41 protein-coding genes and 2 pseudogenes (2 of these 43 only partly in view) are annotated in these 57,671 nt (G+C 43.7%); 28 read left to right on the top strand and 15 right to left on the bottom strand.

The features are described from left to right. The 12 genes from KIT51_08365 to KIT51_08310 all read left to right on the top strand — a co-directional run. Positions 1 to 781, top strand: the 3' portion of a protein-coding gene (locus KIT51_08365) for a permease-like cell division protein FtsX (GenBank protein ID UYN88243.1). 98 nt of this gene lie to the left of the window's left edge; only the last 781 of its 879 coding nucleotides appear in the window; its start codon lies off the left edge, out of view; its stop codon occupies positions 779 to 781. 7 nt (positions 782 to 788) lie between these two features. Then, on the top strand, positions 789 to 998 hold the full coding sequence (locus KIT51_08360; protein ID UYN88242.1) for a DUF3098 domain-containing protein: 210 nt from the start codon (positions 789 to 791) through the stop codon (positions 996 to 998). Positions 999 to 1,031: 33 nt separating this feature from the next. Next, entirely contained in the window at positions 1,032 to 1,826 is a 795-nt protein-coding gene (locus KIT51_08355; protein UYN88241.1) for an undecaprenyl-diphosphate phosphatase, read from the top strand. Continuing rightward, positions 1,826 to 2,485 (top strand): tRNA pseudouridine(55) synthase TruB, encoded by a 660-nt coding sequence (truB, locus tag KIT51_08350; protein UYN88240.1) that lies wholly within the window; start codon positions 1,826 to 1,828, stop codon positions 2,483 to 2,485. Before KIT51_08355 ends, truB begins: the two co-directional genes overlap by 1 nt. After that, positions 2,482 to 3,417 carry a bifunctional riboflavin kinase/FAD synthetase gene (locus KIT51_08345; GenBank protein UYN88239.1) on the top strand — a complete coding sequence of 312 codons (936 nt, stop codon included), beginning with the start codon at positions 2,482 to 2,484 and terminating at the stop codon, positions 3,415 to 3,417. The genes truB and KIT51_08345 overlap by 4 nt, the downstream gene beginning before the upstream one ends. Before the next feature lie 46 nt (positions 3,418 to 3,463). Continuing rightward, positions 3,464 to 4,156 (top strand): CoA transferase subunit A, encoded by a 693-nt coding sequence (locus KIT51_08340; GenBank protein ID UYN88238.1) that lies wholly within the window; start codon positions 3,464 to 3,466, stop codon positions 4,154 to 4,156. Positions 4,157 to 4,193: 37 nt separating this feature from the next. Beyond that, positions 4,194 to 4,589, top strand: a complete 396-nt coding sequence (locus tag KIT51_08335) for a four helix bundle protein (protein UYN88237.1) — start codon at positions 4,194 to 4,196, stop codon at positions 4,587 to 4,589. A gap of 3 nt (positions 4,590 to 4,592) precedes the next feature. Then, positions 4,593 to 5,249 carry a CoA transferase subunit B gene (locus KIT51_08330; protein ID UYN88236.1) on the top strand — a complete coding sequence of 219 codons (657 nt, stop codon included), beginning with the start codon at positions 4,593 to 4,595 and terminating at the stop codon, positions 5,247 to 5,249. Between the two features lie 92 nt (positions 5,250 to 5,341). Further along, positions 5,342 to 5,674, top strand: coding sequence for a gliding motility protein GldC (gene gldC, locus KIT51_08325; GenBank protein ID UYN88235.1), 333 nt, complete (start codon positions 5,342 to 5,344; stop codon positions 5,672 to 5,674). A 159-nt stretch (positions 5,675 to 5,833) separates the two neighbouring features. Further along, a complete protein-coding gene (locus tag KIT51_08320) occupies positions 5,834 to 8,593 on the top strand; it encodes a TonB-dependent receptor (protein UYN88234.1) in 2,760 nt (919 codons plus the stop codon). Positions 8,594 to 8,630: 37 nt separating this feature from the next. Beyond that, positions 8,631 to 10,235 (top strand): hypothetical protein, encoded by a 1,605-nt coding sequence (locus KIT51_08315; GenBank protein ID UYN88233.1) that lies wholly within the window; start codon positions 8,631 to 8,633, stop codon positions 10,233 to 10,235. 206 nt (positions 10,236 to 10,441) lie between these two features. Then, positions 10,442 to 10,711 carry a hypothetical protein gene (locus KIT51_08310; GenBank protein ID UYN88232.1) on the top strand — a complete coding sequence of 90 codons (270 nt, stop codon included), beginning with the start codon at positions 10,442 to 10,444 and terminating at the stop codon, positions 10,709 to 10,711. Between the two features lie 53 nt (positions 10,712 to 10,764). On the opposite strand, the gene KIT51_08305 is transcribed toward KIT51_08310, so the two are convergent. The 3 genes from KIT51_08305 to KIT51_08295 all read right to left on the bottom strand — a co-directional run bounded on the left by KIT51_08305 (position 10,765) and on the right by KIT51_08295 (position 15,682). Continuing rightward, positions 10,765 to 11,394, bottom strand: a complete 630-nt coding sequence (locus KIT51_08305; GenBank protein UYN88231.1) for a YdcF family protein — start codon at positions 11,392 to 11,394, stop codon at positions 10,765 to 10,767. A gap of 235 nt (positions 11,395 to 11,629) precedes the next feature. Next, the gene (locus KIT51_08300; GenBank protein UYN88230.1) at positions 11,630 to 14,692 is read right to left on the bottom strand and encodes an ATP-binding cassette domain-containing protein; all 3,063 of its coding nucleotides are present in this window, start codon (positions 14,690 to 14,692) and stop codon (positions 11,630 to 11,632) included. Positions 14,693 to 14,794: 102 nt separating this feature from the next. Continuing rightward, a complete protein-coding gene (locus tag KIT51_08295; GenBank protein UYN88229.1) occupies positions 14,795 to 15,682 on the bottom strand; it encodes a hypothetical protein in 888 nt (295 codons plus the stop codon). Positions 15,683 to 15,826: 144 nt separating this feature from the next. Between KIT51_08295 and KIT51_08290 the strand changes: the two genes are divergently transcribed. Beyond that, on the top strand, positions 15,827 to 16,231 hold the full coding sequence (locus KIT51_08290) for a response regulator (protein ID UYN88228.1): 405 nt from the start codon (positions 15,827 to 15,829) through the stop codon (positions 16,229 to 16,231). 14 nt (positions 16,232 to 16,245) lie between these two features. Here KIT51_08290 and KIT51_08285 read toward each other — a convergent pair whose 3' ends face one another. The 6 genes from KIT51_08285 to KIT51_08260 form a co-directional block, all read right to left on the bottom strand. Continuing rightward, entirely contained in the window at positions 16,246 to 17,010 is a 765-nt protein-coding gene (locus tag KIT51_08285; GenBank protein UYN88227.1) for a response regulator transcription factor, read from the bottom strand. Beyond that, positions 17,007 to 18,089, bottom strand: a complete 1,083-nt coding sequence (locus tag KIT51_08280; protein UYN88226.1) for a histidine kinase — start codon at positions 18,087 to 18,089, stop codon at positions 17,007 to 17,009. The genes KIT51_08285 and KIT51_08280 overlap by 4 nt, the downstream gene beginning before the upstream one ends. 58 nt (positions 18,090 to 18,147) lie before the next feature. Beyond that, complete coding sequence (locus KIT51_08275; GenBank protein ID UYN88225.1) at positions 18,148 to 18,819, bottom strand: hypothetical protein; 672 nt, start codon at positions 18,817 to 18,819, stop codon at positions 18,148 to 18,150. A 129-nt stretch (positions 18,820 to 18,948) separates the two neighbouring features. Further along, positions 18,949 to 19,596, bottom strand: coding sequence for a hypothetical protein (locus KIT51_08270; protein UYN88224.1), 648 nt, complete (start codon positions 19,594 to 19,596; stop codon positions 18,949 to 18,951). Between the two features lie 18 nt (positions 19,597 to 19,614). Further along, positions 19,615 to 21,759 (bottom strand): TonB-dependent receptor, encoded by a 2,145-nt coding sequence (locus tag KIT51_08265; GenBank protein UYN88223.1) that lies wholly within the window; start codon positions 21,757 to 21,759, stop codon positions 19,615 to 19,617. Positions 21,760 to 21,912: 153 nt separating this feature from the next. Beyond that, the gene (locus KIT51_08260; protein ID UYN88222.1) at positions 21,913 to 24,363 is read right to left on the bottom strand and encodes a carboxypeptidase-like regulatory domain-containing protein; all 2,451 of its coding nucleotides are present in this window, start codon (positions 24,361 to 24,363) and stop codon (positions 21,913 to 21,915) included. Between the two features lie 119 nt (positions 24,364 to 24,482). Between KIT51_08260 and leuS the strand changes: the two genes are divergently transcribed. The 14 genes and pseudogenes from leuS to KIT51_08190 all read left to right on the top strand — a co-directional run bounded on the left by leuS (position 24,483) and on the right by KIT51_08190 (position 45,734). After that, positions 24,483 to 27,284, top strand: coding sequence for a leucine--tRNA ligase (leuS, locus tag KIT51_08255; protein UYN88221.1), 2,802 nt, complete (start codon positions 24,483 to 24,485; stop codon positions 27,282 to 27,284). A 94-nt stretch (positions 27,285 to 27,378) separates the two neighbouring features. Continuing rightward, entirely contained in the window at positions 27,379 to 28,059 is a 681-nt protein-coding gene (locus KIT51_08250; GenBank protein ID UYN88220.1) for a response regulator transcription factor, read from the top strand. Next, complete coding sequence (locus KIT51_08245; protein ID UYN88219.1) at positions 28,059 to 29,423, top strand: HAMP domain-containing histidine kinase; 1,365 nt, start codon at positions 28,059 to 28,061, stop codon at positions 29,421 to 29,423. The genes KIT51_08250 and KIT51_08245 overlap by 1 nt, the downstream gene beginning before the upstream one ends. 370 nt (positions 29,424 to 29,793) lie before the next feature. After that, a complete protein-coding gene (mgtA, locus tag KIT51_08240) occupies positions 29,794 to 32,490 on the top strand; it encodes a magnesium-translocating P-type ATPase (GenBank protein ID UYN88218.1) in 2,697 nt (898 codons plus the stop codon). 106 nt (positions 32,491 to 32,596) lie between these two features. Further along, positions 32,597 to 32,956: a hypothetical protein gene (locus tag KIT51_08235; protein UYN88217.1), complete on the top strand. Its 360-nt coding sequence runs from the start codon at positions 32,597 to 32,599 to the stop codon at positions 32,954 to 32,956. 283 nt (positions 32,957 to 33,239) lie between these two features. Further along, positions 33,240 to 35,102, top strand: coding sequence for a sulfatase-like hydrolase/transferase (locus KIT51_08230; protein ID UYN88216.1), 1,863 nt, complete (start codon positions 33,240 to 33,242; stop codon positions 35,100 to 35,102). Positions 35,103 to 35,376: 274 nt separating this feature from the next. After that, positions 35,377 to 36,098: pseudogene (locus KIT51_08225) on the top strand (MgtC/SapB family protein). 88 nt (positions 36,099 to 36,186) lie between these two features. After that, entirely contained in the window at positions 36,187 to 37,482 is a 1,296-nt protein-coding gene (mgtE, locus tag KIT51_08220) for a magnesium transporter (protein UYN88215.1), read from the top strand. A gap of 18 nt (positions 37,483 to 37,500) precedes the next feature. Beyond that, on the top strand, positions 37,501 to 38,961 hold the full coding sequence (locus KIT51_08215) for a BamA/TamA family outer membrane protein (protein UYN88214.1): 1,461 nt from the start codon (positions 37,501 to 37,503) through the stop codon (positions 38,959 to 38,961). Between the two features lie 110 nt (positions 38,962 to 39,071). Then, positions 39,072 to 39,959: an ABC transporter ATP-binding protein gene (locus KIT51_08210; GenBank protein ID UYN88213.1), complete on the top strand. Its 888-nt coding sequence runs from the start codon at positions 39,072 to 39,074 to the stop codon at positions 39,957 to 39,959. A 27-nt stretch (positions 39,960 to 39,986) separates the two neighbouring features. Further along, a pseudogene (locus KIT51_08205) lies at positions 39,987 to 43,617 on the top strand (peptidase M1). A 203-nt stretch (positions 43,618 to 43,820) separates the two neighbouring features. After that, positions 43,821 to 44,243, top strand: coding sequence for a hypothetical protein (locus KIT51_08200; protein ID UYN88212.1), 423 nt, complete (start codon positions 43,821 to 43,823; stop codon positions 44,241 to 44,243). 162 nt (positions 44,244 to 44,405) lie between these two features. Continuing rightward, positions 44,406 to 45,404: a ketoacyl-ACP synthase III gene (locus KIT51_08195; protein ID UYN88211.1), complete on the top strand. Its 999-nt coding sequence runs from the start codon at positions 44,406 to 44,408 to the stop codon at positions 45,402 to 45,404. A gap of 105 nt (positions 45,405 to 45,509) precedes the next feature. Then, a complete protein-coding gene (locus tag KIT51_08190; protein ID UYN88210.1) occupies positions 45,510 to 45,734 on the top strand; it encodes a hypothetical protein in 225 nt (74 codons plus the stop codon). A gap of 82 nt (positions 45,735 to 45,816) precedes the next feature. Here KIT51_08190 and KIT51_08185 read toward each other — a convergent pair whose 3' ends face one another. Beyond that, entirely contained in the window at positions 45,817 to 48,777 is a 2,961-nt protein-coding gene (locus KIT51_08185; protein ID UYN88209.1) for an insulinase family protein, read from the bottom strand. A 199-nt stretch (positions 48,778 to 48,976) separates the two neighbouring features. Between KIT51_08185 and KIT51_08180 the strand changes: the two genes are divergently transcribed. After that, positions 48,977 to 50,635 (top strand): S41 family peptidase, encoded by a 1,659-nt coding sequence (locus tag KIT51_08180; GenBank protein UYN88208.1) that lies wholly within the window; start codon positions 48,977 to 48,979, stop codon positions 50,633 to 50,635. Positions 50,636 to 50,761: 126 nt separating this feature from the next. Here the strand turns inward: KIT51_08180 and KIT51_08175 are convergent, their stop codons facing one another. The 5 genes from KIT51_08175 to KIT51_08155 form a co-directional block, all read right to left on the bottom strand. After that, positions 50,762 to 52,255, bottom strand: coding sequence for a M28 family peptidase (locus KIT51_08175; protein UYN88207.1), 1,494 nt, complete (start codon positions 52,253 to 52,255; stop codon positions 50,762 to 50,764). Between the two features lie 20 nt (positions 52,256 to 52,275). Then, positions 52,276 to 53,751 (bottom strand): M28 family peptidase, encoded by a 1,476-nt coding sequence (locus KIT51_08170; protein ID UYN88206.1) that lies wholly within the window; start codon positions 53,749 to 53,751, stop codon positions 52,276 to 52,278. A 111-nt stretch (positions 53,752 to 53,862) separates the two neighbouring features. Further along, entirely contained in the window at positions 53,863 to 56,025 is a 2,163-nt protein-coding gene (locus tag KIT51_08165) for a glutamine synthetase III (protein UYN88205.1), read from the bottom strand. 150 nt (positions 56,026 to 56,175) lie between these two features. Further along, on the bottom strand, positions 56,176 to 56,949 hold the full coding sequence (locus KIT51_08160) for a sterol desaturase family protein (GenBank protein UYN88204.1): 774 nt from the start codon (positions 56,947 to 56,949) through the stop codon (positions 56,176 to 56,178). Between the two features lie 45 nt (positions 56,950 to 56,994). Then, positions 56,995 to 57,671 carry the 3' portion of a DUF2807 domain-containing protein gene (locus KIT51_08155; protein UYN88203.1) on the bottom strand. It continues 7 nt past the right edge of the window, so only the last 677 of its 684 coding nucleotides appear in the window; its start codon lies off the right edge, out of view — the gene reads right to left on this strand; its stop codon occupies positions 56,995 to 56,997.

Below are 57,671 nucleotides of genomic sequence, written 5' to 3'. Positions count from 1 at the left end.
TATGCTTATCATTTATTCGCAAGAGTTGGAACGTTTGGTGCGCGAAAGCATACGGGTTCAGGTGTACCTCAAAAACGGGCTTACTGAACCACAACGGCTACAGGTGGAAAAGAATATTGAAGCCTTGCCGTTCGTCAGTAAAAATGAATCCATTACGTTTGTTTCCAAGGCTGATGCAGCCACAAAATTTATAGCTGAAACCGGTGAAGACTTTACCAAGTTATTGGGTGAAAACCCGCTGCACGATGCCCTGCTGGTAACCATTGACCCAGCCTATCATGAAGCCGAAAAAATGAAAACCATACAAGCTGAGTTGGAAAAAATGAGTGGCGTGTTCCAGGTTTTTTATGTTGAAAGCCTCATTGAATCAATCAACCGCAACGTTACGAAACTTGGTTTACTGCTTGTAGGTATAGTAGTGTTGTTACTCATTGCCGTTGTGTTGCTGATTAACAACACCATCAGGCTCGCGCTTTTCTCACAACGGTTTCTCATCCGCAGCATGCAACTGGTTGGGGCAAAACGGTGGTTTATTCAACGTCCATTTCTTTTGCGCGCCCTTATGTACGGTTTAGTGGCTGGTTTATTGGCCTCTGCCGGACTATGGGCATTAATTAATTATGCCAACCGGCAAATTGAAGATTTGGCAGTACTGTTGAACACCGAACGATTATTTTTTTTGGTTGGTTTACTGCTATTGACTGGTATGTTTGTAGCGGCCAGCAGCACATACTTCTCCATACGCAAGTATTTAAAAATGTCACTTGATGAACTCTACTAACAATTACATGGAAAGCAAACTACCCTTTACTAAAAAGAATTACCAACTTATGGTTATTGGCCTTTTAACCCTGGTTATTGGCTTTACCATTATGTCGATAGACAAGGCCGATTATGGTTTTGGCTTTTTCGGCTTGACCTTAGGGCCGCTTATTGTGTTAGCTGGTTTTGCCATCGAGATTTTTGCCATCATGCATCGCGCTGAAGAAAAGAAATAAGCAGCCCCCGAACAGTCAGCTGTATCGCACAACATGTCAATACTTGAATCTGTCTTCCTTGCCATTATTGAAGGCTTAACCGAATTTTTACCCGTATCTTCTACGGGGCATATTATCATTGGCTCTTCTTTAATGGGCATTTCTTCGCATCCCTTTACCAAGGTATTTACAGTTGCCATACAGTTTGGCGCAATCTTGTCCGTAGTGGTGCTGTATTGGAAAAAATTCCTGCAGTCGCTCGACTTTTATTACAAGCTTGCATTTGCCTTTGTGCCGGCCGCTATTATCGGCTTTTTATTAGATGATTATATTGATGCCCTGCTTGAACGGGTTGAAGTTGTTGGGTTTATGCTTATCATTGGCGGTGTTATTTTTCTTTTTGTTGATAAGGTTTTCGAAGTCAATGAAAAAAACATCGATCAGCAAATAACCTACCCGGTGGCGCTCAAGATAGGTTTCTTTCAATGCCTTGCCATGGTACCCGGTGTATCACGATCCGCAGCCACCATTATTGGCGGATTAACGCAAAAGTTAAATAAAAAAACAGCTGCAGAATTCTCATTCTTTTTGGCCGTACCAACCATGTTTGCTGCAACGGCATACAAAATGTACTCCTTTTACAAAACCGGCCAGGCTTTTACAACGCACGAAGTTAACCTGTTGATTGTTGGTAATGTTGTGGCGTTTATCGTTGCCCTTATCGCTATAAAATCATTCATCGCGTTACTTACCAGGCATGGATTTAAGGTATTTGGTTACTACAGGATTATTGTAGGATTAGTCATCCTGATACTCTACTACATGGGCATTGATCTGGCGATTGTATAATGGAAACCCCCCCTGACACGCACGATCGTATCCTTCTGATCAATAAGCCCCTCCGCTGGACCTCTTTTGACGTGGTCAATAAGTTGCGCTACATTTTAAAAATGAAAAAGATAGGGCATGCCGGAACCCTCGATCCACTGGCCACAGGCCTGCTTATTATCTGCACGGGTAAAATGACCAAGCGCATTGAGGAGTTTATGGGATTGGAGAAAGAATATACGGGCACGCTTGTGCTGGGGCAAACAACACCCTCGCACGACCTGGAAACACCAGTATCGGAAGCCAAGGAAATCGGCCATATTACCTTGGCAGATGTTCAGCAACACGCAAAAAAATTTACCGGTAAACTTACACAAATACCCCCTGCCCATTCGGCCATAAAAATTGGTGGCAAAAGAGCGTACGCCCTTGCGCGAAAAGGAAAAGAACCTGAGCTGAAACCACGGGAGGTCGAGGTTGCTGAGTTTGAAATAATAGCCTACCAACAACCAGCCGTCACCTTCCGGATTGTTTGTTCCAAAGGTACCTACATACGTAGCCTTGTACGCGACCTGGGTAATTCGCTTGGTGTTGGCGCTTATCTTTCACAACTTTGCCGCACCCGTATCGGTCCTTATAAACTAAGTGACAGTGTTGGGGTTGAAGAGGTTAATCCATGAAAATTTATCATACCCTTGAAGATTTTACCCGGCTGCACAACGCAGTTGTTACCAGTGGAACCTTTGATGGTGTACACGTAGGCCATCAAAAAATACTGTCGCGTGTTAAAGAAGTGGCCGAAAAAATACAAGGCGAAACTGTGGTATTAACCTTTTGGCCACACCCACGATTGGTGCTGTATCCGGAGGACACCAGTTTGAAGTTACTCAATACATTTGAAGAGAAAGCCGAACTGTTACGTGAAGAAGGGATTCAGCACCTTATCCGGATCCCGTTTACAAAAGAATTTTCCGAACTCTCGTCAGAAGATTTTATTACCCGTATTTTGGTAAACACTATCGGAACAAAAAAATTAGTAATCGGATACGATCACCGGTTTGGGCACAACCGCGAAGGCAGCTTTGAAGAACTGAAAAAAAACGGGCCCCGCTATGGCTTTGATGTGGAAGAAATACCCCAGCAGGATGTTGACCACGTTGCCGTAAGTTCTACCAAAATCAGAAAAGCCCTTGAGAGTGGCGACCTTGAAACCGCAACACATTTTCTGGGCAGGCCTTATAGCTTATCGGGAAGGGTAATTAAAGGCGACCGCCTAGGCAGGTTGATGGGTTTTCCCACAGCGAATATTGATATTGATACGCACTACAAACTCGTTCCGGCAGAAGGAATATATGCGGTACAGGTAACTTATGGCCACGAAATTTTTGGGGGCATGTTGTACATTGGGCACCGCCCCACCGTTGGCGGCTCACACAAATCCATTGAAGTAAATATTTTTGATTTTGATAAAGACATCTATGGCGAATCACTCACTATTCGCTTTTTAAACCTAATCCGGCACGATGCCAAATTCAACGATTTGGACGATTTGAAACAGCAACTTCATCGCGACAAAGAAGACGCGTTAAAACTGCTCAAAAAGTATTTGTGAAATCATGGTCGAATCGGGAGATTTGGCCTAAACATTTTCCCAGTTTATGATCCATAAAGTTGTAGCCAATGCCGATGAGGCCATACATGACATACCCGACAATGCAGTTTTGATGCTGGGCGGGTTCGGTCTTTCGGGTATCCCTGAAAATTCCATTTCCGCTTTGCTGCGCAAAGGCGTGAAAGGACTAACCTGTATTTCGAACAATGCCGGGGTTGACGATTTCGGGATTGGGCAGCTACTGAAAACCCGGCAAGTAAAAAAAATGATTTCCTCCTACGTTGGCGAGAATGCCGAATTCGAAAGACAATTGTTATCGGGTGAATTAGAAGTTGACTTAATTCCGCAGGGCACCCTGGCCGAACGCATACGCGCTGGCGGTGCCGGTATACCCGCCTTTTATACACCAGCCGGTGTAGGGACCGAAGTAGCCGAAGGAAAAGAAGTGCGGGAATTTTATGGCAAAATGTACCTGATGGAACATTGGCTGCGTGCTGATTTTGCTTTAATTAAAGCCTGGAAAGGCGATACGACCGGCAACCTGGTTTACCGCGGAACGTCAAGAAACTTTAACCCCATGATGGCCGCGGCTGGCAAAATTACCATAGCCGAAGTGGAGGAACTGGTGCCGGTTGGCGAACTGGATCCAAACCAAATACACACACCCGGCATTTATGTGCAGCGGATTTTTCAGGGAAAGAATTATGAGAAGCGGATTGAACAGAGAACGATTCGGTAATTTGTTGATGAGTTAATTCCGTAATGTCAATGAAACTATGGATGTTAGCAAAAAGAAATATAATCCTGAATTAAAAGAAAATCTGATTGTCACGCTAACGTTTCAATTCGCACTTAACATCGTAAGATTTACAGAGAAACTTGAGGCTGACCGGAAATTTATTGTTGCTAAACAATTAATCCGTTGCGGCACATCAATTGGTGCAAATGTGCGTGAAGCACAGGATGCCGAGTCAAAGGCGGATTTTATTCACAAAGTAAAAATCGCTGCAAAAGAAGCAGACGAAACTGAGTATTGGCTGGAAATCTGTCATCAATCTGAAAATTACCCTGACTGTGAGGAACTGTTAGCTCAAATTCTTAGCATTAAAAAGGTGCTATCAAAAATTATTGCAACATCAAAGAATAACCGAATTAACTCATCAACGAATTAGTCTATGTTAGATAAAAACGGTATAGCAAAACGCATCGCGCAGGAAGTCAAAGATGGCATGTACATCAACTTAGGCATTGGCATTCCCACATTGGTAGCCAATTACATTCCCAATAACCTGAACGTTGTGCTGCAATCCGAAAACGGATTATTAGGCATAGGTCCCTTTCCCACCGAAGATAAAGTAGATGCAGACCTGATTAATGCCGGCAAACAAACCATTACCATGATGCCCGGCTCATCGCTATTCAGTTCAGCCGAAAGCTTTGCTATGATACGGGGCGGCCACATTCATCTTACCATACTCGGGGCCATGGAAGTATCTGAAAATGGCGACATAGCTAACTGGAAAGTTCCGGGCAAAATGGTAAAGGGCATGGGGGGTGCTATGGACCTTGTTGCTTCGGCCAGCAACATTATCGTAGCCATGCAACATTGCAGCAAAGAAGGTGCATCAAAACTGTTGAAGAAATGCACATTGCCCATAACGGGATTAAAGTGTGTTAAGAAAATAGTTACCGACTTAGCCGTTCTGGATGTGCTGCCGCAGGGAGGCTTCAAACTTCTTGAACGGGCACCCGGAGTTACCGTTGAACAGATAAAAAATGCTACGGAAGGAAAACTCATTGTAGATGGTGATATTCCTGAAATACTGATTTGAAAAATGGGCTAATTTGAAAATTTGAAAATGTATCTTGCACCCTGTGTGAGCATTTTCAAATTAACCAATCAACGAATCTTCAAATTAGAGCTATGCGCAAAACCAATATAAACTTCACGGTAGAACTTGACAGCAACAACGTGCCAGATATCATCCGCTGGGACGCCTCCGACAAACCCGATGCGGCCCCTACAGAAACAAAAGCCATCAGCATTTCACTTTGGGATGAAAAACAAAAAAACACCCTTCGTATTGACCTCTGGACGAAGGATATGCCCGTTGATGAAATGAAGCGGTTCTATATCGATTGCCTGGGCGGACTTGCACAAAGCATTTTAACAGCCACAGGCGATGACTATATAGCCAACGAGACCCACGCCCTGTGCGACAGGCTGGTGGCCCACCTTAAACAAAACAGTAAGTAAGCAGGTAATACTTCAAGAGTTACTTCAACGATTTCGCAATCGTTTTCTTTGTTTTTTAAGAATATTTTGTACTTTTCAGGGAAGTACGAATGTTCGTATTGTCATTAATAGAGAACACAAACAATTATTCCAAAAACCAACCATTTTAAACAAAACTGTATGGAGAAGTTTTACAAACGTTCGATGGGGCTGGCACTAACCCTGCTGTTGGCCACCACGATTGCTTACGCACAAACCACCATATCCGGAACCGTAAAGGATGCTGTTTCAGGTGATGCCCTGGCGGGGGTTAACATCGTGGTGAAAGGCCGGGTACAAGGTACCATTACCAACACCCGGGGTGAGTTTAATCTTTCGGTGAGCCAGGCACCCCCGTTAACTTTAGTTTTTTCATTTATCGGTTACACCTCGCAAGAAATTGAAATCACCGATGCTAACACCTCAGGTTTAAGCATTTCAATGCAGGAGAGCTTTCTCTTAGGACAGGAAGTGGTTATCTCCGCTTCGCGCGTAGAAGAGAGCATTATTAAATCTCCGGTAACCATTGAAAAAGTGGATCTCTTAGCCATCCAGCAAACTTCTGCACCCGATTTCTTTGATGCGCTTCAAAATGTTAAAGGTGTTCAGGTCGCTTCCGGTAGTCTAAATTTCACGCAGGTCAATACGCGTGGATTTGCCTCCATTGCCAACGTACGTTTTGTGCAATTGGTGGATGGGATGGACACTTCTGCACCACTATTAAACTTCCCGACAGGAAACATTGTAGCCATGAGTGAACTGGATGCCGAAAGTATGGAGTTGGTGCCCGGTGCAGCCTCTGCTCTTTATGGCCCAAACGCTTTCAATGGTATTTTAATGATGAAAAGCAAAAGCCCGTTTGAATACCAGGGCCTTAGCGCCATGTTTAAAGGAGGCATGACAAATTCAGATGCAGGCGGCAGCAACCCGATGTATAACTTTGGGTTCCGCTATGCAAAAGCATTCAATAACAAATTTGCTTTCAAAGTTAATTTCTCCCTGCTGCAAGCTACCGACTGGACGGGCAACGACTACCAAACCGATCGCTTGCGGCCTAATTCAACCATTAACTTAAGCGGGACACCAAACTTTGATGGATTGAATCTCTACGGGGATGAAACACCTATACCGGTGCCCGTACCAGCTAACTTTGGTGGCCCCTTGGATTTGCGCAGGACTGGTTTCCGTGAGCAAGACATTTTGGATAATAACGATGCGCGTAGCATGAAATACGATGCTGCCTTACACTACCGCATTAACGATAACCTTGAACTTCTTTACAACTATCGTTTTGGTGGCGGTAGCTCCATTTACCAGGGAACAGAAAAATATGCCTTACGTGACTTTACCCAAAACTTCCACAAACTGGAATTAAAAGGCGATAACTTTTTCGTTCGTGGGTACAGGACCGAAACACGTGATGGCGACTCCTGGAACATGAGTGCGCAAGGTGGCTTTATGAATGAATACTATAGCCCTACCGCCACGAAATGGGCGCCTGAATATGCACAAACCTATGTATTGGCTATGCAGGGATACTGGCCTGGGGTACAGGCAGGTAATATGGAAGCTGCACATGCAGCAGCCCGAGCTTATGCTGACCGTGATCGCCCTGCCGTTGGCACCCAGGCCTTTAACGATTTAGTTAACCAAGTGCGCACTAATTTATTTCAACGAACACCTCCCGGTTCTTCTTTTGTAGATAATTCACGCCTGTACCATGGCGAATTCAATTACCAATTCAAACAAATAGAAGTGGTAGATTTTATGGTTGGTGGAAACGTTCGCCAGTACGACTTATTCAGTGACGGAACGGTATTTAACGAAGACCCTGAAGGTGATGGCAAAAATGAGCGGGTTAAAATTTTTGAATACGGTGTGTACGGCCAATTGGCTAAAACCCTTGGCGAGTCACTACGCTTAACCGGTTCATTGCGGTATGATAAAAATGAAAACTTCGATGGCCGTATTACCCCTCGCGTATCTGCCGTTTATACCTTCAATGAAACCCACAACATCAGGGCATCATACCAAACCGGTTTCCGTAACCCTGATACACAAGCACAGTTTATATATTTCCCGGCAACCGGTGGTACATTACTTGGAAGTACTGAAGCCAATGCCGGACGCTATGGGGTTCATAACGGAGGGGCATGGACACAATCTTCTTATAACGCATTTAGACAATCGGGAGGTGTTTTGAATCCTGATGGTTCAACATCAGGAGGTAATTCTAACTTATTGGTTACAGCCAACATCCCTTATGTTCAACCCGAGCGGTTAACATCGTTCGAAATTGGCTACAAAGGACTTTACTCTAACACCTTCTTAGTGGATTTAAATGCGTACTACACAAAGTATACAGACTTTATTGGTGATGAAATTGTTGCTGCCAAATTTCAAACAACCCATCAAAATGTTACTTCTAATCCGGGCAAGCTTTTCTCATTGTACTCTAACAACCCTGAAACGGTCGATTCCTATGGTGTTGGTTTAGGGGTTACATACAACTTGCCCAAAGGTTACAGCGTAAACGGATCGTACAATTACGCCACTTTCAAAGCCCCCGGTGATTCCGAAGATTTCCGTTCGGGATTCAACACGCCAGAAAACAAAGTAAACGTTGGTTTTGGTAACCGTAAGCTCACCAAAAACCTTGGCTTCAACGTTAATTACCGTTGGCAACAGGGTTTCCGTTGGGAGTCTTCCTTTGGTGATTGGGATGTGCCTGAATTTGGTGTATTGGATGCGCAGGTTAGCTACAGAATACCTTCCATTAAAACCATTGCTAAACTTGGGGGTACCAACCTGTTGGGTGGTGACTACCGCACAAACTTTGGTGCCCCTTTCGTAGGGCAGCAAATTTATTTGTCATTAACGTTTGATGAGTTCTTCAGATAGAATAAAGAATCCAGGCCATTTAAAAATTAAGAACATTATGAAAAAGATAAATAGTTTAACCCTTACCCTCCTCTTGTCCCTGATGTTTTTGGGGGCGTGTGAGCAAGCAGTAATTGAGCTTACCGATCCGGAGCCAGATTTAACGAACATATCTCCCGATCCGTGCAACGGTGCAGCCGGTAGCGCAAACTTTACCAAGTTTGTGGCCATAGGTAACTCATTTGTTGCCGGTATGCAAGGTGGCGCGCTGTTTACTGATGGACAGAATAATTCCCTGGCGGCAATAATAAACACGCAATTGGCTTGCGCGGGAGGAACAGCAACCTTTAATCAGCCCAATATAAACGCTACACTAGGTTGGAATTTGTTTGTTACCCAACCTTTTCTTTCTAACCCCACCAACCCGGTTTTGGGTAGAATGCGCTTACAAGGAAACCCACCAAGGCCAACGCCACAAGCTTATGTTACAGGAAATCTTGAAGCTGTTCCTAATCCTGCCCCAGGTGTTAACCCCGGATTTATGTTTGGTGGTAATAAAGCAGCCTTGAATAATTTTAGCGTGCCTGCAGTTACCGTTGGACAAGCATTGATTCCTGAAACCGGAAATTGGGCTTTAGCGGGGATCGATCCAAGATTCAGTCCTTTTTATGCACGCTTCGCTGCTATTCCAGGCACGACAACTATGGTTTCTGATGCCAGAACAGCTAAAGGATCATTTGTTTTGGTATGGCTTGGATTGGATGATTTTTTCCTTAATGCTGCATTCGGTGGTGACGATGCCTTGGCTCCATTAACAAGTGCTGCTGACTTTGGCACCCGAATAGGAGCTGTATTCGGACATCCTGCAATCGGTTTATTTACAGACGCAACCAATACGGGCATCAAAGGCGTGATTGGAAATTTCCCGGATATCTTCAAAATGCCTCACTTTACATCAGTTGCTTATAATCCGATAACATTATCGGCTGCCCAGGTTACAGACTTAAATGTGTTGGCGACCAATTACAATGGCTTTTTGGATGCCATGGTGGCCAGCACAATTATCACAGCCGATGAAGCAAATAAACGTAGATTAACTTTCACCGCTGGAGCAGGCAACAAAATTTTATTGAATGACGAAACATTAACTGACCTCTCACCTTACATGGTCGGTCCGGCTGCGGGTTTAATTCCTTACGCGAGAGCGCGACATTCATCAAATACCGATATTATTCCATTGTCAACCGGGTCGATTCTTGGCACTGCAGGAACTTTTGGAGTGTTAGGTGTTTCTGAACCCGTTGGTGATCGTTATGTATTGATTCCATCTGAAATTACCGCCATAAATAATGCAAGAACTGCATATAATACTGCTATTCAGGGGGTAGTTACTACATTCTCTGATAAACTTGCTTTGGCCAACGTAGATGCCGCACTCAATACACTCATTACAACCCAACTGGCAATTTATAATGGTGTAACCATTACGCCAAACATCAATCCGCCAACCGGTATTTACTCTGAAGATGGGGCACACATGAACACCCGTGGCTACGCTTTCTTATCACGCGTTTTCATTCAGGCCATTAACGATAAATTTGGTTCAACCATACCGCTTACCAATATAAGCCGGTACCCGGCAACTGGTTTACCGTTACCTTAACCTTAACCTTAACCTCAAACTAAAATTGAAAACAATAAAAGAAGGCTGCCTAGTGCAGCCTTCTTTCGTTGTATACCTAACCAAAACTGTACAATATGTTCCCAATTCAAGACCAGGTTTAACTGTAGTTAGGCAAATCAGGCTGGTTTAGCTGTTTATTTAGTGGCCTCGGCTTTGTTGTTGTATTGCCATTTTAGCCATCCACCATGTTCACTAAATTCTTTTTTAAACGTTTTTCATCCAGGCAGCAACTTGCTTACCTGCGTAAAAAAGGTACCCTTATAGGTAACCAGGCACGTAACTCCTGTTACTACTCTCTTTACCTTGTGAAAGGTTTTTTTGTTGAGGTAATGTTCAGTTCAACCGAACCGGATGAACTTCCTGCCAAGGTACTCATTTTCCCTAACCTGGAAAGCCTGAACGAATACCTTAACCAAGAGGCGCTTTCGGGTTGGAAACAACCCATAGGCAAATAATTAAATCCTGTTTCCCTCACCCTAGCTGCTATACGTTAAATAACAACCGTGCATTACATATAGCCTGCCCATTTATAGGCCACGATACCAATCCATTCCCTGATCATCCGTTGCCAGGCAAGCAGTGCATCTACCTTCGGAACGAAGAGCACATCGGGTGTAAACGTACGGGGGTGCGTATAAAAATCTGTCGAAAAAACATCAACCGAAAGCCCGGCCTTTTCAAAACAACCTCTCGACCTGCGCATATGGTAGGCCGATGTGATCAAAAGAAGGTTTTCATATTCCGGGCCAAGCATCTTTTTTACATTCACTGCCGACTCATACGTATTGCGCGATTCATTTTCGATGAGCAGGGCCGTTGAATCAACGCCCATGAGCAAAAGCGCTTTATAAATATCATCGGCCTCCTTCCTGCCCTCGGTAACCAACCTTCCACTACCCCCGGCAATTATCACATGGCTGATAACCCCGCGTTTAAACAACTCAACCGTGTGAACTACCCGGTCGGCCCCACGATGAAAGTAAACCCGGTCATCGGGTTGTGTATCGGTGCTGGTTACGCCCGTGAGTAAAATTCCATATGAATAGTTCTTAGTGATTTTATGAAACGGTGTGGCAGGCACTTCCCAGGCCATCATCACTTCATTGGCTATAAAGTCGTTGGAAAAGAACAGGAGCATGATTAAGGCTATCCGGAATAACCATTTTTTGCATTGGTTTTTCCGGATTAAAACGGCTATCAGAAAAAGTATACATACCCAAACCAAGGGTGATGTCAAGTAACCCAGTATTTTGGAAAGGGTGAAAAACATGCTTAAAATATCCTGATCAGGATAAGCAGCAGCAAAATAAGCAGAAGGACAATCATGGGCTTAAACTTAGGCCAAAGTTATTGAATTTGATCAATAAAAAAACCTACATTCTCCGGTTAAGGGGGTTAGATAAGTTGCCTATTCCGTCAATTACCCGCCTGAGCAGGTCAAAATACAGGGCAATCATAAGCACAACGGACATCGACCAGATAACCCCGGTATTGAAAAACAATGTATCGATGTTTCGGTTTAAGAAATGTTTTTTGGGCATATAAAACTGGGCATCAAAATCGATGAAGTGATCCGGGTCCGGGTCTTTATAGATGGGATAAATTTTCTGGATCAGTTTTCCATCCTTTTCGATTATACGGTGTGTTTCGGTAAGGTTTTTCACAAAATCGGCTATGGCTTCATTCCGGTAATTGTCGCGGAGCCTGGTATACTCCCTTTCTTTTTCAGGGGTATCCGTCATGGACATAATTTTCTTCTCCTTCTCCCCATCGGCTTTGTTGTACCGGTTTATATAAAGCCGCCTCAGGTTACCCAAAAAGCCAATGGCTTCGCTATAAGTAGCCGAATCAAAACGGTTTACGGCAATATCGTCTATCCATTCGTAATGGTCGCGCCCCACCAATTCAGCCTCCCGCCTTATTTCGTTTCGCAATAAAGTAAGGTCATTATCTAACTTGCGCTTAAGTTCATCTTCGCGGCTATTTAAGTTATTTAAGCAGAATTGCAGCCGTGTTTCCAGTTCGGGTATGTAATAAATTTTTTTGTAATCCGCATCGGCCATTACTTTATCGAGGTAATAAAATTCCTGTTCGTAACGGTTATCCTTAAATTGGGTTACCATGCCTGCTTCAAAAGCCCAACGCGAAGCCATGATATCGCCCACAAAAGGAACGGTGGCCGTGTTGCCGATAACAGGGTTCAGTTTGTCGAACTTCACTACAACCCCACTCAGTATTAGTTGGGGTATGATTAGCAAGGGTATTAATATGTAAATGGTAACAGCAGAATTAAAGGCTGAAGAAATATTAAGCCCAAGCACATTGGCAAAACAAGAAACCGTAAACAGGATGAGCCAATGTTCCAGCAGCATACCGCGTATTTCCAAAATAGAATTACCGACAACCACAAACGTGAATGTTTGTATAGCCGAGAGCAGAAACAAAATCCCAATCTTCGACAACAGGTAACTGCTGCGGCTCAGATGGAGAAATGCCTCGCGTTTAAGTATTTTCCTATCGCGGATAATTTCTTCTGCACTTACTGTTAAGCCCATAAACAGGGCCACAATCACGCTCATAAAAAGATAAGCCGGCATGTTCAGGTTTTTGGCGAATGCATACCCAGAAAGGAGTTTGTCGTCAATGTTGTAAAACCTGACAATAAAAGCCAGGATAAATGCCAGCACAGGCGCCTCCAACAAGTTAATTATCATGTATTGCTTGTTGTGTATTTTGGCCTGCAGGTCGCGCAAGGAAAATAATTTGGCTTGCTTTAACCGGCCAGGTATCCGCAAGGTTGACTTTACGGGAGTCTTTACTGTTTCAATAGCCTGATTGCCAATTTTCTGGTAAAGCTTGTATAATTTAAACCACTGCTCCGGACCAATTTTTCTTTCGTTGGTAAATTGCCCGTATTCGTTAATGACTTTGGTTTCGATAATGTTAAAAATCTGTTCGGGGTTTACATTACCGCACTCATGACATTCACCCATTTCGCTGTTGATCATATCAATAGCGCGCTTAAAATAAACTATGGCATCTACCGGATTACCGTAATAAATCTGGTAGCCTCCGGTATCAAGTATCAGCAGGCGATCAAACTTTTTGAAAATATCGGATGAAGGTTGGTGAATAACGGCAAATACAAGTTTTCCTTTTAAAGAAAGTTCCTTTAACAGGTCAATGATGTTTTCGGAATCGCGCGAAGACAAACCACTGGTGGGTTCGTCACAAAACAAAATGGCCGGTTCACGCAATAACTCCAACCCGATGTTGAGGCGTTTTCGCTGGCCACCGCTAATGGTCTTTTGAAGGGGTGAGCCTACCTTTAAATCTTTTCGCTCAGCGAGGCCCAGGTCTTCCAGCGTCTTCATAACCAGGTTATCGATTGCCGTTTCGTCCAGGTCGCTGAAGCAAAGCTTGGCGGCAAAATACAGGTTCTGGTAAACCGTTAAATCTTCAATCAGTAGGTCGTCTTGCGGAACAAAACCAATTACCCCCTCAATTTTTTCCGGCTCCTTATGAATATCGATTCCATTAATGAGCACCTTACCCTTTGTAGGTTTTTCTGATCCGTTAAGCACGTGAAGCAACGTTGACTTGCCCGAACCGCTGGCACCCATCAAGGCAACCAGGTTACCTGATTGCTCAGCCAGGTTAATTTCCTGAAGGCCAATGCCTCCATTTTTAAACCTGAAATGGAGATCAGTCCCTTCAAAAGAAATGCGTTCACTTACGTTCAACCGCTTAAAACGGCCCAGTATATCGCCATAATAAATGGGTTCGTCTTTATCCCAACGCAGGGTACTGCCAACACCAAAAACCTGAATAGCGGCCGACCGGAACGGTACACCATTAAAATAAACATCGGTTTGTCCGATGTATTTTACCAGGTAAAGTTCGGCCTGCCGCAAGTACAAAAACTCAATAAAGCCCTTCAGGTTTTTTCGTTTAATGTGCAAGGCTTGCTTAAAGGCTGTATCATCATTCGCATCAACAATCAGTAATGCCGGATGATCCAGGTGTTTGCTTTCTTTGCCAGCCAAAAAAGTTTTGATTGAACTTAGGTTTTCAACAGTAACATTAAAGGCCTCACAAATCACTTTCAATAATTCATCTTCGCGCGGGGTTATGGTGTCATCGGCCAACACTAACCGAACCAGTTCAAGTACCACTATGTATTTCTGCTTTTGCGCTAACCCCTGGTTAATTTCAGCACATATACGTTTAATGTTATAGGCCTCATCAGTTCCTTCAATGTTGCCGACTGTTTTTACGTACTCATCGAACAGGCTGAGGTAAAAATCTATTTTCGATTCATTCAGATGCTCCAGCAGAAACTGCCGCACTTGTTCGCGTTCCTGTCGGGTTACTTCATCCTGACGGGCAACAACGGCAAAAAGGCGTAACAGCGATTTCAGAATTACTTCACTCATGAGTGGCTAACATTAGGTTATTTAAAGATAGGTAAAGAACCTGTAGCAAATACAAAAAAAAAGGACTGGTCATGCCCAGTCCTTTTTTATCTGTTAATTCTTTTACTCAACTATCGACTTCCTCATTTTGGCCACAACAGCCGATATCGTTTCAAGGTTCTTATCACTCAGGACCATGTCTGCACGGTTGTTCCTTATTTTTTCTTCGATATCCAAAGAGTTGTAGGCATCTTCAAGTTCTTTCAGGTCACGTACCATACCGCTAACGGGGTCAGTTTGTTCAATGGCCGAAAGCATTTTAAGCAATTCAGACACAGATTTCTTTTGGTTAAGGATAACCTGGATTACCGGGGTAAGGATAACGTTGCGGGTATCGGTTGGCAATAAATCCTTTGGATAGGTATTTACCAGGCCGGTTGAAATATGGAGGCCTTCTACAAAACTGCCGGCCACCACCAATGCGGCCTGCTTGTTGCGCGTATCATCACGCAGGAATTTTTCTGTTTCTTTAATGGATTCATCCAACAGTTTCGCCAGGGAATCCTTATTGGAAATGTTGGCCTCGAACCGTTTCAGAATTTCAATATCAAACGTACCGATAACCCCCAGGTAATCCGCCAGGGTTTTACAGGCATTCAGGTATTCAATCGCTTCTTGTGTTTTGTCATACGAAGTGAGGTAGCCTATATCAGCTGTGTAGACACCCAGGTTGAGGGATGCTTTATCCGAACGGTTAGTATACTGATCCACTTTGCTGCGCGCGTTTAACAAACCTTGGTTAAACTCAGCGCCTGTTTGCTGGATCAGGTAAGGGATTTCGGTAGGTGACGGAATATTATAGACAACATCTTCGATGGAAGACCGCAAGCCTTCTTCGGCTTCCTTAAATTCATCGGAATTATTCTTTTTGTCCCCTGAAGAACCGCAAGCACTAAGCCCGAGTATGAGGGCAAAACAGAAAAAGAGATACAGGGAGTTTTTGTAATTCATAGTTTCGGTTGAGTTTAGAAGGTCAATTTTAACACATTTTTCGGTGCCATAAAAACCTAAAAAAGAACAATTTTAAGGGCATTTCTTCGGCATTATCCCGGTTTTGTATTAAGTTTATATGAACGGCTTTAATCCGTACAAATCGTGAGCGGCATAGTAGATACAACCGTATTGATTGACGACAGCGAGATCGATCTTTTTATCCAGAGGCGTTTCCTGGAGGTATTTGGCTTTACGAATAACCTAATTGCCTATAAATCAGCACAAGAGGCCATCGACTCCCTTTCAAGTGAGGCGAGTGGGGCTCCACCCGATGTCATCTTCCTCGACCTGAACATGCCCAACATTGATGGCTTCGGCTTTTTGGAAAGTTTTGAAAAAATGGATGACCGCATCCGGGAAAAATCAAGGATTGTGGTGTTGACCAGTTCCAATAACAAGCACGATAAAGACCAAGCATTTAAATACAAAAATGTGATCCAGTATATCACCAAGCCTATTAAACAAAGTGATATCGACAACCTGAAGAAGATTTTAAGCAAACAATAATCCTACCCTAGCCTTTAGCGGTCGAGCCATTGCCTGAATTCCTGTACCCGCTCCCTTGCCACGATGCAGTCTTCAGCTTTTGCCCCGGGAAGAACCAATTTTAGCCGGCTGTTGCTATAGTTTACGATATCCCTGATCGCACCTGCACCCACTAAATATTTGCGGTTAATACGAAAGAACCTGGTGGGGTCAACCATCCCTTCGAGCTGATCAAGGGTGAAATCGATAATGTGGTTCCTGCCGTCCTGCGTATGGCAAAAGGTTGCCTTATCGGCACTAAAAAAGTAATCAACATCTTTTACTTCGATGGTGCGTAAGTGCTCCCCAACCTTAACCACAAACCGCTCTTTATATTTCCGCGAAAGCAGTTCCACTACCTTACCAATACTCTCCGTAATCTTTTGCGGTGTGCCAGGCTGCTTATGTGTGAGCCTGTCAAACTTCGTTAAAGCGGCCTTAAGCCCGGTTTTGTCAACTGGTTTGAGGATATAATCAATACTATTCACCTTAAAAGCTTTAAGTGCGTACTCATCGTAAGCGGTGGTAAAAATCACAGGCGATTGGATGTCAATCATTTCAAAGATTTCAAAACTCAATCCATCGCCCAGTTGAATATCCATAAAGATCAGGTCCGGGGCAGGATGGTTGTTCAACCATTTTACGGAGCGCTTAACCGAATCGGCAGTACCTGAAACGACAACATCCGGAACAACCTCGCGGATAAGGCTTTCCAATCGCCTGGCGGCATGCATTTCATCTTCAATAATCAATACATTCATGTGGCTGCCCGCTCAATCATTGGAATTCTGACTACAAATTTTTCGGTTGATTCCTCCACCTCAACTTTTTGATTGGTCAGGAACTCATACCGCAACTGTATATTGCTAAGGCCAACACCTGCCGATTCTTCGGCCAGCACTTTCTTTTTTTGCAGGGTATTTTCTACAACTATAAAGTTGTTTAACGAGAATATACGCACTGTCAATGGCTGATCGGTGGAGATAACATTATGTTTGATGGCGTTCTCAATAAGCATTTGTAATACGAGGGGCGGAAAATCGGTTTTCACGTGATCAAGTTCAATGGAAATGCGGAGGTTATCACCAAACCTGATCTTTTGAAGAAAAAGATACGAGTCGAGAAACTTTAACTCATCTTCTTTGGATACCAATTCCCGATCGCGTGTGTCCAGCACATAGCGATAAACTTCCGATAGTTGTTTTACAAATTTGGCAGCGAGGTCTTTATCTTCGTAAATCAGGTTTGTAAGCGCGTTAAAGCTGTTAAACAAAAAGTGTGGGTTAACCTGGCTTTTCAGGCTTTCATAACGGGCTGTCATGCTTTCATATTTTAGCTTCTCAGCCGCCAAAGCAGTTTCCTTCCAATTAATCAAAAAGGCCCTGCCATGCATAAACATGGAAATAAGAAATGTAATAACAAGGCTGGAATAAATCATTTCGGAAACATCGCGTATGTGGTAATCAAGGGCCAGGCGATAAAATTGAACAATAATATAAACCGCCACTACAGTAAAAAGTATGGTAGCTGCCAAGCCCACCAATAAACGCCTTACCGGGTAGACTGTCCACGAAATTTTTTCATTTAAAAAATCGGCCGTTAGGGCATTCCCTACCCATAGGGCAATCCACAAGATTGAGAAAAATGAAGCCAGTTTTATGAACTTATCAAACGCATGCGCGCATGAACGGCACGCAAAAACCGACATTACGCAACCCACTATAATTAATACTATAGTGGTTGATAGGTATTCCCTCAACTTTTCTGATTTTAACCTTCGGATGAGGAACAGTACAATCACCGAAATAATGCTGATTAGTAAAATAAATCCGTAAACCATACCTAATGGTTAATTTATAGAAGTAAAGAAAAGCATTATTCGTGAAAAGGTCTTTCTCTTACGATAACGCTTCGTGGAATGACATGCCGGTGGCTAGTTTCTTCCGGTATGTCCGCACCCAATAAATAATTAATGGAACCCCTACCAGGCTGGGCCATAGCCACTGTATTACACCTGGCATAAAATGCATGACTTGTGCTGAAAAAGCTGTAACCGAGGCAATAAACCCACCCAGCATGCTTCCAATATGCCGATAAAACCAACTGAACTTGTCGTCCGGAGGTTTTATATAGCTTTTCGCTTCATTGTACACCATAATCAAACCGCCCGATCCAAAACCAGCAGATAACAATCCGAAGGCTGCTTGGCCTGTAACTACATGATGCATACCCCAAACAAAAAATGATAGATTAAACAATCCAGCCAGTGATCCTGCCATCCAATCAAACCATGTAACACCTTTGCCCTGATGAATTTGCTTACGATACAATGCGCGATAACCAACATAGACCGAGTAGTAACTAAATACTGCTATCAGCAACAAGAAGGGGATCCACTTTACGGTAGAAAGAATAATCGCTGAGAAGCAAATCCAGGTCATGCACCAAAAGAAAATCTTCCCCCAAAGCCGGTGTGCCTTACTACCTTTTCGAACAAGCATGGCAAGGGGCGCAACAATAAGCGAAATTATTCCGGCAAGTATGTGGGTGTACGTTAGGAGTTTAATCATGGTTGTTTGGGTAGTTAGGAAAAAGTATATTATCTGAAGCTATGAGTTTCGAGCTTTTAGCTGCAAGCCTCAAGCTTGTGTCTTGTAGCTAGAAGCTTTCAGCTCGAAACTAATAGCTTATATTTTGGTCTATTCACACTGCGCTTTCATTCCTTCAGCTATTTGCTTACCCCAAACTGGCGCAAGCGGATTGGCCGACTTGTATGTTTCAAATTTCTCTAATGCTCTGTTCAAGGTCCCACAAGCTTCGGCCGTTGACGCACCAAAAAACTGAGCCGTGCCGTATTGCATTTGTGCCATCAGGCTAAGCGCCCTCGGGTTCTCGGGGTTCAAGGCAATGGCCTTGCCGAAATTTTGCATGGCCAAGCCTGAGTATTGCTGGCCGCGCGAAGCAGGATCAACCGTAACGCGGATCATATGAACAAAACCTTCTAAGGCAACAATTTCCGATTCGGTACTGGTTATGGTCTTAGCTTTATCAATGGCTTTTAGTGCCAGGTCAAGGTAGGGATCCTTTTTCTGTACTTCCTTTTCGCGGCTGGCCATCATTACATAGCCAAAGCCTGCATAATAAAAGGGTTCCCACTTGGTTTTCTCCGCATCTGCGATGCGCTCAAAGGCATTAACAGCTGCTTGAAGTTCATCGATGGTGTTAGCAGTATAAACCACCTGTATATTTTTTTTCATGGATTCGGTGTAGCGGTCGTTGGCAGCAGAATTAAATGCCAATAAGGCCAATGCTAACAATGCGAGTGGAATAATGTTGATCGTTTTCATACGTGTAATGGGTTAGTGTTAAAGACTTGGTAGTTGGTTAATGGTTTTGTTTTTTGAAAGGGTAATAAATACGCCCAGGAATACGAAGCGAGGCGCGGCTTGCCGTATGGGGCGGTTGTTAAAAATACCCTCACTATTGGGTGTATGGCTATACTCGTAACCGAAAATATTATCGCGGCCCAACAGGTTGGTGCAAGAGAAATAAACAATCAGGTTAGGTTTGGGCAGGTAACTGATGTTGCCGCTTAAATCCTGATAGCTTTTGGTTTTACTTCCGTTGAAATCATCTTCGTTCGGGTTGTTGTATGGCCTGCCGCTGGTGAAGGAATACGTAAATCCGATTTGCGATTTGATTTTTGAAATAAAATGCTTGTACACCAAGGAGAAGTTATGTGCCGAGGCAAATGAAGGGGTAACTGCGTAGGGTGTATTCAGGTAGTTACGCTCAGTATCCAAAAAAGAATAGGAAACCCAGTAGTCGATGTTGCGAAAGGTTTGGTTATCGCGCCAGAAAAATTCAACACCGCGGGCAAAACCACTGCCATCGTTGGTAAGCTCGGTCGGGTTGCCATTATTAAACTTTACCAAATCGCGGTAGGTTTTGTAATACGTTTCTACCCGAAATGTTCTTCGGTTGTCAATGACCTGGTAATTGAGAATGTAGTGATCGGCTTTTTCGGCTTCGAGGCCAGTGTTCCACCGCAACCATTCATTTTTAGGCGATTGCCGGAATTGACCATAGGCCAATGAAACCTGTCCTTTTTTTCCGGTTTTGTATGCGAGCGAAATCCGAGGGTCAACCGATGCCCGGTTGAGTAAACTATTGTGCTCAAACCTTCCGCCTACTCGGGTAACAAATTTGTTGCTCGTGTACACATCGGCTTCAGTAAAGGCTGCTGTAATAATTTCATTAAATCCAAGCACCACTAATGAAGTATCCACACCGGCCTGGTAACTGCGTTTGATCATTTCGGCACCGGTGCGCAGTTCAACCTTGTCGGACAATGAGCCGTCAAAAGCCACCTTGGCGTGTATGCCTTCATCAAAATCATTCAATCCAAGGTCACCGCGTTTCATATCATTGGCTGTTAGTGTATAGGAAACGCCACTGCGCACCATCCACTTTTTGTTCAGTGCTGTTTTGTACGACCCGTTGAGGTAGCGAAACTTGTTGGTCAGGTCGAGGAGTGTTTTTACTGAAGGGTCATCAATATCATGCTGGTAGAGTGAAAAGTTTGAATGGTTAAAATTTCCGTAAACTTTAAACATACCGGCCGGCCCCACACGTTGCCGGTAAGCTGAACTGGCTCCCCATGAAACGGGTGCTTTATCCCAATCAACCTCCTGGTTGATCAACCCGAAATACGGCCTGATATTAGTGTAGCTAACTTTGCCCGCCCACGATGCCCTTTCCCAGGCTTGTGTATGGGCTACATCGGCACCTACCGAAAGTATTCCTATATCGGTGCGCGAAAGTTGCTCCTCATCTTTTGAGTCGAGCACCAAAGCTGAAGAAAGCGCCTGGCCATACTCTGCCGAATAGCCCCCGGTGCTGAAGCTTGTTCCTTTAAACATGAAGGGAAGAAAACGCTGACGTGTGGGCGTGTTTGGTGCAGCGGGACCATAGGCATCCAGCACCAGTATACCATCAATAAAGGTGCGGGCTTCGTTGCCATCGCCACCGCGCACAAAAAGCCTTCCTTCTTCGCCCACTTTTTGCGTGCCCGGCAAGGTATTCAGTGCCCCTGCAATGTCGGCTGTGGCGCCTGCCGTGGTCGCAATATCCAATGCTTTAAAAATCGTCCTGCGCGACTCGTCACTGGCAGCAAAGGCACCTGCGGTAATGGTTACTGCCTCCAGTTGGTTAACTTCCTCCTTAAGGGTTACCGATAAATTGTTTTGCGGTTTACTTAAATCAATCTGTAAACGAAATTCTTTGTAACCAATAAATTTCACCGCCAGGGTTTGCAGGCCTAGCTCGGCAGTGGTAAACAAAAACTTGCCGTCAGTGCCCGATGTTGCGCCATCGTAGGTATCCAATAACAATACGTTTGCTCCGGGCACCGGTTCGCCCTTCGCATCAACTACGGTTCCGGAAATTTTTGTTTGCGCTGCTAAGGTTCCGGTAACCAGAACAAAAACGAGGATAAGTATTCTTTTCACGGGCTGGTCCATTTTTTTGCTTTGTGGAGTAAAAATGGTTGGCCTTATAAAGCATTTCGAAAAAGAGTTACCCGATTGTTGTGTTTACCGGATGAATTGTAGGAACCTTATACTGAACTGTTTTTGGCTTACCGTGAAAACTTGCCAGAATGGTTAAAAAACAATATTGAAAGTAAGCCGGAACACGAAATTTTTAGATGGCTGGTCCAATTGATAGGGTCCATAACGATAAAACACACTTCCTCCTAACCCATAATAAGCTACGTTGGCATACTTCCAACGAATAAGGTTGTTCAAACCAACACCAGATTCATAGAAACCTTTACGAAAATCAGTTAAAGCAAAGTCAGGTAAGTTGTGGGATTGCCTGTACTTTAAGAGGCCAATGCCCGCATGCTGATACAACACAAGTTCGGGCTTGCTATACTGGGTATCAAACAAGAAGCTACCAAAATTATGATGAAAGAATACAGAAGCATATTGTGATGCGGTGAATTCATACAGGTCCATGGTTTGAAAGAACCCATCAACATAGGCTCCGGTAACTTCACGTGCACCACGGCCGGTATAGAGTTGTCCGTAGGGTGCTATACCATCTATCATACCCGCGTATACCGCCAACCGTGTTATGCCCTTTGGGCGGTGCTTTAGCTGAAACCGTGAAACCCATTCGTAACGATTGTAGGCAAAATCCTGCGCGCCAAATAAAGAATTTGTGCGGGCATAGGTTACCGAAATAAATGGCCACTCCCTTCCTAGAAAAATTTTCTTACCGGCCAGCCGGGTAAAGTTTTCACGGCCTGCATACCGTAAGGTTACCCCTGCTTCGGAGAGATTAAAAACTGCCAGGTTTTCTCCTTTAAAAGTAAGCTCGTAGTTATAGGTTGGATTAATTTCAACACGGCTTGAGTAGATCAACGCGTTGAGCCTGGGCAACAATTTTGCACCAGCTTCCAACCGAAAGGCCTCTGTTTGATCATAGCGCGAACTTAAGAGCTTGCGAAAACGATCGGCCGGCACAAGCAAATTCTGGTTTTCGGTTTCGTGCGAATAACCGGTTTCGTAAATATCATTTCTGTAAGCCGCCTGCAGATAAACATCTTTGTTGGCATTCAGCGTAAAGCGCACATCAGCACCATACTTAACTTCCCTATCTTTAAATCCGTAGGCTACATACCCACCCAGTCTCAACCATGTTGAAAACATGGGTGAGGTATATAAACCGGTACCCAAACGCAATCCTTCATGAACATTTACGCGCATAAGTTTTGTCAGATCCGCTTCGAAGTAACCTAATGGCCAGGCCTGTGTGGCCGCAGCATTTAAAAATTTATCTATCCACTTTATACGTGCCATGGCCGAATCAAGCGTGGTGTAAGTCCTGGCTTCCTTCATGTCGATAGGTGCGTTCCTATACCGGTTGAGCAACTCATCATTAAGCTGGGGTTGCGGAATGGTTAAATCCACTTTTATATCGCCAAATGAAGAGCGTTTTAACTCAGGATTGATTTTAACATCGCGAATAAAACTGCGGTGTTGCGCCATCATATACCGGTCGGCTATTTTCAGATCATTAAAATAAATGTCGGTGTTGAGTTGATCAGGAAACCATTTACCATCCACCTTATTGTAATGCTGTTGTATCAATATTCCGGTTAAGGCTAGCGTATCGGCCGAAGCGGCAATTACATTTTTTATTGCATAGCCATCGGTGCTGATTGAAACCATGCCTTTCAAACCGTTGATCAATTTTCCTTTTTTAGGTTCGTATTGAATGATGTAAACGGTATCGGCTTCAAAAAATGTGGTGTCGGTTAAGTAAAAATTATAGCGGGTTTCAGAGTTTTTACTGATCGGGTTTAAAAAATCTTTTCCCAGCAAAGAGATGATGTCCTTATAAAAAGAAAATGGCTGATAGTCGGTGGCCACATTGGCAAACAGCGGGCTTTTAAAACCCGAAGCACGAAAAGCGAGCAGTGTTTCTTTATCGCGATTTGGGTTGATAACCTTTTTCTCGGTTACTGATTCGGTCATGAAAAGGTGCATTTTTTCAGCAAGGCTCTCAAACTGAAGAAACTCCTTTTCGGATTTGGTTAACGTTGTGGTATCCGCCTTAGCGCGAAACCCATTTAATTTTATAAGGTAAGCTGAATCAACTTCGCTGGGCTTGATCACAAATTTGTTATAGGAATGATACGCGTACGATTCAAGGTTATCCGGATCGTGTAATTTCCTGTTTTTAACCGCTTCGCGAACAATGCGCAAGGCCGGGTTTTCACCGGCAACAAAAACAAGTTCCTGCAGTACCGTTAAGCCGGGCACCAACCTTACAACTGCATTTTGCTGCAGAAATTCAATAGTAACTTGCCTGCGTTTATAGCTTACATGCGAAAGCAGGATATTACCGGAGTAACCCGCGGGTAACCGCAGTTCATAGTGCCCATCAATGCTTGTGGTGGTCCCACTTACGCCATCATCCAGGATGAGGTTGGCAAAAGCCACAGGCTCAAGCCGGAGGCTATCAACTACTTTACCCCGTAATACCTGCTGTGCCCATGAACCCAGGCTTGCAGCCCCGAAAAGAATGATCCATAAACATCGCATAAGCCTTTAGTATATCAGTCAGCCCATAAATTACACCTCCTGTATTTTTAAGATGCTAAATGGTGCTATTTAATGGATTGGCTTATTTTTGCGGGTTCTAACAAAAGTAAAGCATTGTAATGGCCGAATACAGCAAAGAAGAGATCAGACGCATTGAGCAAAAATGGCAGGATAAATGGGAAAAGGGCGGAATCTATACAGTAGAAACTGACCCCTCAAAGCCAAAGTACTATGTGCTGGATATGTTCCCCTACCCCTCAGGGGCCGGACTTCATGTGGGGCACCCCCTCGGCTATATTGCCACTGATATTGTATCGCGGTACAAGCGCTTAAAAGGTTTCAATGTGCTGCACCCCATGGGCTTTGATGCCTTTGGCCTTCCGGCAGAACAATACGCCATCCAAACTGGTCAGCATCCCGCCATTACCACCGCCAGGAATATCGAAACCTATAAGCGTCAACTCAGGCAAATCGGTTTCTCTTACGACTGGAGCCGTGAAGTACAAACCTGCGACCCTAAGTACTACAAATGGACACAATGGATCTTCATGCAGTTGTTTAATGCGTGGTACAACAAAAAGCCGATAGCCAATGGCCAATTGTCAATAGAAGGAAAGACAGAACACATCAATACATTGGTTGCTGAATTAGAGAATAACGGTAATCAGCGTATTCAAGCAGCGTGCGATGACGATACACCTATTATTACGGCCGATGAATGGAATAGCTTTAATGAAAAAGAAAAGGAGAGCTTTCTGCAACATTACCGAATAGCTTACCAAAGCGAAACCATGGTAAACTGGTGTGCCGCGTTAGGCACCGTACTTTCAAACGATGAAGTGAAAGATGGTGTGAGCGAGCGTGGCGGCTACCCGGTTGAACGTATAAAAATGCTGCAATGGAGTATGCGTATTTCGGCCTATGCCGAACGGTTGCTTGCCGGATTGGATGCGATCGACTGGCCGGAGCCTTTGAAAGAAATGCAACGCAACTGGATTGGAAAGAGCAAAGGCGCACAGTTGGAATTCAATATTCAACATTCAACCTTCAGGATTGAAGTATTCACAACGCGCATCGATACTATTTTTGGCGCTACATTTTTAGTGCTGGCGCCCGAACATGAACTCGTGGATAAAATCACTACCGAGGCGCAACGCAACGAAGTAAACGCCTATGTTGAAGTAGCAAAAAACCGCAGCGAACGCGAGCGCATGAGCGAAGTGAAACGCGTAAGCGGTGCCTTTACGGGCGCATACGCCATCAATCCGTTTAACAACGAGCGCATTCCTGTCTGGATTTCGGATTATGTTTTGGCCGGTTACGGTACAGGTGCTGTTATGGCGGTTCCCGGTCATGATGAACGCGACCATCGGTTTGCGAAACACTTTGGTTTACCCATTGTGCAGGTGGTTGAAGGCCCCAGCGTTGAAAAAGAAGCCTTTGTTAGCTGGGATGCACAAATCATCAACTCCGGTTTCATGAACGGGCTTACCGTTAATGAAGCCATTGAAGCCGGGATTAAGTTTGTGGAAGAAAAAGGAATTGGTAAGGGCAAAGTGAACTACCGCATGCGCGATGCCATTTTCGGCAGGCAGCGCTATTGGGGCGAGCCCTTTCCTGTTTACTTTAAAGATGGCATTCCAAAACTGGTAGCGGAAAAAGATTTGCCCGTTACCCTGCCTGAAATTGACGAATATAAACCAACCGAAACCGGTGAGCCACCGTTGGCCAGGGCAAAGAACTGGAACTACAACGGCCATGCGTATGAACTTACCACCATGCCCGGCTGGGCAGGTTCAAGCTGGTATTGGTTCCGGTATATGGATCCGCAGAATGATGATGCCTTCTGCTCTCGGGAAGCTGAGCAATACTGGCAGGATGTTGACCTGTACATGGGCGGCAGTGAACACGCCACCGGGCATTTGCTGTACTCGCGCTTCTGGTGCAAGGCCTTAAAAGATTTAGGCTATGTTAGTAAAGAGGAGCCTTTTAAAAAGTTGATTAATCAGGGGCATATACAAGGCATGTCAAAGTTTGTTTACAGAATAAATGGCACAAATAAGTTCGTTTCAAAGAACCTGAAAAACGGGTACGAAACAACCGCTTTACATGCAGATGTAACCCTTGTGGATAACGATGTGCTCGACATTGAAGGCTTTAAAAATTGGCGAACCGATTTTGCAAATGCGGAGTTCATCCTGGAAAACGGAAAATACATCTGTGGTTCAGAAGTAGAGAAAATGTCAAAGTCGAAGCACAACGTTGTTAACCCTGACGACATTATTTCCAACTATGGTGCCGATACTTTGCGTTTATACGAAATGTTCCTGGGGCCCTTGGAGTTAAGTAAACCCTGGAACACCAACGGCATTGATGGTGTCTTTAAATTTTTGCGTAAGTTCTGGAACCTGTTCCATGATGCACAAGGTAACTGGAATGTGAGCGATGCAACCCCTGCACGCGATGAATTAAAAGTACTTCATAAAACGTTAAAGAAAGTTGAACAGGACATCAACAACTTTTCGTTTAACACCACCGTGAGTGAGTTCATGATTTGTGTAAATGAGTTGGGCTCGTTGAAGTGCAATAAGAAAGAAATCCTGCAACCCCTGGTCATTGCCCTCGCCCCTTACGCCCCGCACATTACCGAAGAGCTGTGGGAAAAACTGGGCCATACGAATTCCATTTTGAAAGCGAAGTTCCCTGCCGTTAATGATGAGTACCTGAAAGAAAGTTCGTTCGAGTATCCCATTTCCATCAACGGCAAGGTGCGCACCAAAATGGAATTCGCCCTTGACATGCCGAAGGAAGACATTGAAAAACTGGTACTGGCATCGGAGGCCGTAACCAAATGGACCGAAGGCAAGCCACCCAAAAAAGTTATTGTGGTGCCCGGCAAGATTGTGAATGTGGTAGTTTAACGGGTAAAAACCAGGTTCAGAGATTCTGCTGCAGCTTCAGGTATATCCCTGACCTGCATTTTCTGTGATGGTTGCATTGAATACCTTTGCACCCATGAAAATTCTGGTCATAGAGGATGATGCGCGGGTTTCAGAACTTATAAAAAGAGGGCTGGACGAACAGGGCTTTGAAACCACTGTGGCTTACGATGGCCTTGCGGGAAAAAAACTCGTGTCACAACACGATTATGACCTGGTGATAACAGACATTATCCTTCCAAAATTAAGCGGGCTCGAAGTGTGCAAAGAAATAAACCGGCTTAAGCCACACGTGCCGATTATCATGCTAACAGCCTTAGGAACTACCGATGACAAAGTGGAGGGTTTCGATGCCGGGGCGGATGATTACCTGGTAAAACCTTTTGAAATGCGTGAATTATTAGTGCGTATTCGTGCGTTGCTAAAGCGAAACAGCAAAACAACCGGTAATGCGACCCACGTTTTAACCTATGCCGATCTTGAAATGAACCTCCACACCAAAATCGTAAAGCGGGACCAAACAGAAATCAGCCTTACCCCCAAGGAATTCAACCTGCTGCATTTCATGCTTTCAAACCCTGAGCGGGTTTTGTCGCGAACAGAAATTGCCGAGAAGGTATGGAATACACATTTTGATACAGGTACAAATTTTATTGATGTGTACATTAATTATCTGCGAAAAAAGATTGATAAGGAATTCGATAAAAAACTTATTCATACCAAGTCGGGCATGGGCTTTATACTGAAGGCTGAATAATGCAGATCAGAACACGACTCACGTTATTGTTTACCGCCATTACGGCCGGCATCCTGTTGGCCTATGCTTCCGTTATTTACTATTCGGCTAAGGAAACCCGTGAACAGGAATTTTATGTCGTATTGAAACGGGAAGCAATAACCAAAGCCAACCTGTTTTTGAGCGCCAAGACAGATGCTACAACCTTACAAAATATTTACCGCAGCAACCGCCAGATACTCAATGAAGTTGAAGTAGCTATTTATGATAAAGACTTTAATCTACTTTATCATGATGCGGTAGACATCGACTTTGTTAAAGAAACACCCGACATGATTAACGAAATTTTCAACAAGGGCGAAATACAATTTTATCAGCAAAACTGGCAGGTTATCGGCTTGCGCTTTGAATATGAAGAAAAAATCTACATCATCACCGCTGCTGCGTACGACCAATATGGGTACAGCAAACTTACTGGCTTGCTGCGTGACAGTATTGTTGTTTTCATCATCGCCATATTATTCATCTATATAGCAGGCCGCTTCTTTTCCAAAAAAGCCTTTGAACCCGTTAAGGAAATGACCGAAAAGGCGCGCAAAATCTCCGCGACAAACCTGGACTTACGGTTGAGCAGCAACGGAAACACAGACGAGCTGGCTCAATTGGCAAATACGTTCAACGAAATGCTGAGCCGCCTGGAAAATTCATTTGATGCCCAAAAACATTTCGTTTCCAATATTTCGCATGAACTGCGAACGCCCCTGGCCGCTATTATTGCCGAGTTGGAGTTGGCAACTACCGGTGAGCGTACTGCACATGAGTATAAATCGGCCTTTCAAAATGCGTTAGGCGATGCCAAAAAATTAGCGCGTTTATCAAACAGTTTGCTTGACCTGGCCAAAGCCAGTTACGACCCTTCTGAAATTTCCTTTAAACAAATTCGCATTGATGAAATCCTGTTGGATGCCCGGCAACAAGTTCAACTGGCTAATCCGCATTATAAAATTGATATTCATTTTTCGGAAAGCGGCAACGAGGATGAAATCACATTGCCCGGAAACGAGTACCTTTTAAAAACTGCCTTTGCCAACCTCTTTGAAAACGGCTGTAAATTTTCAACTGATAAACAAAGCAATGTTTCCGTTTACTTCAAAAATAATTCGATCGTATTAAAATTTTCGGATAAAGGTGTTGGAATTTCTTCACACGACTTAGAAAAAATCTTTACCCCGTTTTACCGTGGAGAAAATAAAACGGTAGCGGAAGGTAACGGCATCGGACTTTACCTGACCCAAAAAATTATACAGCTTCACAAAGGTAAAATAGTGGTGGAATCTGAACGTGGTTCGGGAACCATATTTGCAGTTGAGATGCATCATAATTAAATCTGCACTGATCTCCTACTTATTCTGCTCTTCCAAAACAATTGCCTTGCGAAAAATCAGTTCGCTAACCATCTTGGATAAACCATCGGGTTCAGAAACCTATATTTATTATCTTCAAATTCAAAAGAAAGTTATAATGAGTAAATACGATGCACCGCGTAAATATACTAAGAAAAGTGGCTGTCAATCCATTAAACTGCCTTTTTGATGATGTTAAGTAGATTGCCGGTTTCAATAGATCACTCTTTTTTGAATCACAAAAGGAAATACTTCAATATGGATTTAAGGTCGAGCAAATTTCCCCAAAAGGAAGACAGTTTTATTTCAAAAATTGATTGACACTAGAAAAGCACCAATTAAGGGGTAACACTTGGAACATAGCGTCAGAGACAGCATCCTCAAAACAACCACACAGTCCTCCTCGGATGACAAGAAATTCATCCCGCTAAAAAGTATTGCCCATATCGAAAACCATCTGTTGTTCAGTTTTCTTCAAAGCGATGTGGATGGGCTTACCAGGGAACTGGCAGAAGAAAAACTAAAAGTCATTGGTCACAATACAATCATCCACGAAAAAGCTCCTTCATGGCTGGTGCAATTGCTGCACGCTTTTATAAGCCCGTTCAATGCTATATTATTTACCATCGCTACCGTAACTTTTTTTATGGATGTGGTTTTGGTTCCCGAAGAACAACAGGATTACAAAACCATAATCGTGGTGTTGATCATGATCCTGCTCAGTTCCCTCACCAGGTTCTTCCAGGAATTCAGGAGCAACCGTGCAGCCGAAAAGTTGAAACGCATGGTCAAAACCACCGCCACGGTTATCCGCAAAAATACCGGTAAAACAGAAATAGATATCCGTGAGCTTGTACCCGGAGATATTGTTGCCCTTTCGGCAGGGGATATGGTACCAGCCGATTGCCGCATCATCCACTCCAAAGACCTGTTTATCAGCGAATCGGTACTAACAGGTGAATCGCTGCCCGTTGAAAAAAACGATCGGCCCGTTAACGGTGCAGAAAAGAAATCCATTCTTGAATTAAGTAACCTTTGCTTTATGGGCACTAACGTGGTGAGCGGATCGGCCACGGCTATCGTAGTGACTACCGGCAATCAAACGTACTTTGGTTCTATCAGCAAAGCCATTACCGGTAGAGCTGTCGAAACCAGTTTTGAAAAAGGAGTAGTCAACGTAAGCATGCTGCTCGTGCGGTTTATGCTGGTAATGGTTCCCATCGTTTTCCTTGTCAATGGGCTTTCCAAAGGAAACTGGGTGGAAGCGCTGTTGTTTGCCATCGCAGTGGCGGTTGGGTTAACACCCGAAATGCTGCCCATGATCGTAACCACCAACCTGGCAAAGGGAGCTATAAACATGAGCCGGGAAAAGGTAATCGTGAAGCGGCTCAATGCCATCCAGAACATCGGGGCGATGAATGTGTTGTGTACCGACAAAACGGGAACGCTTACACTGGATAAGATTGTACTGACCAAACACCTGAACGTTTTTGGCGAAGACGATGATGAAGTGTTGAAGTGGGCCTATCTCAACAGCTTCCACCAAACCAGTTTAAAAAACCTGATGGATATTGCCATACTTGACAAGCGTGAAGAACTCCATGAAATCTTCAACCCACAGGAAGATTATAAAAAAATCGATGAAATCCCTTTTGACTTTTCGCGCAGGAGGATGTCGGTCATCCTTGAGAAAAAAGACCGGAAGCACCTGTTGATCTGCAAAGGTGCTGTAGAAGAAATGTTGGCGGTTTGTACCCATGCATTTGACCCGGGCGAAGACCGGCAACTTCATATTGAACGGGATGAAATTTTGCCGATGGATGAACAGATGCGTCAAACGGTATTGGCTACTTCACAAAAATTGAATGAAGAAGGGCTGCGCGTATTGCTGGTGGCCATCCGTGAGTTTAATGCCGGACCACCTACCTACTCGGTAGCGGACGAAAGTAACATGACATTTGCCGGCTTTATCGGATTTCTCGACCCGGCCAAACCATCAGCCGGGCCTTCTATTGCTGCACTTCAGGAATTGGGCGTAACCATTAAAGTACTAACCGGTGATAACGCCACGATTTCCAAAAAAATCTGCCGGGATGTGGGCATCCCTGTAACCAATATGTTGCTGGGCAGCGACCTTGAAGAGATGACGGAAGAGGAACTGAAATCGAAAATTGAGGATGTAACTATTTTTGCCAAACTCACGCCCATGCAAAAGTCGAGAATTGTAAAGGCGCTGCAGGCAAAAGGTCATACAGTTGGCTTCATGGGCGATGGCATTAATGACGCACCCAGCCTGCGCGATGCCGATGTGGGTATTAGCATCGACACCGCGGTTGACATAGCGAAAGAAAGTGCCGACATCATTTTGCTGGAGAAAGACCTGATGGTTCTTCGCAAAGGTGTGATCTACGGAAGAAGGACATTCGGTAATATTATCAAATACATTAAGATGGCCGCCAGCAGCAACTTTGGCAACATGTTCAGTGTGTTGGGGGCCAGTGCTTTGCTGCCCTTCTTGCCCATGCTTCCTGTACAGATTCTTGTGCAGAATTTACTTTACGATTTCTCGCAGGCGTCTATCCCGTGGGATACGATGGATGAGGAGTTCATTAAAAAGCCCAGGAAGTGGGATTCTTCCGGTATTGCACGCTTCATGGTTTTTATCGGGCCGGTGAGCTCGGTTTTCGATTATGCCGCTTTTGCAGTTTTGTTTTTTGTTTTTCACGCCAGCACGCCCGAACACCAGAGCTTATTTCAATCGGGTTGGTTCGTGGAAGGATTACTATCACAAACCCTGATTGTTCACATGATCCGCACTGAAAAGATCCCCTTCATTCAAAGCCGGGCAGCAACGCCCGTGCTGTGGGCTACCCTTTTCATAATGGCCGTTGGAATTTTTCTTCCGTTTTCCCCGCTTGCCGGTGCGCTCAAAATGCAACCGTTGCCATTAAGCTATTTCACCTGGCTAATTGCGATACTTTTATCATATTGTGTGCTTACACAAGGCGTAAAAGCATGGTTCATCCGTAGGTTTCATCAATGGCTGTAGTGCAAAGGTTTCTATTTACCCTGGAAAGAACTTCTGTTAAACATTCCTTGTTTTGCTATTCAGCATTTTCTCACTTACTTCGAATTAAAGTAGTGCAACTCATTATATGCATACCCTGAAAGGCTTTGTTTTCATGGCCATAATAATGACCTGTGCCGGTCTTACCTGCGCATCAAATTCAAACACCCTTCTTGATGGCACCCTTTTGCATTCCAGCATTGAGTCAAAAAATAACCCGTTGCACTCAGATCATATCCTGGCTTTTGCCGAAAAAACTGAAGAAGACTCCAATAAAAGTGATAAACAGTATAAGAAATCCTTCCGTTTTAAAATTGCTGACCTCAATCTGACACCTGTTGTCTTGTCAAGTTTACATTCCCATTCACTCATTAATCCATTTCACTGGGAATTTCTGATCCACTACCACCACCGTATTTTCCAGCGCTATGAAGTTTTTCGCATTTGATTCAATCCTGACCTTTCGGTTAGGGTTCAATTATCTGAAGCAACCTAGAAATTATTTTATTTCGTAAGCTCTACGACAAAATTTAGGACAGCTTTACAACGTAAATTTTCTCTTCAACTGAAAGGTGCGCCAAAGGCAATCTCCGGGTTTTTCTTTCCGGGAAATAAGTAAAAAATAGCTACCGGCTATTAAAGTTTATAAATCATAGCACATTTCTTCTATAAAATTTATGTACACCAACTCTATAAAAGCAGTAAAAAAACAACGAACAGGATTAATTCTTATGGTAGCATTACTGCTGATCTTCATTTCTACCGTTACCCGGATACTCTTACTCGGCAAGTCTGCAACAGATTTTGACTTTACAATCAGTAACCTGCTGGGGGTATTTACAATTGGTTTATTCTACGATGTTGTTAATGCTGCTTACTTCTGCATTCCTCTTGCCCTTTACTTTTGGTTTGTACCGCGTACTATCTTTAATAAACCATGGCATCGCTATTTGATTTACATTCTCTTCTTCATTTTTACAACAATATTACTCTTTAACGCTGCTGCCGAATGGCTCTTTTGGGACGAATTCAATACCCGTTTCAACTTTATTGCGGTAGACTACCTGGTTTATACAACAGAAGTAATCGGCAACATTGAGCAATCTTACCCAGTATATTGGATACTTTCGGCCGTTATCGGGGCAGCACTCGTTATTATCATCGCCCTAAAGCCTAAAATAAATTCCTACCAGAACGATAACCTCTCCTTTTTAAAGAGGACAAAATTAATGGCGCTCTATATCACTATCCTTACTGTAATTTTTATTTCCGTTTCCAGCACACAGCATCACTTCAGTACAAATGCCTATGCCAATGAGTTGGCAGGTAACGGAATGTACGAACTGTTTGCGGCTTATCGCAACAATGAATTGGATTACGAAAGGTTTTACAAGCACATTAACAAGGAGAAGGATTTTAAATTGTTTCACGAACTTATCAAAACTCCGGAAGCTGAATTTTCACCGGCCGATAGTTTGGGATTAATACGCACCATTATCAGTCCATTGCCAGAAAAGCGGATGAATGTTGTACTTATTAGTGTGGAAAGCCTGAGTGCTGATTTCATGAAACTTTTCGGGAACAATGAAAACATGACACCCTTTCTGGACTCGCTCGCACAGCATAGCCTGGTTTTTACTAACCTATATGCAACAGGAACACGCACGGTAAGAGGCCTTGAGGCATTATCCCTTGCTGTACCCCCGGTACCGGGGCAGTCTATTGTACGTAGGCCCAATAATGAAAACTTATTCTCGTTGGGCAGGGTGTTCAATGAAAAGGGCTATAAAAGTAAATTCATTTACGGTGGTTACGGCTATTTTGATAACATGAATTATTTCTTTCAGCATAACGGTTATCAGGCCATTGACCGGTCATCGTTGCGCAGTGAAGAAATCGATTATGAAAATATCTGGGGCGTGGCCGATGAGAATCTTTTTACACTTGCCCTCAGGGAAATTGATGAAACTACGGATGAGCACCCGGTTTTTGCCCATATCATGACAACCTCTAACCACAGGCCTTTTACATATCCGGAGGGACGGATTGACATACCATCCCACACCAACCGGAAAGGGGCGGTAAAGTACACCGACTATGCCATTGGAAAATTTATCAAAGAGGCCTCTGCCAAGAAATGGTTTAACAACACATTGTTTGTCATCGTTGCAGACCATTGTGCCTCCAGTGCCGGAAAAACCGAATTACCGGTAAACAAATATCACATACCCATGCTGGTATACTCACCCGGCTACATCGAGCCTGCGGTAATGAACCGGCTTATGAGCCAGATTGATGTTTGTCCAACCCTTCTGGGACTCTTGAATTTTTCGTACACTACAAAATTTTTAGGGTACGACATCTTTAAACTTGAGCCTGGTCGCGAACGTGCATTCATCAGCACGTACCAGAACCTCGGCTTTATAAAAGGCAATAACCTCGTTATACTTTCACCCCAACAAAAAGTTGAAACGTTTGTACTGGATGAAAATCTTAATCCTCGTCCGCAAGCACTTGATGAAAGCGTGGTTACTGAAGCCATCACCTGGTACCAAACAGCCAGCTATACATTTAAGAACAATTTAATGCGTTGAAATTTTTCCTTAACCGCACCTGGCATTACACCCATTGTTTATGGGCAGCTTTTTGATTTAACAGGGCAGTAAACTGCCTCTAATAAATTTCTAATCTTTTTCTAAAAGGTCTCTAACAGCCTCTTGCGTGAGGCTGTTTTAGTTTTGTTCCGATAAAAGTTCAATAAAAAATGGATTCAGGTCCCCGAAGTAACAGCCGCAAACACTTTTCTTAACCTGCCGGACCCTTTCAGGGTGTGCAGGAAAGAAATGATTTGCACAAACTGAAAGTAACATGACCTTACTTGATTTCATCTTACGCCTTACACTTGCCATCGTATTGGGTGCTGCCATTGGTTTTGAGCGCCAGTGGCGCCAGAAAAGTGCAGGGCTGCGAACCAATACGCTGGTATCGCTGGGGTCAGCAGCTTTTACACTCATCAGCTTCTCAATCACTTCGTTTGATGATGGCGTGTACAAAGGCGATGCTACGCGCATCATCGGCCAGATTGTAACCGGCATAGGCTTTCTGGGTGCCGGTGTAATTATGAAAGACGGCATGAGCATCCAGGGGCTGAATACCGCAGCCACCATCTGGTGCTCGGCTGCTGTTGGTGCACTGGCCGGGGTTGGGCTCTTTGCCGAGTCGGCCATCGTTGCGGGGGCAGTCATGCTCACACACCTTGCCTTGCGCCCATTGGGACTGAAACTGAGCAGGCTCCCCTTCGAAAAAGAGTACAAGGTGTGTTCTACTACTCCTTTAAAATACGCTGCAAAGAACAGGTTGAAAACCATTTGCGTGTGCTGATTCTCAATATACTTAAAAAAGATGAACACCTGCAATTGCGTTCGCTTAAAAGCAGCGATAACGGCAATCCGGCCTACACTTATGTAGAAGCGGAAATATTTGCCACCAGCAAGCACGATGCAGAGATGGAGAAACTGGCCGGTGTGCTCACCTTAGAATACGGTGTTACGGAAGTAAGCTGGGAAATAAATGGACGGCAAAACGATTAACCGATGAATATTCAGGAATTAAACAAACTGGCAACGGAGTTCGAACACATCGATCAAATTATTGAGATGGTTCCGGTAATGAAAAAAAATGCCGGTGGTAGAAGTGGGCGAAATACTGCAAGCCATTGATAAAACTTTTGTGTTCACCGTATTGGATCGGTTTTCACTTGATCAGCAAGGCAGGATATTTTCAGAATTTCCGATGGTTAAACAACTTGACCTGTTTAAGACGGTATCGCATAAAAGGTTTGCACAGGTAGTAGAGTTTATGCCCTCGGATAACCGGGCGGACTTCTTCCAGCACCTTGCACAAAAAGAACAGTCGGCTTTGCTCCCCTACTTACCGAAATCCGTACGCGAAGATGTTATTAAACTCAGCGCTTATCCGCCAGAAACGGCCGGTGGAATTATGAGTACGGATTTCGCAACCGTGCAAAGTGAGATGACGGTTGCCGAAGCGATCGAAAAAGTACGCAGCAATGCGCCTTCCAAAAAAACCATCTACTATATATATGTAGTGGATGACGACCAGCAGCTACTGGGTTTTATTACCCTTAAAGACCTGATTATGCTGGAGCCGTATATAAAAGTTGAAAATGCCTTGCATAAAGAATTTGCCTGCGCATATGTAGATGATGATCGGGAAAATGTGGCCCGGCAAATCGAGAAATACAACCTGGTGGCAATCCCTATCCTAAACCGGCAAAACCAACTGGTGGGGATTGTTACACACGATGAAGCCATTGATATAATCCGTGCCGAGCATTCGGAAGACATGCAAAAATTTATGGGCATTGTGCAAGCCAACGAAGAATTTGATTACATCGGCACAAGCACCTTCAGGCATTTTAAAAAACGTGTGGTGTGGATTGTTTCACTGGCAGCGGTAGGCATACTATCAGGCATAATCATTCACAGCTACGAAAACGCTTTGGAGAAATTACTCATACTGGCATTGTACATGCCAATGGTTGCCGACACAGGCGGCAACGCAGGAAGTCAGGCGGCCACGGTAGTGGTACGCGCGTTGGCACTCGGGCAAATCACCATTCGTAATTGGTTTAAGATACTTTGGAAGGAAACCAAAATTTCGCTTTTGCTTGCCGGCTGTTTAGGAATTATCGCGTTTGCCAAAGTATTATTTCTAAGCTGGGAAACGGAGATACCGGCTGCGTACTCGCTGATGAACATTGCCTTTATGATTTCGATAGCCCTGGCCCTGCAGGTAGTTACGGCAACGGTAATTGGTGCCGGCTTACCGCTCCTGGTTAAACGCTTCGGTGGCGATCCGGCCGTAGCCGCCAGTCCGGCCATTACCACGGTGGTTGATATTACAGGCTTGCTTATCTATTTCGGAATAGCCACACTATTCTTCGCCTTATAAACCCTAAAACCCATAGCCATGAAAAAAATTATACTTCTATTGAGTATTATTCTATGCAGCGCAATCACAGAAGCTCAACATAACGACACATCAGGAGTAAAAAATGAGCTGCCATTTGTTATTCATGACTCTAAAAAAATCCCGGCCTTTGAGTTAGAAGATAAAAAAGAAGGAACCTTTGTGACGGGATTACCACGGTTTGAGTTTGATCCGATTCGTGGTTTCGGTGTAGGTGGTAATGCTTTCATTTTTTGGAATAAAACTAAAGACGATCCGTTTTTTGATTATACACCGTATCGCCATCGCTTAAATGCTGAATTGTTTGTGTTTCAAAACGGAAGGATAAGATACGCGCTCAACTATGATGCACCGTATATTTTTAATTCAAAATGGAGAGTTCGTGCCGATGCCGTGCTATGGGAAGACCCCAATGCCCAGTACTGGGGCATAGGCCGCTCGTCATTAAATGCTTTGCAATTCAAAGACAAGCGAACCGGTGAAAGCCGGGGTTTTGAAAAGGTGAAAGATTACGAAGAGAACCTCGCGTTGGCCGAATTAGGGACCGATGGCAATTACTACACAGACTTTCACTATAACCATATGCAACAAAGAGAGCAACTCTATAATATTTTGGGGGAGCGTGTTATGCTGGAGGGTAAATTAAGATTGATGTTTGGGTATGAAGCATTATTTACCTCGTTTTCTTCATACAATGGTCTTAAAGCAGAGGAAGCCTATACATTGGAGGGTGGAAAAATTGATGCCATAAATAATCCAACACTGGTAGACAAACAAAAAGCTGACGGTACATGGGACAAATTCAACCTTTCAGGATTTACCAACAGCACGAACTATAAGTTTACGAGCATGCTTGCCGGGGCATTAATTTACGATACCCGCGATTTTGAGCCCGATCCATCCAACGGAGTTTTTCTGCAGTACTCGCACGAGTATTCTGCACCGTGGATGGGCTCTCAATTCAATTTCAACAAAATGATGATCCAGGGTCAATACATCCAAACTTTAAAACGGTGGAGAAACAATAAAAGCCGTCTTACTTTCGCTGGCCTGGCCGCTGTTGGTTACATTTTTGGTCCCAATGTCAATTTCATCGAGATGTGGGACTTGTCAAGCCAGGCAGAAGCTGGTGGAATTTTAGTACTTGGCGGTTCACGTTCCATTCGCGGCTATCGTGAAGCCCGCTTTTTAGCGCCAACAGTAGCCTTGATAAACCTTGAGTTGCGATCTCGATTTTATGATTTCAGGTTTTTAAATCAACACTTTGCCATTGGCGTTACACCATTTTTCGATTTCGGTAGTGTTTGGGATAAACCTTCGGATATGAATTTTAAAAAGTGGGTAGGCGCACCCGGGATGGGCGGAAGAATCAACTGGAATCAATCAACAGTTATTCGTCTTGACTATGCCCAAAGCCGTGAAGGCGGACAGTTCTTCTTTGGATTCGGACACATTTTTTGATGTGCCGCTAACCTTATACTGTAGGCAATAAGGGTCTTCGGTTTTCTTTGGCGCAACGCAACATTTGGCCTATCTTCAACGTCTCATACTCTATAATTAACCAACCCCACATGCAGCTTGTCATCCAAAACCTCAGTAAAACGTACTCCAATGGAGTGCAGGCACTCAAAAATGTTTCGCTCACCATCAATCAGGGTATGTATGGTTTACTAGGCCCCAATGGTGCCGGCAAATCATCACTAATGCGCACCATCGCCACGCTGCAGGATGCCGACTCAGGCTCCATAACCTTGGGCAACCTGGATGTTTTAAGAGACAAACATGAAGTAAGAAAAATACTGGGCTACCTGCCACAAGAGTTTGGGGTATATCCAAAAGTTACAGCTGAAACAATGCTCGATCACATAGCTGATCTTAAAGGTATAGTGGATAAAAAACAGCGGAGAGAAATTGTATCCACGTTACTGGATCGGGTTAACCTGGCGCATGTTAAAAGTAAAAATCTGGGTACCTTTTCAGGAGGGATGAAACAGCGCTTTGGTGTTGCCCAGGCACTCATCGGCAATCCCAAACTTATTATTGTTGATGAGCCAACTGCAGGGCTTGATCCTGCTGAACGCAACCGGTTTTATAATTTATTAAGTGAGATTGGTGAGAATACTATCGTTATTCTTTCAACACACATCGTAGAAGATGTTACCAACCTCTGTAACGATATGGCCATTATTTGCCTGGGTGAAGTGATTGCACAAGGAAACCCCAACACCTTAGTGGACTCCATGCAAGGAAAAATCTGGTCAAAGTCGATTGAAAAGAGTGAAATAAATGTGTACCGCAATTCATTCCAGGTAATTTCCACGCAATTAAAAGCAGGCAAAACCCAGATACATGTTGTGAGTGATGTACAACCCGATGAAAGTTTCAAACCCGTTGAAGCCGGGCTTGAGGATGTTTACTTCTCCAAAATTTCGGAGCGGGTGGATGTCGTTACCATTTAATCATCCCTTCACTAAAACAATTCAAACATGTTTCTTTCAATATTTTTGTTCGAACTAAAATACCGTTTAAAGCGCCCCGCTACATGGGCTTACTTTGGTATACTGTTTTTGTTTGCGTTTACAGTAGGTATTTACGGAAGCGGGCCAGCCTCGGAAAAAACGTTTGTCAATTCACCACACGCCATTGCTACTATGCTCGCACTTATGAGCATTTTTCAAATTCTCATGGCATCGGCCATAATGGGCGTACCCATCTATCGCGATTTGGAATATCAGACAAAGGATTACTTTTTCACCTACCCCATTAGTGAAAAAGCTTATTTCATGGGGCGCTACCTGGGATCGTTCCTGATCTTATTCATGGTGTGTACCGGATTTATTTTTGGATGGTGGGTTGGTGAACCACTTGGGCTGTTAAGCGGTGAAATTGAACCCGAACGTTCAGGGCCTTTCGTTTTGTCACATTACCTGTATCCACTTCTGGTTATTACACTACCAAATATTTTCTTTTCCGGAACCATATTTTTTGCCTTGGTGGCGCTTACACGAAAAATTTTATCAACCTACGTGGCCAGCGTTTTACTCTTCATTGGCTACCTGCTCGCAGTAACGTTAGCACAAGACCTGGACAATAAAAACCTGGTAGACATACTTGATCCATTTGCCTTTACAACGTACCAGAACGCCACGAAATACTGGACACCGTATGAACAGAATACCTTGTTAATACCCTTGCAAGGAAACTTCCTGATCAATCGTATGGTCTGGATTGGTTTTAGTTTAGCATTGTTTGCCTTTACATATTTCCGGTTTTCCTTCAAAGGCTTATTGGAAGTTTCATCAGGTAGCCCTAAGAAAACAGAGGTGCCCGATGAAAAAAAAAATGCGCTCCCTGGCCGATTTGCCGATGGTTCAAAAATCATACTCACAATCCATATTCATCAAAAAACTCTTCCGGCTTGCCTTCCTCGAATTCAGGAATATCACCAAAGACTTTTATTTCATTGCCATACTGCTGGCCGGTGTGTTGTTTCTATTTTTAGACGGATGGTTTGGCGATATAACGTTTGGCACCCCTTCCCTGCCTCTTACCTATTATATGCTGGAGGTCAAAGATTTCAATTATATCGTTTTCGTTTTTATTATCATCATCTTTTATACAGGGGAAGTTGTTCACCGCGATAAAGCGGTACACTATTCAAATATTTCGGATGCGTTGCCCATTCCCAACTGGGTTGTATATGGATCAAAGTTTCTTTCACTGGCTTTGGTAAGTTTTGTGCTGGTTAACCTGGTGTTGATTTGTGGCGTACTCAATCAAGTAATTAAAGGCTACTTCAATTTTCAGTTCAGTATGTATTTTACTGATTTGTACCTGATTGAACTACCCGAATACCTGCAGCTGGTAATGCTTGCTTTTATCGTGCACATTTTAGTCAACAATAAATTCATGGGGCATGTGGTGTCAATTGGTATTTGGGTGGCCATGTTTGGGTTGAGAAATTTTGCAGAGTTGGATTACAATCTTTTCTTTTACAGCTACACGCCAGGCTATCGTGTATCCGACATGAATGGCTTCGGTCATTTTCTTGAACCGGTAACATGGTTTAACGTGTATTGGCTAAGCCTGGGCATCATTTTCCTCATCATTGGAAATTTGTTTTGGAACCGCGGATCAGAAACTGGTTCTAAAGCGCGGATTAAACTGATGAAACAGCAGTTTTCAAAGACATCGGCTGTTTCGCTTACATTTTTTACCCTACTATGGTTGGGATCGGGCACATTTATTTATTACAACGTAAGTGTACTCAACACTTATCGTACAAACAAAGAACGGATCAAGATCGGGGTTGAGTTCGAAAAGAAATACAAAAAATATGAATTTGTTGCGCAACCCAAAATTACAGATGTAAAAGTAAACATTGAGGTATTCCCGGATGATCGTTACGCCAAAGCTTCGGGAAGATTTATAATCGTTAACAAAACAACACAACCCATCGACTCGCTTGTTCTCAATATCGGTAGCCCGATCAATCATACCACTATTCAAAAATTGCAAATTGATAACCAGGACTTAACCCTTGCGTTGGAAGATAAGATCCACCGGTTTTATATGTACCTGCTGCCAAAAACCATGCAACCCGGTGACACCGCTATCATGGATATATCCATGGATGCCCGTTATAAAGGATTTACCAACAATGGGCTTAGCCGGGAAATTGTTCACAATGGTACGTTCTTTGACCTTGGCATTTTCCCTTCCTTTGGCTATCCGGGCGATCCGATTAACAGTGACAAAGAGCGCAAAAAACATGGGCTGCCTAAGAAAGATTACGCTGCCCCGCCACAGAACGATCCATACGGTTTAAGTACACTGCTATTTAACAACGATGCCGATTACGTAACCTTTGAGGCTACGGTAAGCACTTCTGCTAATCAACTGGCAGTTGCCCCGGGTTACCTGGAAAAAGAATGGGAAGAAAACGGCAGGAAATACTATCACTATAAAATGGATTCAGAAATGGATCTGTTCTTCAACATTTCTTCGGCACGTTATGTTGTGTTGCGCGATCAGTGGAAAGGTGCTGATGATGAAGAAGTGAACATTGAAATATTCCACCATCCAACCCACACCTATAACCTCGACCGGTTTGTTAAATCAGTAAAAGCATCACTGGATTATTTCTCCAAAAATTTTAGTCCGTATCAATACACGCAAATGCGTATACTTGAATTCCCGCGGTATGCAGGCTTTGCACAGTCTTTTCCCAACACTGTTCCCTACTCCGAAAGTTTCGGCTGGGCTGCCGATTTCAGCGACCCCAATAAAACTGATTACGTCTTTTATGTAACGGCTCATGAAGTGGCCCACCAGTGGTGGGGTCATCAGGTTACACCCAGCTTTACACGAGGTGCCAATCAAATTTCTGAATCTATGGCCGAATACGCTGCCTTGATGGTACTGGATCATGAATATGGAAAAGATGTGATGCAAAACCGGTTAAAGTATTCGCTTGACCGTTATCTGCGCGGACGTAGTAGTGAGAGCAAGTTTGAAGAAACCTTATTAAACAATGATTCGCGTGCATACGTGTGGTACGACAAAGGATCATTGGTTTTGTATGCCCTTCAGGATTACATTGGTGAAGAACAACTAAACCGGGGTTTCAAAAAGTTTATTGACGCTGCTGCCTTCCGGCAGAAACCTCCCTTCGCAACATCCAACGAATGGTATAGCTATATTAAAGAAGTAACACCCGATTCTTTGCAGTACTACCTGGTGGATTCATTCGAAAAAATTACACTGTACGAGAACAGGGTAACCAAGGCGCAGTATGAAGAGCTTGCTGAAAATAAATTCAAGGTTAATCTTACCGTGCAAACAAAGAAGATTTACTACGACAGTGCAGGGCGTGATGTAGGCGAAGGCCAGGGAAAAGACCTGGTTGAGGTCGGTATTTTTGCTGAGGACGGTAAGAATGATAAAGGTATGACACAGAAAACACCGCTGTACTTAAAGAAACATTGGCTGGCACCGGGGGAACACACATTGGAATTTATAGTAGATAAGAGACCGGTAAAGGCCGGCATCGATCCATACAATAAGTTAATCGATCGCATACCGGAGGATAATGTGAAAGCGGTAGAAAAAAAGTAGAAATTCTATGTCAGGTAGAGCTTGCCGAAACCTGAAGGGTTCATAAATTCGATAGTCTCAACTTAACTTGACAGTGATTTGTTCCATTAGGATACTACTTCACCTTTAATGATTTATATCAGGTTATTAAACTGACTGTCATCATACCGATAGTGCTGGAATGAATACACTTTTAGTTAATCGATAACTAAAATTATACAGCCATGATTTCAGTAACAGGAGCAACCGGAAAGTACATATTACAACCCAGTTTAATTGCCATGCACCGCGAAAGTGTTGAGTGGATTTCAGCCACTGAACTTTGGAAACGGGAATTAGAATTTTTCCAAAACCTGCTCGATCAACACGCCCCAAAAATGGACCATGTTGAGTTCAAGAAACAAGTTGATCATTACCAGCATCTGATTACCTACTACAATGGCGAATTGGTTGATCTTTTACGCAAAAAACTGAAAGACCACGAAAAACAACTGGCCATAATGCTGCAGGAGCTAAACGAATCCGATACAGAATACTTTAAGGATCATGCCGGTATCATTGAAGAAGTGTCAGCTTTTGCCAAAGTATTTGCTGAATTTAAACATGGATTCTTTGCCTTTATTGAAAAGGGGTTTAGTGCGTATTAGAGTTGAAGTTTGGTTCGGGTCGTAATAGCTTCAAGCCACAAGGTTTTGAGCTTTGTGCTTTCAAGCCGAAACATGCAGCACGCACCCCGTAACTTTCCCCCCTAACGCCTATTAGGTTTACATAACATTTCCTTAACTTCGGCCGCGTTTAACCGGCTATTTATGCAGCATTCTAAAATTGTTGGCTTAGGCCATCATGTTCCTGAAACGATAATTACCAATGAATTCCTGTCTACACAAATGGACACCAATAACGAGTGGATCATTGAACGGACCGGTATTAATGAAAGAAGATGGATCAACCCGGCTATCGATACTGTAGCCAACATGGCCGCCAAGGCCACCCGCATGGCCCTTGAACGCGCAAAGCTTACCGAAAAGGATATAGACTTTATCGTATTCGCCACCATAACCCCCGATTATTTCTTTCCAGGCTCAGGTGTTCTTTTACAACGTGAACTTGGGCTGGAAAGCATAGGTGCATTGGATATCCGCAACGCTTGTTCGGGGTTCATTTACGCACTTTCCGTGGCCGATCAATTTATAAAAACCGGCATGTACAAAACCATATTGGTGGTTGGTGCAGAAATACAATCTACCGCCCTGGATGTAACCACACGCGGCAGGAATACCGCGGTAATTTTTGGCGATGGTGCCGGGGCAGCGATTCTCCAACCTTCTGAAAAACCCGGAATACTTTCAACCCACCTGCATTCCGATGGGCGCTTTGCCGAAGAACTCTACGTGCGCGATCCGGGCAGCAGCAGGCCACGGGAGGAACGCCAGCCTGAACAGATTTTAGACACAGCACATTACAAGGTTGTGATGAACGGGAACCAGGTTTTCAAGCATGCCGTAGTGCGTTTTATGGAGGTTATTAAAGAAGCATTGGCTACCAACAACATGACTAAAGAAGACATTGCCTTGTTGGTGCCACACCAGGCCAACCTGCGGATAAGCCAATATATCCAGGAGAAGATGCAGCTCTCCGATAGCCAGGTTTACAATAACATTATGCGCTATGGAAATACAACTGCAGCATCCATACCCATTGCCATGAGTGAGGCTTGGGCAGAAGGTAAAATCAAAGAAAATGACGTAATTTGTTTAGCCGCATTCGGCAGTGGCTTTACGTGGGCCTCTGCCCTGATCCGGTGGTAAACAATTCGGGATTCAAAATTAACAACCTTAGATTATGGCAAGCACGTTGTCATAGCCATAAAAAACGATTTGAATTTTGAACCTTGAATTTTGAATCAAAACCCCATGAAAACATCAACCTACAACCCCAGTCCCCTTGAGGTAGATTTTGCAAATGCATTGTTCATCCTTCAAAAAGAATTGGAAAAGCATTTACAGGATAACCAGATTGTAAATGTGGAAACCCAACTTAACCGCGATAACCCTTCTGTAAAATTCAGCTTACTGGATAAAGACGGTGACCCTCACGAAGTGGTGCTGCGCGTAATCCAAATACCAGATAAATTTTAGGAGAAAATCAACCATATACCTCCAAGGTCTTTAAGACCTTGGAGGTATTAAAAATGGAAGGTATAGGACAGCTATTTAATTCCTATTGATTTGGAGCTTCCAGGTTTATCTTATGCTCCTTTTCATACCCAAAAATCTCATCCAGCGAAAGCTCCTTCACTTTGCCATACTTCGCCAAATCTTTCAGGTTAACTTTGTCCCGGCTTGTGATCAACACCAGGTTGTACTTTTTGTTTTTAATGTTTTCTTCCTGGAATTTTTTAATATCCGCTAAGGTCATAGTTTTCACCTGCTCATAAATATCCCTGCGGATATCATAATTTAACCCACGTTTTTCAGCAGTGAGGTAGTTAAACAAAACGCTTTGCTTAATAATGCGTTCACTTTCAATCACACTTAATACGGCTTCTTTCGTTTCCTTAAAACCATCTTCGGTTTCAGGCATGGTATAAATAATAGAACGCAAAGCATTTAATGACTCCGCCTGTTTGTCGGCCTGCGTGCCGATATAGCCAAAGAATGAATCTGTATCAGAGGCCTTTGATGCCGTTTGGTAAGAAGTAAATGTTCCATAGGCCAAACCCTGTGCTTCGCGCAACTCACGAAATACCTGCGAGCCCATGTACTCATTATACAAGCGGCTATAGGGCATCTTAGCCTTATCGAACTTATCGCCTTTGATCATGAATACCGCTTCGGTTTGCACCATATCGTAATGTGTCCAGTAAACCGAGGGATCGGTTACATCCACCATAACAAAATCACGCGCAGGCGGAACGTTATTTAAGGTTTCAGGCAACACGTGCAACTTTTCAAGTGAAGCCAGCAATGTTTGCTCATCCAGTGGACCATAGTACAACACTTTGTGCTTCATTTTTGTAAAACCCTTGATGATGTTAACCAATTCATCGGGCTGAAGTTTACGCAGGTCGCTGTTGCTTAGCACATTGGTAAAAGGAGAATTTGCCCCATATAGACCGTAGTTCATAAGGCCATCAAACATGATGGCATATTTATCCTTCTTGGTGTCATCGCGCTTCTTGAAAATATCATCAATCATATTTTTAAGGGCTTGCTCATCGGCCTTCGCGTTGGTTAGCAAATCTTCCATAATCGCAATGGCCTTATCCATGTTCTCTGAAAGACCTTCCAGGGTGATATAGGTCTGATCTTCCGCAGCAAAAACACTAAACCCACATCCAATTTTATACAACTCCTTTTTAACATCTTCTGCTGATAATTTATCGGTACCTAAAAACTCAAGGTATTCAACCGCCACCCGAAACTTCGGATCATTATTCGTACCGGCATCCAATAGATAATACAACCTGAACAAGTCATTTTCTTTATTCTGATTGTATAACACCGGAACATCCTGTCGTAAAGAAAGTTTTCGTACATCTTTTTCATAATCAAGGAAGACAGGCTGTAATTTCTCCACAGGCTTTTTCGTAATGGCTTCGTGAAATGGTGACCGGTCTTCCTTATTCAGCGTTACTTTGGTAATGGCAGGTTTCACCACCTTTTTTTCATTCGGATCTTTTCCGGTTATCTTCTTTATCAATATATAGTTGTTGCCATAGTGTTGGTTGGCAAACTTTATCACGTCCTCCTTTGAGAACTTACGGAGCGCTTCAATCTCTCCAACATAAGTTGCCCAATCAATTCCATTGGTAAAAGCTGTTACCATTTCATCTGAACGTACATAGTTGTTTTCGTACCCACGGATCTTATTCTTTTTTAAATCGTTCACCACCGCATCGAGCAGCCAATCTTCAAAATCGCCTTTCTTCACCAATTCAATCTGCTCAAGAAAAAGATCACGGACCTGATCAAGTGTTTGGCCTTCCTTTGGTTTACCATTAAAAACATGCAGGTTGTAGTCATTGATGTCGTACAAAAATGAACCTGGCTCAATTACCCGTTGTTTTTGTTTCAGGTTAATATCGATCAAACCTGCTTTTGAGTTTGCCAGGATCATATCGGTTAAACGGAGCAATTGATACTCTTTGGATTTACGGTCAGGGAAGCGGTACGCCAGATAAATCCACTCAGCATCAGGGCCTGTAATTTCGACTTCAGTAGGTGATGTTATCGGATCTTCCTCTATAACATTCCACGGCTCAAGCGATTCATTAGCTTCCCAGTCTGAAAAATACTTATCAATCAGCGCAATGGTTTTGTCATAGTCCAGGTCACCGCTTAAACAAATGGCCACATTGTTTGGCCGGTAATATTTTGTAAAATAATTTTTGATTTCTGTAATAGAGGGATTCTTCAGGTGGTCAATGGTGCCAATAACCGTTTGTGTACCGTAGGGATGCTTCTTAAAAGCCGCCCCAAACATGGCTTCAAAACTTTTCCAATAATCGTCATCCAGACCTCCGTTCTTTTCTTCATACACGGCTTCCAGCTCGGTATGGAAGAGCCGGGGCACTATGGTACGGAAGCGACTGGCTTCTATCTGCAACCAATTGTCCAACTGGTTAGCGGGTATATCATTGATATAAACAGTGCGGTCTTCCGTGGTATAGGCATTCAAACCTCGTCCACCTAACTCTGTAATCATTTTATCATATTCATTGGCAATGGCCAGTTTTGCGGCATCATTGGAGTATTGATCAATCTTCTTATAATAATTTACCCGCTCCATCGAATCAGTAAGCGTGCGGTAGTGCTCGAACATACGCTCAATGCTATCCAGCATAACCTTCTCTTTCGCCCAATCCAATGTCCCGAACTCATCGCTTCCTTTAAACATAATATGCTCCAGATAATGAGCTAACCCCGTTGCATCGGGCGGATCATTCTTTCCACCTGCTTTCACCGCTATTTGGGTGTAAATTCTCGGGGCTGCATTATACTGGCTCAGGTAAACCTTTAAGCCATTCTTTAGGGTGTAAATGCGGGCTTGAAGCGGGTCATTAGTGACGTACTCGTACGTATAGCCACCGCTTTCACCCTTTTTTGTTTCGAACTTTGCTTTTTCTGTACAGGAAATGACTGCCCAAATAAGGACACCTGAAAGGAGGATTCTATTCATACATGTGGGGTTAGGGTAAAACTAAAGTAATGAAAACATTTAACGGTAAAAATGGGGATTTATGCTACCGCCTGGGGCTTTTAAACTAAATCAATAAATATTACATTACATCCACCGTTACCTGACCTTTCAAATCCGTAATTTTCCGATCACTAAAATGAGTGTATCTAACCAATCACTCATTGCGTTAACTTGATTTATGCAACACGTGAAAAAGAAATTTAAATTTTTACTGGCCATTACTGTTGTAGGCGCAGTGGCTTTAGCCTTTACACCTCCAGCTGACCGCTATTTCGAAATTGCCAAGAACCTGGACATTTTTGCCACTTTGTTTAAAGAGGTAAATGCCTTGTATGTTGACGATGTAAACCCCAACCATTTGGTAAAAACCGGGATTGATGCCATGCTGGAATCGCTCGACCCGTACACCAACTACATTCCTGAAGATCAGGTAGAAGATTTTCGCACCATGAATACCGGACAATATGGAGGAATTGGTGCTATTACCCGCGACTTTAACGACCGAACCGTGGTAACCATGATTATGGAAGGCTTTGCGGCACAAAAAGGCGGATTAAAAATCGGTGACGAAGTACTTAAAATCAATCAGGTCGAACTCAGTAAAATATCCAGGCGCGAAGCTGGTAACCTGATGCGCGGCCAGGTTGGTGAGCCGGTAACCCTTACTGTAAAACGGATGGGCCATGCCGATCCGATTAAACTTGAATTTAAACGGGAAAAAATAAAAATGAACAACGTACCCTATTCGGGTATGCTGGATAACAATATTGCCTACATCAAACTTACCGAATTCACACCCGATGCCGGTAAAAATGTGCGCGCTGCTTTTATGAAGCTTAAAGAAAAAAATCCAAAAGGTGTTGTTTTGGATTTACGCGATAACCCTGGAGGCTTGCTTATGGAGGCTGTAAATGTTTGTAATGTATTTTTACCCAAAGGAAAAAAGGTAGTCAGTACAAAGGGTAAGATTGCCGACCAAAATGCTACGTACAGTACACTGGATAACCCGGCTGACCTGGAAATACCGGTTGTTGTGTTGATTAACCGCGGAAGCGCATCCGCCTCAGAAATTGTTGCCGGAACTTTACAGGATTATGACCGGGGCATCGTTATTGGTGAACGATCGTTCGGAAAAGGTTTGGTGCAGGTGCCACGGCCACTTTCGTATAACGCACAGGTAAAAATTACTACCGCAAAGTATTATACCCCCACTGGCCGTTGCATACAGGTACTGGACTATACCCATAGGCGTGAAGATGGAAGCGTAGCCTCCATTCCCGATTCGTTGAAAAACGCTTTCAAGACCACCAACGGCAGAACCGTTTATGATGGTGGGGGCATTGAGCCTGACATTCAGGTGGCACAAGAAGAAGTACATGCCGTGGCCCAAACATTATTTCAGCAAGGGTATATTTTTGATTTTGCAACCCAATATGCCTTCAACCGAACAAACCAACCGGATGCCCGTAACTTTTCATTAACGGCAGAAGAATACCAGCAATTTGTAGGTTGGATGAAAGGCAAAAAATACACTTACGAATCGGTAATCGATAAGCAGCTTAACAAACTTGGTGAAGAAGCCAAACGCGAACGCTATTATCCTGAATTGAAAGGCCAGCTTGACCAGATAAAGGCGAGGATTGAAGAAAATAAAAAGAACGAACTTATGCTTTACAAGGATCAGGTGAAAGCATTATTGGAAGAAGATATTATCTCCCGCTATTTTTATGAGCGGGGAATAATAGAGGTGAGTTTTAAACACGATCAGGATATTAAAAAAGCCACTGAGATCTTAACCAATACAACTCAGTACAAGAAAATGCTGAATATTCATTAATACCTCCCTCCCTCTGTCAGGTTGAGCTTGCCGAAACCGGGTTCAGTGAAGAATCCTTCGACAAGCTCAGGTTGACAGATAAAAGAAATCAGGTTAACAGATAAAAGAAAATTGAGTTGTATTAAATTACTTTCCGTAAAGCTTTTTTGACTCCGCTTCAAATTTATCACCGGGTTTCCACGTAGGGGCAGCAGGGTTATTTGCCAACAACACATTTGCATATACATACGCCCTGAAATACTTAATCAGGTAAGTAAAATCAAGTGACGATACTTCATCTGCCGGTTGATGGTAGTACTTTAACAACTCGGCATCAAAAGCTTTTGTGCCCGGGGCAAAGGTAATGGCCGGAACACCCTTCACCGCAAAGTTGTAGTTATCCGATCGTTCAAAAAGATTTTGTTCCGGCACAGGATCAATGGTAGCCTTTATACCAAAAGCTGAACACGCTTTCGCCAGGTCAGCCTCTGCTGTGGTGCGCTCCATTCCAATAATAGTGGCAATGGTAACATCATTATACCCGGCCCCATCGCAATTGAAATTGAAAACGGTTTTATTCAATGGCACAACAGGATTCTCTGCGTAATACTTGCTGCCCAGCAACCCCTTCTCCTCCCCCGTTAGTGCTATAAACAATACAGAGCGCTTGGGCTGATACTGGGCCAGATACTTCGCAGTAGCCAGCAAACCTACCACACCAATAGCATTATCGCGGGCACCGTTAAAAATTGAATCCTTTCCGGGCTGTGCATTTTTCTGCACACCAACATGATCATAATGAGCTGACACCACCAAAAATTCATTCTTCAGTTTAGGATCAGTTCCTTCAATCATACCGATAACATTTTTAGTAGGAACCGGCTCAACTTTAACACCCTCAATCTTTAGCGATCCGGACAATGAACCATTTTTAATTTTTTTCAAGGCATCGGCATCACTGTCCTTCAGCCATATATGCGTAGCATTACCGTTACCCGATGATTTTACGCGTGTAGAAACATTGTTGGCAAAATAGTTTACCAAGGCAGGCCATGGCACTTGCGGAGAAGCAAAAATTTCGATAAGCCCTGAGGCACCTTCATTTTTCGCATCCTGAAACTTTCCTCCAGCCGCACTGAAAATGGCCATGGGGTTACCTCCGGAATCTTTCGTACCGGCCAGCGCAATTACCATTTTGTCTTTAACATTTGCTTGCTTCAGTTCATCTGCCGAACCATAGCCTGCATAAACAAACTCCCCGTTCCACGCCTGATTGCCACCTTCAAAAAGGATAAAATCATCTTTAAACTTAAAGGTACTCCCGCCAAACAACAACTCACCTGTTTTGGCCGGGTGGGCATTTTCAAGCCCAACAGGTTGAAAGTAACCGGGCAGGCCCGGTGCTGTTTTTAATCCGAAAATTTTGAACTGTGAGGCTATATAATTGGCAGCAATTTCCAACTCAGGCGACCCGGTATCGCGGCCACGCATTTCATCGGAAGCAAGAAATGTTAAATGTGCCTCTACTTCGGGCGTAGTGATAAGCCTGGTAACTTCGGCCACCGGATTTTTCTGTGCCCATGCTCCTACGGAAATAAAAAGCAGGGTATACAGTAAAGTGTGTTTTTTAAAATTCATCATAACGTAAGGGATTGGTTTAATTAATTGCGATTATAAAGTTTTTTACCGGCTTCCTCGTATTTATCGCCCGTGTTCCAGAATGGAGGTGTTTGCTCATTGCCTAACAATGATACGGCATATACGAAGGTTTTGTAGAATTTGGTAAGGTAATCAAAGTCAAGTGTGCTTACTTCATCGGCCTGGCGGTGGTAATATTTTCGTATTTCATCATCCATTTTTGCCAGGCCGGGCTGAAGCTTAATGGCCGGAATTCCCTTGGTAGCAAAGGAAACCTGGTCGGAGCGTTCATAAAAACCTTCTTTAGGATCAGGATCACCACCAACACCAAGCCCAAATGCTTTTGCGGCTGTAAGTATTTTCGCATCAGCTGAAGTCCTGCCTAAACTTATACTGGTAATAATGGACTTGTCATTATAGCCCACGCCATCGCAGTTAATATTCAATACATGTTTCTCCAGGGGCACCAACGGATGATCAACATACCAACGGCTACCCAATAAACCCTTTTCCTCTGAAGTCACAGCCACCAACAGTATCGAACGTTTGGGTGGATGTTGGCCCAGGTATTTGGCAACCTGTAAAAGTGCTACGGTGCCAATCGCATTATCGCGGGCACCATTAAAAATTGAATCTTGATTACCGGTCGGCTTTCCAACACCAATGTGATCATAGTGGGCAGTTACGATTATATACTCATCTTTAAGTTTGGGATCAGTGCCTGAAATTAACCCGGCCACATTCCTTCCTGGAATTACCTCTCGCTTTTGGCCTGCAATAGACAGATTGCCCACGATACGTTCACTATCCTTATAAGCGATATTCTTTACGTCAGCAGGTTTTAACCAAACGTGGGGTTGTGTTGAACCTTTAACCTGTAACCCCCAGCGTGGCCCTCCGGTAAAAAAATTTACCAGGGTTGGGAATGGGATTTGTGAAAATGTTAAAAGTTCCACCAGTCCTTCACCTCCACGTTCAATTACCGAAGCATACTTGGCACTGCTTACAGAAAATACTTTATTGATGTTATCAGCCTCTTTCGATCCAGCCAATGCCAGCACCATTTTACCTTTTATATCAACTTTTTCAAGGTCTTCGGGCGCACCATACCCCACATAAACAAACTCACCGTTCCAGGTTGTGTTTGCCCCACTCAAAATGATCATGCTTTCTTTAAAGAGGAATGAATCACTACCAAGGGTAACTGAACCCGCATTGGCCGGTGTTGATCGCTCCAGGTTTACCGGTTGAAAAAATGCTGGTGCATCGGGCAGTGTTTTAAGGCCATGCTGATGAAACCATGTGGCTATGTAGTTCCCGGCAATTTTTAGTTCGGGCGAGCCTGTATCCCGGCCGCGCATTTCATCGGCAGCCAAAAAACCAAGGTGCGCCTCCAACTCAGTAGGCTTAATAAGCTTGTTAACTTCAGATACCACTTTTTTTTGGGCAAGCGCTGTTAACGTAACAAACAGGCTCAAACCAACAAATATTTTATTCATAGGGATTAAAACTAAGATTTTGAACAATTACTTCTGAGCAACGAACATAAAAAAAGCGGAAAACCTAATAAATTAGGAATTCCGCTTTTTCGTTTAGGTTTAGGTTAATACTTAGCGAAGGAACAAAAGTTCCCTGTATTTTACAAGTGGCCAGTCTTCATCATCAATTAATAATTCAAGATCATCCACCGCTTCTCGGATTTTATCAAAATATTTTTCCTTGATGTGGTCACAATAACCTATTGCCCGTTTGTGTGTATCGGTAATTTTATTGAGCCTTTTTCGCTCTTCAATCATTTGCCGAACACTACTCTTAATGATGCTGATGAGTTCGGTTATTTCTTTAATGGTTTGAATAACCGCTTTGTTATCAATACCAAGACCTTTTAAGCCATTGGCATTCGCAATTAACTTATTCTGGTAGGCAATTGCGGTAGGGACAATGTGGTTCATGGCCAAATCACCCATTACCCGGGCCTCTATTTGAATACGCTTCATATAGGCCTCTAACCTGATTTCATTGCGTGCTTCCAATTCAGCCTTTGTCAAAACCCCGTGGCGTTGGTACATATCCACAGTTTTTTCTGTAAGGTACGCATCCAATGCACGTGGGGTATTCTTGATGTTGCTAAGCTTTCGTTTAGCCGCCTCTTTTACCCAAGCCTCAGAATAACCATCGCCTTCAAAACGTATATCCCTCGACTCCTTAATGTATTTACGCAATACATTAACAATAGCCAGGCGCTTCTCTGTACCCTTTTCAATCTCTTTGGTTACTGCCTCGTGAAATTTTGTAAGCTGGTCTGCTACGATCAAATTTAGGGCTGTCATCGGTACAGCACAGTTATCACTGCCACCTACTGCACGGAACTCAAATTTATTACCGGTAAAGGCGAAAGGAGAAGTGCGGTTTCGGTCGGTGGCATCCAAAATGATTTCCGGAATTTGATCGATACCAAGCTTCATGTACATGTTATCGCCTTTCTCAATTTTTACATTGCCCTTCTTCTCCAGTTCATCTAACACAGCCGACATTTGCGAACCAATGAATACAGACATGATAGCCGGAGGGGCCTCATTGGCTCCAAGGCGGTGATCGTTACCTGCCGTTGCGATGCTCGCCCTTAAAAGGTCGGCATGTTCGTGAACGGCTTTGATGGTATTCACAAAAAAAGTAAGGAACATGAGGTTATCGCGCGCACTGCTTGACGGGGCAAATAAATTTACACCCGTATCGGTAATTAGCGACCAGTTATTGTGTTTACCCGTTCCATTCAATCCGGCAAACGGCTTTTCATGGAACAACACCTTTAGGCTATGGCGTTCGGCTACACGCCACATCACATCCATTAATAATTGGTTGTGATCGTTAGCTACGTTAACCTCTTCAAATAGTGGTGCCACCTCAAACTGGCTTGGGGCAACTTCATTGTGCCTTGTACGAACAGGGATACCCAACTTCCAGGCTTCGTATTCAAACTCCTTCATGAAGTCATAAACCCGCGAAGGTATGGAAGCAAAATAGTGGTCTTCCATTTGTTGCCCGCGTGCAGGGGCATGGCCAAACACCGAACGGCCACCCATTACCAAATCGGGGCGCGCCATATATAAACCCTTATCAACAACAAAATACTCTTGCTCGCAACCCAATGATGCTTTAACGGATTGAACGTCTTTATCAAAAAACTGGCTAACCTTGGTTGCGGCCACATCAACCGCTTTAAGCGCTTTTAAAAGCGGCCCCTTGGCATCCAGCGTTTCACCGGTATAGGAAACAAATACCGTGGGGATACAAAGGGTTTTTCCATATAAAAACATGGGAGAAGTCGGGTCCCATGCCGTGTAACCGCGCGCTTCAAAGGTGGTGCGAATACCACCACTTGGAAACGATGAAGCATCCGGCTCCTGTTGAACCAATTCACTACCTTTAAATTTTTCAATACCTGCCAATGCATCGAAGAAAGAGTCATGTTTTTCGGCAGTACCACCGGTTAATGGTTGAAACCAGTGCGTGAAGTGAGTGGCTCCTTTGTTAAGCGCCCAGCTCTTTACGGCTGAAGCAACTGCATCAGCCGTATCTTCATCAATTTTTTCATGGTATTTAATTGCCTGGCTTACTTTTTTATAAACAGCAGGGGAAAGTGATGCCCGCATCTGATCCATGCTGAACACATTTTCGCCAAAAAAATCGGATACCCTGGGCGATGGAAGGTCCATATGCATCCGGGGTATGTCATTTAAACGCTTTAAAGCTTCAAATCGTAATTGCGCCATAGTGGTTGTTATTAGGTATAATTTGGGGCCAAAGGTATACCATTTTTGAAAAAATGGTACGGATTTAACCCTACATCATGAAAATTTTAACAAAATTTTGAAGAATTGGATAAAAAACAACCTTTCAATACAATTAAACAGGCAGTACTTTCATGGATTTTTGCGCATCGTTACTTCATCGAAGTGCTCGTCATAGCCCTGATGCAGGGTGCCCAACCATCGGTCCCAAAACAAAAAGTACAGCCCGTAATTTCCTTTGAAGTACAGATGGTGCATGTTGTGGTTTACAGAGGTATTGACCCAACGGCCGATACGGCTTTTTGAAAAGCCTTTTGGGTATAGCTCATAGCCAAGATGACCATAGACATTATAAACCATCATAAACAACAGGAATATACCCAGGGCCAAAGGATGAACCGGGAATGCAAAGGCTACCACAACAATAATACCCGCCTCCAAAACTGCCTCCAGCGGATGAAAGGCCATGGCTGCCCACGGAGAAGGATTAGTGGACAAGTGATGAACCCGATGAACATATTTATAAACCGACTTATGATGGATCATCCGATGCATCCAATAAAAATAAGTGTCATGTAAAAAAATGATAAGGATGATACTGAGCAGAAAATACCCCCATCCATATTCGCTAACGTTAAAGTAAACCTGTGTGTACCCGGCTAATGGGGTAAGAAACACCGTAAACCCAACCCCGGCAAAAATAATGGCCGTAAGCATAGAATAGCCAACCTCCCGAAGGTAGTCGTGGCGTACCGGAAAACGCTGCTGGATTTTCCGAAAACTCCAGGCATGTTTTTTAACTACATAAAAAATCAAAAAAGCTATTGATGCCAGTACAATGTACCGAAGAAAAATTACGGTTAGGATTGTCCAAAAGCTTTTCGAACCAATCAGGTAAACGCTCATATACAAAGTAACAAAAAATCCCGGCCAGGTGGCCGGGATTTTTTGTTAACTCGATTTTTTTACTGAGCCCCCACTGCTGGAATTGGTGTTTGTTTTTACTGGATTGCCCCGGTACCGGATATCGGCACCACTGCTGGCACGGGCATCAATTTTTTGCCCCACTGAAATGCGTATTGAACCTGCACTGCTGGCACTCACATCGGCTTCATCAGCCTCCAAATCATAGCCATTAATTTTTGCTGCACTGCTGGCTTCCAACTCAACCCGTTTTGCCTTTCCGCGCAACTCGATTTCAGCTGCACTTGACGCGCTGGCAGTTAACGCTTCAACCTCTACCCCAACATCAATAGAGCCGGCACTGGACGCACTCAAATCAAGGGACCTTGCTTTGATAATTCCATCAGCATAAATACTGGAGGCAGAACTGCATGAAAGTTTTGTGAGCTCGACATACGTAACATAAACCTTTACCGTACGGCTACGGTTATACCTACCTTCATCCATATGGATTTTCAGGTAATCGCCCGACACCTGCGTTATCACATTCTTGATGCCCGTACCGGATACTTCCACCCGCACGCTTTCCTTTGAGCCCTTTTTCAGGTAAACGTCAATACCGGTTGCCGATTTAATTCCCCTAAACGAACCAACATCCCGTGTTTCAGTTTCCTGTGCAAACACATATGACCCAAAAGAAAACAACAAGAGAAAAGCCAATACTT

This window comes from Cyclobacteriaceae bacterium (assembly GCA_025808415.1).
Lineage (GTDB): Bacteria > Bacteroidota > Bacteroidia > Cytophagales > Cyclobacteriaceae > UBA2336.
Note: the sequence above shows the minus strand (reverse complement) of the source record. Positions and strands in the feature narration are given on the sequence as shown.

Excerpts from the sequence above, each read along its gene's own strand:
- KIT51_08360 (UYN88242.1), top strand. The coding sequence starts at position 789 with ATGGAAAGCAAACTACCCTTTACTAAAAAGAATTACCAACTTATGGTT.
- KIT51_08355 (UYN88241.1), top strand. The coding sequence starts at position 1,032 with ATGTCAATACTTGAATCTGTCTTCCTTGCCATTATTGAAGGCTTAACC.
- truB (UYN88240.1), top strand. The coding sequence starts at position 1,826 with ATGGAAACCCCCCCTGACACGCACGATCGTATCCTTCTGATCAATAAG.
- KIT51_08345 (UYN88239.1), top strand. The coding sequence starts at position 2,482 with ATGAAAATTTATCATACCCTTGAAGATTTTACCCGGCTGCACAACGCA.
- KIT51_08340 (UYN88238.1), top strand. The coding sequence starts at position 3,464 with ATGATCCATAAAGTTGTAGCCAATGCCGATGAGGCCATACATGACATA.
- KIT51_08335 (UYN88237.1), top strand. The coding sequence starts at position 4,194 with ATGGATGTTAGCAAAAAGAAATATAATCCTGAATTAAAAGAAAATCTG.
- KIT51_08330 (UYN88236.1), top strand. The coding sequence starts at position 4,593 with ATGTTAGATAAAAACGGTATAGCAAAACGCATCGCGCAGGAAGTCAAA.
- gldC (UYN88235.1), top strand. The coding sequence starts at position 5,342 with ATGCGCAAAACCAATATAAACTTCACGGTAGAACTTGACAGCAACAAC.
- KIT51_08320 (UYN88234.1), top strand. The coding sequence starts at position 5,834 with ATGGAGAAGTTTTACAAACGTTCGATGGGGCTGGCACTAACCCTGCTG.
- KIT51_08315 (UYN88233.1), top strand. The coding sequence starts at position 8,631 with ATGAAAAAGATAAATAGTTTAACCCTTACCCTCCTCTTGTCCCTGATG.
- KIT51_08310 (UYN88232.1), top strand. The coding sequence starts at position 10,442 with ATGTTCACTAAATTCTTTTTTAAACGTTTTTCATCCAGGCAGCAACTT.
- KIT51_08305 (UYN88231.1), bottom strand. The coding sequence starts at position 11,394 with ATGCTCCTGTTCTTTTCCAACGACTTTATAGCCAATGAAGTGATGATG.
- KIT51_08300 (UYN88230.1), bottom strand. The coding sequence starts at position 14,692 with ATGAGTGAAGTAATTCTGAAATCGCTGTTACGCCTTTTTGCCGTTGTT.
- KIT51_08295 (UYN88229.1), bottom strand. The coding sequence starts at position 15,682 with ATGAATTACAAAAACTCCCTGTATCTCTTTTTCTGTTTTGCCCTCATA.
- KIT51_08285 (UYN88227.1), bottom strand. The coding sequence starts at position 17,010 with ATGAATGTATTGATTATTGAAGATGAAATGCATGCCGCCAGGCGATTG.
- KIT51_08280 (UYN88226.1), bottom strand. The coding sequence starts at position 18,089 with ATGGTTTACGGATTTATTTTACTAATCAGCATTATTTCGGTGATTGTA.
- KIT51_08275 (UYN88225.1), bottom strand. The coding sequence starts at position 18,819 with ATGATTAAACTCCTAACGTACACCCACATACTTGCCGGAATAATTTCG.
- KIT51_08270 (UYN88224.1), bottom strand. The coding sequence starts at position 19,596 with ATGAAAACGATCAACATTATTCCACTCGCATTGTTAGCATTGGCCTTA.
- KIT51_08260 (UYN88222.1), bottom strand. The coding sequence starts at position 24,363 with ATGCGATGTTTATGGATCATTCTTTTCGGGGCTGCAAGCCTGGGTTCA.
- leuS (UYN88221.1), top strand. The coding sequence starts at position 24,483 with ATGGCCGAATACAGCAAAGAAGAGATCAGACGCATTGAGCAAAAATGG.
- KIT51_08250 (UYN88220.1), top strand. The coding sequence starts at position 27,379 with ATGAAAATTCTGGTCATAGAGGATGATGCGCGGGTTTCAGAACTTATA.
- KIT51_08245 (UYN88219.1), top strand. The coding sequence starts at position 28,059 with ATGCAGATCAGAACACGACTCACGTTATTGTTTACCGCCATTACGGCC.
- KIT51_08235 (UYN88217.1), top strand. The coding sequence starts at position 32,597 with ATGCATACCCTGAAAGGCTTTGTTTTCATGGCCATAATAATGACCTGT.
- KIT51_08230 (UYN88216.1), top strand. The coding sequence starts at position 33,240 with ATGGTAGCATTACTGCTGATCTTCATTTCTACCGTTACCCGGATACTC.
- mgtE (UYN88215.1), top strand. The coding sequence starts at position 36,187 with ATGCCGGTGGTAGAAGTGGGCGAAATACTGCAAGCCATTGATAAAACT.
- KIT51_08215 (UYN88214.1), top strand. The coding sequence starts at position 37,501 with ATGAAAAAAATTATACTTCTATTGAGTATTATTCTATGCAGCGCAATC.
- KIT51_08210 (UYN88213.1), top strand. The coding sequence starts at position 39,072 with ATGCAGCTTGTCATCCAAAACCTCAGTAAAACGTACTCCAATGGAGTG.
- KIT51_08200 (UYN88212.1), top strand. The coding sequence starts at position 43,821 with ATGATTTCAGTAACAGGAGCAACCGGAAAGTACATATTACAACCCAGT.
- KIT51_08195 (UYN88211.1), top strand. The coding sequence starts at position 44,406 with ATGCAGCATTCTAAAATTGTTGGCTTAGGCCATCATGTTCCTGAAACG.
- KIT51_08190 (UYN88210.1), top strand. The coding sequence starts at position 45,510 with ATGAAAACATCAACCTACAACCCCAGTCCCCTTGAGGTAGATTTTGCA.
- KIT51_08185 (UYN88209.1), bottom strand. The coding sequence starts at position 48,777 with ATGAATAGAATCCTCCTTTCAGGTGTCCTTATTTGGGCAGTCATTTCC.
- KIT51_08180 (UYN88208.1), top strand. The coding sequence starts at position 48,977 with ATGCAACACGTGAAAAAGAAATTTAAATTTTTACTGGCCATTACTGTT.
- KIT51_08175 (UYN88207.1), bottom strand. The coding sequence starts at position 52,255 with ATGATGAATTTTAAAAAACACACTTTACTGTATACCCTGCTTTTTATT.
- KIT51_08170 (UYN88206.1), bottom strand. The coding sequence starts at position 53,751 with ATGAATAAAATATTTGTTGGTTTGAGCCTGTTTGTTACGTTAACAGCG.
- KIT51_08165 (UYN88205.1), bottom strand. The coding sequence starts at position 56,025 with ATGGCGCAATTACGATTTGAAGCTTTAAAGCGTTTAAATGACATACCC.
- KIT51_08160 (UYN88204.1), bottom strand. The coding sequence starts at position 56,949 with ATGAGCGTTTACCTGATTGGTTCGAAAAGCTTTTGGACAATCCTAACC.